The organism is Kitasatospora sp. NPDC028961, assembly GCF_055564815.1.
In genome coordinates, this window is record NZ_JBVHVO010000004.1 from 45,750 (window position 1) to 103,420 (window position 57,671).

The window sequence follows — 57,671 nt, forward strand, 5'->3', positions numbered from 1 at the left end:
TCCGGCAGCAGCCGCTCCTCGCCCCCCAAACAAAAAACCCCCCCCTCCCCCCCCCCCCCCCTCCCCCCCCCCCCCACGGCGCCGTTCGTCAGGGGTTCAGCGTCCACTTCTGGTTGCCGGCCCCGGTGCAGGTCCAGAGCTGGGTCGCGGTGGCATCGGCCGGGTTGTTGCCGGCCACGTCCAGGCACTTGTTCGCCGGCACGTTGACCAGGTCGCGGGTGGCCGCGTTGTACGACCAGCGCTGGGCGCCGGTGCCGTTGCAGTCCCACAGCTGCACCTTGGTGCCGTCCGCGGTTCCCGCGGCATTGGCGTCCAGGCACTTGCCGAGCGCGCGCACCGTGCCGTCGGTGCCGACCGTCCAGCGCTGCGCGGCCGTCCCGTTGCAGGTGTAGAGCTGGACCTGGGTGCCGTTGGCGGTGCCCGCCGCGGCCACGTCCAGGCACTTGCCCGCCAGCCCGGTCAGGGTGCCGCCCGTGGGGGTGCCGCCGGAGGTGGTCACCCGCACGTAGTCCACGACCAGTTGCTGCGGGAAGGCGGTGCCGGCGTCCGGGTCACCGGGCCAGTAGCCGCCGACGGCGAGGTTGAGGATGAGGAAGAAGGGCTTGTTGAACGCCCAGCTCCGACCGCCGAGATCGGCCGGGGTGCGGCGCTGGTAGACCGTGCCGTCCACGGACCAGGAGATCGAGTCGGGCGCCCAGTCGACGGCGAAGGTGTGGAAGGCGTCCGCGAAGGCCTGGCCGCCCGGGAGGCTGTACCCGGCGCCGATGCCGCCGCTGCCCGAGTAGCCGGGGCCGTGGATGGTCCCGTGCACCGTGCCGGGCTCGAAGCCGACGTTCTCCATGACGTCGATCTCACCGCTGTTCGGCCAGCCGACCTGGCCGATGTCGTTGCCCAGCATCCAGAAGGCCGGCCACATGCCCTGGCCGCGCGGGACCTTCATCCGGGTCTCGACGTGCCCGTAGGCCTGGGCGAACCGGCCGGAGGTGTTCAGCCGGGCCGAGGTGTACTGACAGGTGCCGTACCAGCACTGGTAGTTGGCCGGGTTCTCGCGGCGCGCCGTGATCACCAGGTGGCCCTGGCCGTCCAGCGCGGCGTTCGCGTTCCCGGCCGTGTAGTACTGGCGCTCGTGGTTGTTGACGTTGTCGCCGGTCTCGGTCTGCCACCTGCCCGCGTCGACCGCCGACCCGGCGGGGCCGTCGAAGTTGTCCTCGAAGTTCACTGCTTGAACGGAGGTCGGGGCCGCCGTGGCCTGGGCCGGTCCCCAGGCGAAGGTCGCGACCATGGCCAGCAGCAGCCCGAACGTGGCTGCCAGGGACTGTCGGTGGATCGACGAGGGCATACGCAACCGCCTTGGTCTGGAGGGGTCGTGGGAGAGCCCGGCCGGGACCTTTCTTCACGAAGTGAACTCCCATGACGGAACGCTGTCAATCACTTGAACGAGAGCCCGCTCCCGCGACCCGGGCACGCCCGGCCGCCTCGCCATCCCTCCCTATATCTCACGTCGATTTGCCTATAGGTATTAGGCAGATGCATCATCGGTTCTGTCGAACGAGAGGACTGGACATGGGACGCGTAGGGCTGACCACCGAGCGCCTGACACGGGCGGGCGCCGAGCTGGCCGACGAGGTCGGCTTCGAGCAGGTGACCGTCTCGGCACTCGCCAGGCGGTTCGACGTCAAGGTCGCGAGCCTGTACTCGCACGTCAAGAGCTCCCAGGACCTCAAGACCAGGATCGCCCTGCTCGCCCTGGAGGAACTCGCCGACCGCGGCGCCGACGCGCTGGCCGGGCGGGCGGGCAAGGACGCCCTGACGGCGCTGGCCGACGTCTACCGCGACTACGCGCGCCAGCACCCCGGCCGCTACGCGGCGACCCGTCAGCCGCTCACCCCGGAGGCGGCGGCGGCCAGCGCCGGCGGCCGCCACGCGGAGATGACGCGGGCGATCCTGCGCGGGTACGACCTCACCGAACCGGACCAGACCCACGCCGTCCGCCTGCTGGGGAGCGTCTTCCACGGTTACGTCAGCCTGGAGCTGGCCGAGGCCTTCAGCCACAGCGCCCCCGACTCCCAGGAGTCCTGGACACGGATCCTGGACGCCCTCGACGCCCTGCTGCGCAACTGGCCCGCGCCCTGACCCCGGGCCCCCGCCCGCCACGGGCGGCGCCCGACCGGCCGACCGGCCCGCGTCCGGGCCGACGCCCCCGCACTTCCCGAAGCACAAGGTTGAAGCGATGAACACCACCCCGCACACCTGGATCACCACGCCCGTCACCGCGGAGCTGCTGCGCGGCGCCCTGGACCTGGAGCGGACCGAGCACGGTCTGCTCCCGCACCGGCTGCCCGCCTGGGTCCGCGCCCGCAACACCGACGGCCAGCTGGCCATGGCCGAGTCCCAACCCTCCGGCGTACGGCTGGCCTTCCGCACCCGGGCCACCGCGATCGAACTGGACACCCTGCCCACCAAGCGGGTCTACCCGGGCGCACCGCCCCGCCCGGACGGCGTGTACGACCTGCTCGTCGACGGCCGCCCGGCCGGGCAGTCCACCGTCCCCACCGGCAACACCCTGACCATCGACCTGGCCACCGGGTCCGCGCAGACCCGGCCCGGGCCGGTCGGCACCGCCCGGTTCCCCGCACTGCCCGAGGGCGTCAAGGACGTCGAGATCTGGCTGCCGCACAACGAGACCACCGAACTGGTGGCGCTGCGCACCGACGCCCCCGTCGAGCAGCACCCGACCGACCGGGGCCGCAAGGTCTAGCTGCACCACGGGAGTTCGATCAGCCAGGGGTCCGACACCGCGAGCCCCAGCACGACCTGGCCGGCGCTCGCCGCCGCGCTCGGCGGTGCGGAGCTGGTCAACCTGGGCCTGGGCGGCAGCGCCCTGCTCGACCCGTTCACCGCCCGGACCATGCGCGACACCCCCGCCGACCTGATCAGCGTCAAGATCGGCATCAATCTCGTCAACACCGACCTGATGCGGCTGCGCGCCTTCACCCCGGCCGTCCACGGCTTCCTCGACACCATCCGCGAGGGGCACCCGGACGCGCCGCTGCTGGTGGTCTCGTCCATCCTCTGCCCCATCCACGAGGACACCCCCGGCCCCAGCGCCCCGGACCTCACCGCCCTCGCCACCGGGCGGCTGCGGTTCCTGGCCACCGGCGACCCGGCGGAGCGGGCGGGCGGGAAGCTCACCATGCGCGTCATCCGGGAGGAGCTGGCCCGCATCGTCCGGCAGCGCTCCGCCCAGGACCCGAACCTGCACCACCTCGACGGCCGCGAGCTGTACGGCGAGGCGGACTTCGCCGAGCTGCCGCTGCCCGACGCGCTCCACCCGGACACCGCCGCGCACCGCCGCATCGGCGAGCGCTTCGCCGCCCTGGCCTTCGGCCCCGGCCGCCCGTTCGCGGCGCGGTAGCGGGGAGCGCGGGCAGCCGGTAGCGGTAGCGGGGAGCACGGGAGCCGACGCCGGCCGGGCGGTTTGCCGAACCGGCAACAGCCCTCGCCCGGAACCGACCGGGCGCACCATGATCGGCGGCGAGACAGCGTGCGCCGGAGCGCCACCCCGCGCCCGGCCGACCGAATCGTCAGGAGGACGCATGTCACCCCACCTCGCGGGCGCCACCCACCGGCTGGTCCCCACCCCCGGCGGCCGGATCCACCTGGTGGAACAGGGCAGCGGGCCGCTGGTCCTGCTCGTTCACGGGTTCCCGGAGTCCTGGTACTCCTGGCGCCGCCAGTTGCCCGCGCTGGCCGCGGCCGGGTACCGCGCGGTCGCCGTCGACGTCCGGGGGTACGGGCGCTCCGCCGCACCCGAGGACCCGGCCGCGTACCGGATGCTCGACCTCGTCGAGGACAACGTCGCGGTGGTGCACGCCCTGGGCGAGCGGTCCGCGGTGATCGTCGGGCACGACTGGGGGGCGACCATCGCCGCCGACTCCGCCCTGGTCAGGCCGGACGTCTTCCGTGCGGTGGGACTGCTGAGCGTCCCGTACCTGCCGCGCGGGGGGCCGCGCCCCAGCGAGGTCTTCGCGGGGATGGGCGGCGACGAGGAGTTCTACGTCGCCTACTTCCAGGAGCCGGGCCGCGCCGAGGCCGAGATCGAACCCGACGTGCGCGGCTGGCTCGCGGGCTTCTACGCGGCGCTGTCCGCCGACACGATGCCGGCCCCGGGCGCCCCCGATCCGCACTTCGTCGGCCCCGGCGGGACGCTGCGCGACCGGTTCCCCGCCGGCCGGCTGCCCGGCTGGCTCAGTGCGGAGGACCTCGACTTCTACGCCGGTGAGTTCGAGCGGACCGGCCTGCGCGGGGCGCTGGCCCGGTACCGCAGCATGGACCGGGACTGGGAGGACCTCGCCCGCTTCGACGGCGCCCCGATCACCCAGCCCTCGCTGTTCGCCGGCGGCGCCCTGGACGCCTCCACCACCTGGCTGGCCGAGGCGATCGCGGCCTACCCCGTCACGCTTCCCGGTCTGCTCTCCTGCCACGTCCTCGACGGCTGCGGGCACTGGATCCAGCAGGAACGACCGGACGAGGTCAACCGGCTCCTGACCGACTGGCTGGCCTCCCTGCCCGCCTGACCGGTCGGGCCGGCCCGACCGGCCCGCGGACCGAGGCCCGGGTGAACGGCTCCGCCGCCCGCCCCGCGAGGGACCGGGCGGCGCAGACGCCAGGTGGACCGGGCGGCGCCGGATCCGGCGCCGCCCGAGCGGTCGAGTGCTCAGCCACCGCTCTTGCGGCGGAAGTTGCGCTTGCCGCCGGCCGCGGCGTGGGCGCCGTGGATCTTCGAGTCGCCGTTCGGACCGCCGGACGCGGCGCCGCCCTTGGTACCGTGCTTGCGCTCCAGCGCGGCCAGGAACCGGGCCTTGACGTCGTCCTGCGTGGCGGGCGCCGCGGCGGCCTGGTCGGCCTCCGCGCCCGTGGCCTTCTCGGTGTTCTCGGCGTGGTCGGACGACGTTGATTCGCTGCTCATACGGGACCTCCTGGAAGGGTGCTGCCGGTTGACGGCTTCACGCACACGATGTCACGTTCGGCGGCCTCCCCCGAACCGGTGGCGGCGGACACCGCACGGGGTACCCGGCTGATCCGGTTCACCGGGCCGTCGGGGCCGCCCCCCGAACGGCGGCCGTCGCCGGATCCGGGGGCGGGCGGGCCTTCCCGCGACGTACCGGCCGTCATTGGTGGTCCCCCCAGTGGGCCAGGAGCTGCTCGGCGCTGTCGGGGGCGAAGGCGCCCTCGATGCCCTCCGCCGCGTCGGCGGCGGCCGCGGCGGAACGGGGCAGCAGGACGCGCTCGTACGCGGTGACGGCGCCGTCGACGGTCGGGTGGTCCAGGACGGCGCGGGCGAGGTCGGCGCCGTCCAGCATGGCGAGGTTGGCGCCCATGCCGGAGAAGGGGGACATCAGGTGGGCGGCATCGCCCAGCAGGGTGACGCCGGGGGTGTGCGGCCAGCTGTGCGGCACCGGCAGCGCGTACAGGGGCCGGTTGACGTAGCCGGTGTCGCCGTCGGTCACCAGGCCGAGCAGGTCACCGCTCCAGCCGTCGAACTCCCCGACCAGCGCGGCCCGGACGGCGGCGGTGTCGGTCAGGTCGAGGCCGGCCCGACGGTGCCAGGCCTCGTCGGTGCGCAGCCCGGCGTAGACCCGGATGTGGCCGCCGCTGTTGCGCTGGGCGATGATCCCCCGGTTGTCGTCGAGGGCCATCATGGTGCCGTCGCCGGTGAGGGCGGCGAGCCGGGGGTGGCGGGCGTCGGCGTCGTCCAGGCCGGTCTCGACGAAGGTGACGCCGGTGTAGCCGGGCCGGGCGGGCGACACGAGTGCGCGGACCGTGGACCACGCGCCGTCGGCCCCGACCAGGAGGTCCGTCTCGGCGATGGCGCCGTTGGCGAAGCGCAGCCGGTGGGTGCCGTCGCCGAGCGGTTCGGCGCTCTCCAGCCGGTGCCCCCACCGCACGGTGCCCGGTGCGAGGGAGTCGAGGAGCAGCTCGCGCAGTTGACCTCGGTCGATCTCGGGGTTGCCCTCCTCGTCGCCCTCCGGACCGAGGGCGTCGAAGAGGACGGCCCCGGCGCGGCCGACCACCCGCATCTGCCGGCCCTCGGGGCGGGCCAGTGCGAGGAAGGCGTCCAGCACTCCGGCCTCGGCCAGGGCGCGCCGGCCGGAGTCGGGGTGCATGTCGAGGCTGCCGCCCTGGTCACGGGCGGTGCGGGAGGAGTCCAGGTCGTAGACGGTGACGGGGACGCCGTGGCGCTGGAGGACGCGGGCGCAGATCAGACCGCCGGGACCGGCGCCGACGATCGCGATGCGGGGCGTGCTGGTGGACATGGGAGTGGCCTTCCTGCTGGGTGGCACGGTGCGGGGCGGTGGACCGGACGGTGCTCCCGACGGGCCTCGCGGTGGGCGGGCGGCCGGGAGGTGCGGCCGTGCCGGGGCCCCGGCTCACCGGCCGCTCCCTCACAAAAGCACACCGAGTACAAAAGTGCAACGACACAACTTTTTGTCTCGCACACCTTCCGGTACGATGCCGGTATGGATGCCACCGTCGGACGCCGCGAACGCAAGAAGGCCGCCACCCGCCAGGCCCTCGCGGACGCCGCCCTCCGCCTCTTCACCGAACACGGCTACGACCGGGTGACCGTCCGGGACGTCGCCGAGGCCGCGGACGTGTCGACGACGACGCTGCTGAAGCACTTCCCCAGCAAGGAGGCCCTGGTCTTCGACCAGGAGACCGACCGGGAGGCCGACCTGGTGGCGGCCGTGCGGGACCGGGCGCCGGACCGGTCCGTCCCCGCCGCGCTGCGCGCGTACGTCGAGGACGCCCAGCTGCGTGCCCCGGACGCCGACCCCCGGTTCCGCGCCTTCGCGGACCTCGTCCGCGACACCCCCGCGCTGAGCGAGTACGCCCGCCGGATGTGGACGCGCCACCAGGACGCCCTGGCCCGCGCCGTCGCCGACGCGACCGGCGCCGAGCCCGACGACCCGCGCTGCGCCGCGCTGGCCCGGTTCACCCTCGAAGCCTCGGCGCTCGCCCGCGACTCGGCGGACCCGGCGCGGGCCCTGGACGCCGCCTTCGACCTCCTCGAACACGGCTGGCAGGCCGGCTGACCGGTCCGTCGGGTCAGGCGTCCAGCGGCTGCCAGGCCGGACCGGGCCCGCCCTGCCGGACGTGGCCGAACACCACGTCGGCGAAGTGCACGCCGAAGCCGATCGTGCCGGGCTCCGCCAGCTCGGCGACCAGTCGGCGGCGGTGCTCGGCGGTCCGGGTCAGGTCGTGGTCGAAGCCCGAGGACCAGTCCGGGTGGTCGATCTGGATCGGCGAGTGCGCGGTGTCACCGAAGGCGATCAGCCGCCGGCCGCCCCCGGTGATGACGTACTCGGCGTGCCCGAGGGTGTGCCCGGGGAGGATCCGCACGCGGACGCCCGGGAAGACCTCCTGCCCGTCCGCGATCGTCCGGACGCGCGGGGCCAGGGACGCGACCTGCTCGTCCGCGAGGTCCCGCTGCTCCCACTCCGGCGCGGAGACCAGGTAGTCGGCGTGGGCGAACAGCGGCCGGTCCCCGCCGGGGGCGGGGAGGGCGGCCCAGCCGAGGTGGTCGGCATGGAGGTGGGTGAAGGCCACCGCCTCGATGTCCTCGGGGGCGCGGCCGAGCCGGGCCAGGCCGTCCGGGAGCGCGCCGCCGCGGATCGTGGCGAGGGGCCCGGCCGGCGCGGCGTGCGACCGGGGGCCGAAGCCCGCGTCGATCAGCAGCGCGCGGTCGCCGTGCTCCACCAGCAGGCTGCCGACGCTCCCGACCAGGTGGCCCCCGGCGTCCAGGTACTCCGGGTGCGCGGCCCACACCTCGCCGGTGCTGTCCGGGAGCACGTCCAGGGGGCGCAGCCGCACCTCACCGTCCGGCACGTACGACACCGTGGTGTCGCCCAGCCGTATCGAGCGGACCCCCGCCGGCCGGCGCAGTCGCTCGCCCTGATCCACCGTCATGTCGGCCATGGGTTCTCTCCCGTGTGTCGTCGTCAGTTCGGCGCCGGGTTCCGGCGCCGTCGACGCCACCATAAGCATCAAGTTCGAATCATTCAAGCTGCAATTATGTTGGCTTGACGAACTGCTAGAGTGGGCGCCATGACGACGTTCTCCGAGCCGCAGGCCATCGCCGTGCGACAGCTGTGCGGCCTGGTGAACGGGCTGAACCAGCGGATCGTCGAGCACGTGCGCGTGCGCGCGGCCACCCTCGGGCTCACCCCCTCCCAGGCGGCCGCGCTGCGGGAGATGAGCGGGCCGATGACCATGCGCGAGCTCGCCGAGCGCATGAGCTGCGAGCCCTCCAACACCACCTTCGTCGTCGACAAGCTGGAGAAGCAGCAGCTGATCGAGCGGCACCCGCACCCCACCGACCGCCGCGCCAAGCAGCTCGTGCTCACCGCCGAGGGCACCGCACTGCGCGAACGGCTCCTCGAACTCCTCACCGAGGGCTCGCCGTTGGGAAGCCTCACCGCACAGGAGAGGCAGCTGCTGCACGGCCTGCTGGAACGGGCCGTGGCCCCCGCGTAGGGCCGCGAGCGCGAGGAACCCGGACCGGCGGGCGATCAGCCGGTGACGGCGAACCGCTCCAGCAGGCCCTCCAGCGCGTGCTCGCCGAACATCTGCGCCAGGCTCGCGGCGGACTCGGCGGCCGAGGCCGCGCCGCGCGGGAACATCGGCTCCTCGTAGGCCCGCAGGGCGGCCTCGACGTCGCCCGGGTGGGCGGCGAGGGCCAGGCCGAGTTCGGCCCCGTCGAGCATCGCGAGATTGGCACCCTCCCCCGCGAACGGGGACATCAGGTGCGCGGCGTCGCCCAGCAGCGTCACACCGGGGGTCCGCTCCCAGCGGTGGCCGATCGGCAGGGCGTGGATGCGCCGCCCGACCAGCGCGCCGTCGGCCTCCCCCACCAGCGCCCGCAGGCTCTCGTGCCAGCCGTCGAAGTGGGCCAGGACGGCGTCCTTGGCGGCGGCGGTGTCAGCCAGGTCGATGCCGTCCAGCCACTCCTCGGCGACCTTGAGGGCGGTGTAGACGTGCAGACTGCCGTCGCCCTCCCGGTGGGCCAGGAAGCCCCTGCCCTCCCCGAGGGAGAAGAAGAAGCCCCCGCCGATCAGGGCCGCCGCGGCGGGGTGACGGGTGTCCGCCTCGTGCAGGTCGGCCTCGACGAAGGAGACGCCGGTGTAGGCCGGCGTCGCCGCGGAGAGCAGCGGGCGGATCCGGGACCAGGCGCCGTCCGCACCGACCAGCAGGTCGGTGGTGACGGCCGAACCGTCCTGGAAGCGCAGCTCGTGACGGCCGTCGCCGAGCGGGCGGGCGCCGGTCGCCTTCCGCCCCCAGTGGACGGTGCCGGGCGCGAGGGAGTCGAGCAGCAGGTCGCGCAGCCGGCCGCGGTCCACCTCGGGGCGGTCGCCACTGCCGTCGTCCTCCTCGGTGTGGCGGACGGCGCCGTCCGGGGCGACGATCCGCATGGCCTGGCCGCCCGGGTGGAGGAGACCGAGGAAGGGCTCGTACAGACCGGCCGCGCGGAGCGCACGTTGGCCCGTGTCGCCGTGGATGTCGAGCATGCCGCCCTGCGTGCGGGCCTCCCGGGAGGGCTCCAGGTCGAAGACGGTCGCGGCGATGCCGTGCACCTGGAGGACGCGGGCCAGGGTCAGACCGCCGAGGCCGGCGCCGACGATCGCGAGGGGGTGGTGGGTGGTGGTCATGGCGTGCTCCTCGGGCGGGTACGGGCGTGGGGTTGCGGGTGGGGCGGTCGGGCCGGCGGCTCGGGACGAGCGGGCGGCGCGCCCTCCCTTCCAACGTAACGAACATGTTCGTCAGGAACAAGGTCTTAACGAACATGTTCGTCCGGGTGCCAAAGTGTTCGTCGGGGGCGCCGAACTTGTTCGTCCCGAACGCGATCGTTAGGCTCGGCGGCGTGACGTCACGCTCCCCCGCCCCCCGGAGCCGCCGCGAGCGGCCCGCCAAGCCCGCGCTCACCTACGAGGGCATCGTCGACACGGCCGTCCGGATCATGCGGGCCGAAGGCCTTCCACGCGTCACCATGCGCCGGCTCGCCCAGGAGCTCGACACCGGCCCGGCGTCGCTGTACGTCTACCTGGCCAACACCGCCGAGCTGCACGCGGCGATCCTGGAGGAGCTGCTGGGCGCCGTCGACCTCGGGCCGCTGAGCGCGCCGGGCGACTGGCGCGAGCGACTCGCCGCCGTCCTCGGCTCGTACACGCACGTCCTGTTCCAGCACCCCAGCCTGGCGCACTCGGCCCTGCTGGCCCGCCCCTCGGGGTCGAACTACCTCGCGCTCGTCGAGGCCGTCCTCGCCCTGCTGCACGAAGGGGACGTCCCCGACGGCCAGGCCGCCTGGGGCGTCGACGTCCTGCTCCTGGCGGCCACCGCGATCGCCGCCGAGCAGGCCGGCCGCGACCAGGACGCCCGCGCCGAGGCGGAGCAGGACGCGCTGGCCGACGCGCTCCGGGCGACCAGCGCGGCCGACCACCCGCGCATCACCGCGCTCGGTACGGACCTCCTCTCCGGCACGCCCGAGCAGCGGCTGGCCTGGATCCTGCGCACCGTCATCAACGGCACCCTGGTCACGCCCCGGCCGCAGGCCTGATCCCCGGCCGGGCGGCGGCCACGGCCGAGGGCGTCGGTGGCCGCGCCGGTGCCTGCCCGGGGCGAGGCCGGCGCCGTCCGCCGTGCCCAGGGCTCAAGGGGGCTGACGGCGCGTCGGCGGCGGGAGGGCGGACCGGTCAGCGGCGGCCGACGTCGCGGGTGAGTTCCAGCCCCAGCACCCGGTCCAGGGCGGCGAAGGTCTCGAAGCGGGCCCCGTCCGCGAGCCCGGAGGCCGCCCCGACGCGGTGCAGCAGGGCGAGCACCGCAGGGGTGTCGAGGTCCCCGGTGAACGCGGCCGCGGCCTCCCGCCGGATCTCGTCCGGCACGGGCTTCGAGGGCCCCCAGGCCCAGTCGGCGACCTGTCGCCGCCAGTCCCGCAGCGTGCCCGCCGCCTCGGCCAGCTCACGCGGACCCGCCACGACCGGCTCGCCGTACGGGCGGGCGAGCAGGGCCAGCCGCAGCGCGGAGGCGTCGACGGCGCCGGAGCCGAGACCGGCCGCCAGCTCGCCGCCCCGGTCCGGCCCGGCGGGGCCGACCCCGAGCCAGACGCCCGCCGCGCCCGCCCGCTCGGCGTCCGCCGCCAGGACCTGGACGTCCGGCGGGCCGCCCAGCGGACCGTCCGGATCACCGGAGGCGACGACGGCGACCGGCGGGTGGACACCGAGAGCGGCGGCGGCACGCCCGAAGTCGGCGGCGGCGCCCTCCGCCACGGCGAGGACCCGCACCACCTGGAGGCCCTCGATCTCGGCGACCCTCTGCAGGACGTCACCGACCAGCGCGGCCCGCAGGTCCCCCGCCCCGATCCGGCCGCCGGCGCAGCCCAGCCGGACCCCGACCCGCAGCAGCATCCGCCGCCCGGGCGGGATCCCGGTGCTGCGCCCGGTACGGGCGTCGGCCACGCTCAGCGCGGGTTGCCGGGCGCCCGGCCCCTCCCGCGCGACCTCCTCCAGGCGCAGCGCCGGGCCGTCGCCGGCCCCCACCGCGCCGCTCACCGCGCCCGTAGGGATGCCCTGTTCGTCCACCACTCGGCCACACCTCCTCGGCGTGGCCATCCTCCTCCCCCGGCCCCGGCGCCGCCACCGGCCGTACCGGGCGCCGGCGGAGGACCCGCCCGGACGGTGTCAGCCCGCCACGGGCCGGGCCTGCGCGCCGAAGGCCCGCTCGGCGGCGGTCATCACCCAGTGCGGGAACTGCTCCAGCGGGATCGCCGGCGAGGCGGGGAATCCCGGGCGGATCGACGCCTCGGGGAAGAACGCGACCCGGCACCGCCGGCACAGCCACCCGGCCTGCCACACCCGGGCGTGCGGTTGCCGGTGCGCCGCCTCCTCGGGCGACCCGGAGCCGGGCCGGCGGCGGGAGCGCGCGACGAGCTCCACGATCGCGGCGGCCGCCAGCAGGACCAGCGGGAGGACGAACGGACCGGCCAGGTAGCCCGCCCGGTAGGCCGCGTCGTACCCGGAGAGGTCCTCCCGGTCGCGGACCAGCGAGAGGATCCCGACCACGGCGAAGATCGCCGCCAGGGCGGACAGCGCGATCGCGCCGCCGCTCAGCTCCCGGGCCGGCTTCGGCTCGGGCGGCGGGGCGAGCAGCGCGCGAACCGGCTCCTCGAGCGGCTCCGTGGTGTCCGCGAGGGCCCGCGACACCGGGACGGACCGGTCGGACGCCTCGCACTGCGGGCAGGTGGCACTCATCCGGCGGGTCACTCCTGAGGGGCTGTGGGGAATCGGTGAACGCGTAGTAGAGCACACGGGGCTGACCCTCCGTGCCACCGGGCCCGCGGCCACCGCCCGCCCGGTGCCCCGTCCGCTACGCGGTCCGGCCGAAGCAGCGCTCCAGCTCGTCCAGGTCGTAGAAGTAGCTGCCCTTCGAGACCGGCGCGCAGCCCGGCCGGAAGGCCGTCTGCTGCTCGTTGTAGAGCATCCGGACCAGGTAGTCGTCGCCCTTGCGGAAGAGGTCCCACTGGATGTTCGCGCCCATCGGGGCCACCGTCGCGCCGCGCCAGGCGTTGCTCGCGTAGGTGTACGGGGACGCCTCGGTGACCTGGGTCGTGCTGCCGGGCAGCCGCATCAGCGCGGCGAGCGGGATGATCTCCTCGGCGTGGGTGAAGCGCAGCTCGGCGGCCGGACCGCCGGTGCCCGCCCGGCGGTCCTCGGCCTTGCGGAACAGGTCGTCGAGGAGCACCCCGGCCATCTTGTAGGTGATGTCCTGACCGGCGAAGCCCGGGCCCTTGGTGTAGTACTCCTCGGCGTTGTCGAGGTAGCCGAACCAGGCGGCCTCCTCGGAGCCGATGTAGCGGCCCAGGTGCCAGTCGCCCTCGTCGGTGAGGTCGGCGGTGACGCTGTACAGGTTGAAGACGGCCTGGGCCGCGTCGACCTCGTTCCCGGCGAAGGGGTAGCCGCCGGCCGCGAGGCGGTCGACGAACGGCCCGGTGAAGATCCGCTCCAGCACCTTCCGGGCCGCCCGGTGGCTGCGCGGCTGGTCCCGGACCGCCGCGAGGGTGGCCGCCAGCCGCGGGTCCTTCTTGACGTAGTCGGTGTAGTCCTTGTTCACGGCGGACTTGTGGAAGTAGAGCAGGTCGGTGTCGGTCCGGGCCGGGTCGACGGCCTTCGCCAGCGCCGGCTCGCCCGCCAGCAGGCCCTTGGTGAACTCGGTGCCCGAGTCGACCGCCCGGGGCTGGCCGGAGCTGACCACGTCGATCCGGTCCGGGCCCGCCGGGTCGTCGGCCCCGGCGGCGATCCGCCGGAAGAGGCCGGGGAGCCGCTGCTCCATCCGCTCGGCCGTGTCCTGGAGCGCCCGCCGGCCCTGCCCGGTCAGCGCCCCGTAGCCCACCTTCGCGTTGGCGTCGAGCAGCGCCCGCACGTCCGGGCCGAAGCCCTTGCCCACCCGGGTCAGCGCCCCCTCGTCGGCGGCCTGCTGCCAGAGCTTCACCAGGAGGTCGCCGTCCTCGCTGTCGCTGAGCGCGCGGGCGCCGTGCCGGGAGACGGTCTGGGTGAGGACCGCCGTGTAGCCGGCCGGTGCCTGCTGCAGGCTCCGGACGCTCTGCAGCGGCCGGTAGGGCGCCTTGGTGGTGGCGCCGGCCGGCGTACCGAAGGCCGGGCCCGCCGCCGGGCCGCCGTGCGCCTGGGCGGGGACGGCCACGGCCAGGGACAGCAGCGCGGAAGCGGCCAGCGCCACGGTGGAGGTGAGGGTGCGTCGCATGGGGGGTCCAGGGGTCGCTCGGGAACGGGAGAGCCGGGCCGATCCCACGCGATCCGCGTGACCTCCGGGCGTCCCGCGCATGTCGGCCCGGTGCACAGGCGGGCAACTCACCCTCGCCGGCGGCGGCCGGACGGCGGGCCCCGCCGGGCCGCGCACCGCTTGCTGTGGCGGGTGCCGCGGGCGCGCGAGTACGGTTCACCACGTGCCCAGTTCTCCCGCAGGACGACACCCGAGCCGTCGGACGGCCGCGGCCGGGACCGGGTGAGCGGCGTGCTGCTGGCCGTCGACCCGACGAGCGGGGACTCCCTGCTCGCCGCCTTCGGCGCGCTGGCCGTGCTGGTGGTGGTGTTCGCCGAGTCGGGACTGCTGGTGGTGGGGTTCTTCCTCCCCGGTGACACCCTGCTGCTGCCCGCCGGGGTGCTCTGCGCCGCCGGCAGCCGCTCCGGGCCCCACCTGTCGCTCTGGCAGGTGATGCTCTGCGCCGCGGTGGGGGCGGTGGCCGGGGCCCAGGTGGGATTCCTGCTCGGGCGCCACGGCGGCCGGCCGGCGCTGGCCCGCAGCCGCAGCGGGCGGCTGAAGTCGGCGGCGGCCCGGGGGGAGGCGCTGCTGCGCCGCTACGGGTACCGGAAGGCGATCGTCCTGGGCCGCTTCGTGCCGCTGGTCCGGACGGTGCTCAGTCCGCTGGCGGGCATGCTGGACGTGCCCACCCGGACCTTCACCGTGTGGCAGATCGTCGGCGGTGTGCTCTGGTCGCAGAGCCTGGTGCTGCTGGGGTACTGGCTGGGCGCCGCCGTCCCCGGGATCGAGAGCTACCTGTGGCTGCTGGTGGGCGGCGTCGTGGTGCTCTCGCTGCTACCGCTGCTGCTGAACTCCCGCAAGGGGTCGGACCGGGGCTGACCGCCCGGCCGGCGGTCCGCCCGAACAGGCCGGACGGACCGGGACGGCTCAGGTGGAGCGGGTGCCGGCCTCGGCGGCCTGGGCGCAGTCGGGGTGGCCCCAGCCGTCCGGGTTCTTCGCGATCGGGTCGCCGACGGCGTACGGGCGGCCGCAGCGGCAGGAGCCGGGGAACTTGGCCTTGACCCGGCCCCCGGCGGACTTGGCGCCCGCCCGGCCGCCGGTCCGCTTGGCGGCCGGGGCCCCGGCCTGCCGAGGCCCGGCCGACGGTGCGGCGTCCGCGCGGGGGGCAGGCAGCGGCGCGTCGACGGAGGTGCCGCTCGCCGGCTGCTGGGCCACCGCCGCGTCGCTCGCCGCCCGGTCGGCGACGGCGTTCAGCGGATCGCCGTCGACCTGGTGCGCGGGGACGTAGACGAACTCGACGTCGCGCCCGGCCAGCAGCGCGTCGATCGCCACGATCAGGTCCTTGTTGGCGACCGGTGTCCCGGCGGCGGTCTTCCAGCCCTTCCGGCGCCAGCCGGGCAGCCACTGGGTGACCGCCTTCATCGCGTACTGGGAGTCCATCCGGACCTCCAGCGGCACTCCCGGCCGGACCGCGCCCAGCAGCTCCTTCAGCGCGGTCAGTTCGGCGACGTTGTTGGTCGCGCGGCCGAGCGGGCCGGCCTCCCAGCGCTGCGGCCGGCCGTCGGCGTCGGCGATGACCCAGGCCCAGGCGGCCGGACCGGGGTTGCCCTTCGAAGCGCCGTCACAAGCGCCGATGATGCGTTCTGCCATGCGGCGATCATGCCAGTGCACCGCGGGTCCGCGCACATGCCGGCCGCCCGGCACCCCGGGCGGCCCGGGCAGCGGACGAAACGACGGGCGGCCGGTGGGGCGGCCACCGACCGGGCCGCCCGTGGCTCAGGAGACGACGGTGCGGGCCTCCCGTCCACGCCGTTCCCGGGTTCCTGACAAGAGCGCCTCCGGGCGGGCGGGTCGGCACCTGGGCTTCCCTCGCCGAAGGGCCCCGGCAGACCGCGTGGCCGGCCCGGACCGCGAGGTGCGCGGTCGGCCGTTCCCCGCCCGGCGCGGGGCGATCGTGCCGGAGGCGGGCGGCTCGCCGCAGGGGCGCGGCGCGGTCCGGTGCACGGTTGACGAACGATCACGTGGGGTAGTGACCCGGTCACCATTCGCATCCCACCCAAGGGGCAGCAGCATGGCCGAGCAGGCCGACCTCATCTTCCACGGCGGCGACATCGTGACCGTCGCCGACGGGCCGGCGCCGGAGGCCGTCGCGGTCAAGGACGGGCTCATCGTCTTCGTCGGCGGCCTCGACGAAGCGGTCGACGGCTGGCGGGGGCCTCGGACGCGGCTGCGCGACCTCGCGGGACGGGCGCTGCTGCCGGGGTTCGTCGACGCGCACGGGCACCTCGGCGGAATCGGGCTGCAGGCGACCATCGCCGACCTGCTGGCCGCGCCCGACGGGGACGTCGCCGACCTCGCCGCGCTGAAGGAGAAGCTGCGGGCCTGGGCGGAGGGCCCGGTGGGCCGGGACTCCGACTGGATCGTCGGCTTCGGCTACGACGACGCGATGCTCGCCGAGGGCGTCCACCCGACCCGTGACGACCTCGACGAGGTCTCCACCAGCCGCCCGGTGCTGGCCATCCACCAGTCCTTCCACCTGGGCGCGGTGAACAGCCTGGGCCTGGAGCGGCTGGGGTACGGCGCCGCCACGCCGGACCCGGAGGGCGGGGTCATCCGCCGCCGGGAGCTCGCGGTGCCGCCCTCCTACGGCGAGCCCGACGGGGTGCTGGAGGAGAAGGCCTTCAATCCCGCCTCGGAGCTGGCGATGGCGGGCCTGCCCGAGGCCGCGCTGCTGGCCCTGTTCATCGAGGGCGCGGAGTCGGCGGCGCGGTTCGGCTTCACCACCGTGCAGGAGGGCGGTACCAGCCCGGCCAACCTCAAGGCGCTGCGGGACACCGCCGCCGCCGTGCCGTTCAAGATCGACGTGGTCGCCTACGTCAAGGCCGACCTGCTCGCCGACGCCCCGGAGGACGACCCGGTCGGCGCGAGCCGGGAGTACGTCGACGGGGTGCGCGCGGCCGGTGTGAAGCTGGTCCTGGACGGCTCGCCGCAGGGCCGCACCGCCTGGCTCACCGAGCCGTACCTGACCCCGCCGGCCGGACTGCCCGACGACTACCGCGGCTACCCCGCGATCGAGGACGACAGCACCGTCCTGAAGCAGGTCGGCACCGCCTACGCCCGGGGCTGGCAGGTGCTCGCCCACGTCAACGGGGACGCCGCGATCGACCAGTTCCTCAGGGCGGTCGAGGGCGCCACCGAGCTGACCGGCCCCGCCGACCGGCGGACGGTGGCGATCCACGCGCAGACCGCCCGCCGGGACCAGGTCCGGGAGTTCGCCCGGCTGGGCGTCATCCCGTCCTTCTTCTCCATGCACACCTACTACTGGGGCGACTGGTACCGGCGCACCGTCCTCGGGGAGGAGCGGGCCGCGACCATCTCGCCGGCCCGCTGGGCGCTGGACGAGGGCCTCGCCTACACCTCGCACCACGACGCCCCGGTGGCGCTGCCCAACTCGATCGCCATCCTGTCCAGCCAGGTGACCCGGCGCAGCCGGACCGAGGGCGTGGTGGTCGGCCCCGAGCAGTGCGTCGACGCCCTGGACGCCGTGCGCGCGATCACCGTCAACGCGGCCCGCCAGTACTTCGAGGAGGACCGCAAGGGCACCATCGAGGTCGGCAAGCTCGCGGACCTGGTGATCCTCAGCGCCAGCCCGCTGGCCGTCGACCCCGAGGAGATCAAGGACATCACCGTCGTCGAGACCATCAAGGCCGGCCGCACCGTCCACCCCGCGCCCGCCGGGGCGCTCCGCGCCACCGCCCTTCCCGACACGCCCCGGGCGCCCGAGTGGGGGTGCAGCTGCTGACGGGCCGACACCTCACCGGGCGTGCCCGCGGACCGGCCGAGGTTCGGGCCGGGGTGCGGGCCGGGGTGCGGGCCGGTCGGGCCCGGCCTCGGCCTGCCCCAGGTGACCGTTCAGCCGGTTCAGCATGTCGAACAGCCGGAGCCGCTCCTCGCCGGACAGCGGGGCGAGGACTTCGTCGTCGGCGGCGGCCAGGTCCGAGTTGATCCCGGCCGCCGCCGAGCGGCCCGGCGCGGTGAGGTCGACGTGCACCCGCCGGCGGTCGGCCGAGGAGCGGGTGCACGTGACGTACCCGGCGCCGACCAGGTCGTCGACCACCTTGATCACGTCGCTGGAGCCGATCTCCAGCCGGGCGGCCAGCTCGCCCTTGGAGTGACTGCCGTCCTCCTCCAGTGCGCAGAGCACCATCACGTGCCAGAGCCGGAGCCCGCGGCGCTCCGCCTGGATCGCGAGGCGTCGGCGGGCGGCCTGGCCGGTGCGGGACATGAGGAAGCTGCTCAGCGTCAGCAGCCCTGGTGCGGAGGGATTCATCCGGTCAGCCAATCTTCACCGGGACACGGGCCCGGGCGGGAGCCGTTGCACATGCGGGGCGGAGCCGTCGCCGGCCGGGTGGTCGGCGACGGCCGGCGGGGCGTGGAACCCGCCGCCGGGGAGCAGCCGATCGGCGTGCGCGCGTCCGCACGGGGGGCGCGGGACGGGCCTCGGCCACCCCGGCCGGCCCGTGACCCGGGATCGATCGACATAAGGTTAGCCTCGCCTAACTTATGAAGTCACGTCAAGGATCCCTCAGCGACCGGGGGAGCGTCGGGGGAATCCGGGACAGCGGGCCCGGTGGGGGCGTCAGGGCCGGACACCAGCCCGTCAGCCGGCAGCGGGGATTCCTTGATCGCGGCGCCGAGAACGCCACGCCGCTGGCCCGGCCGCCTCCCGCACGATGTCGCCGACGACCTTCGCGCCGAGGAGGCGGTTCAACCGCTCGCCGACGCGGCCTCACCCACTGCCAACGCCGCGAGCGAAGCAATTCCCGCCCCCACGGCCTGAACTGATGCCCCATCACCCGAGCGGTGGCCGGAGGTGCCCATCCAGGCCGGCGAGCCGCGCACCACGACCTGTGCAGGCCGCGCCCGGCGAGGCACCCCGAGCCGCACCCCGGCACCGCTCGCATTCCGGGGCACACCCACCCTGGTCGCCCCCGGGAAACATGGTTAGGCTAGCCTTACCGAACTGTCGTGCTCAGCCCATTCGACCGACCTGCCCGCTCCCGGAGATCTCTCATGCCGACTTCCCCCGTGGACGTCCCCGCTCCGCCCGCCACCGACACGGGAGTCCGGGCCTCGGCCGGCCCCGACCGCACCGCGGAGTTCGACGGGCGCGTCGCGCTCGTCACCGGCGCGGCCCAGGGCATCGGCGCCGCGGTCGCCCGCCTGCTCACCGAGCGCGGAGCCCACGTCGTGGCCACCGACCGGCGGGCCGACGGCCCCGGGCTCGGCCTGCTGGACGTCACCGACGCCGCCGCCGTCGAGGCCGAGGTCGAGCGCGTGGAGCGCACGGTCGGCCCGATCGACATCCTGGTCAACGTCGCCGGGATCCTGCGCCCGGCCCTCGCCGTGGAGACCACCGACGAGGACTGGGCGGCCACCTTCGCCGTCAACACCACGGGGGTGTTCCACACCTGCCGGGCGGTCGGACGCCGGATGGCCGAGCGCGGCGCCGGCAGCATCGTCACCGTCGGCTCCAACGCCGCCGGGGTGCCGCGCACCACGATGGCCGCCTACGCCGCCTCCAAGGCCGCCACCGCGATGTTCGTCCGCTGCCTCGGCCTGGAGCTCGCCCGCTCGGGCGTCCGCTGCAACCTGGTCTCCCCCGGCTCGACCGACACCGAGATGCAGCGCTCCCTGTGGCGCGACGACGCCGCCGAACAGCGCGTCATCGACGGCGACCCGGCCAGCTACCGGGTCGGGATACCCCTCGGCCGGATCGCCGACCCCGAGGACATCGCCGAGGCCGTGGTGTTCCTGGCCGGCGACCGGGCCCGGCACATCACCATGCAGGACCTCTACGTCGACGGCGGCGCCACCCTGCGCGCCTGAGCCCGTCCTCTCCCCCGCACTCGATCCACCGGTCGGACGATCCACCGGGCAGAGCCGATCCCGCCTTTCCGAACGGAGCAGCATGACCACAGTGAACGAGACCGGCGGCACCACCGCGGACCACCGCGTCGGCGGTGCCCTGCTGGCCGCCTACCGCCCGGGGCCCGACCGGGCGTTCTTCGCCGGTCCGAGACGGACGCTGCTCGCCACGGGCAGCCGGGCGGCCGTCACCGATCCCGCCGAGGCCACCCGCCTGCTGCGGGAGGCGCGCACCCCGGAGCGGTCCGACCCGCTCGTGGTCGGCGCCGTCCCCTTCGCCCCCGGCCGCCCGGCCGCGCTCTTCATACCCGACCGGACCCAGTGGGCCCAGCCGGTCCACGACGACCCGCTGCTGCGGCTCGCGCCCGAGGACCGCACCGGCCCGGTCTGGACCAGCCGTGCCGTCCCGGCCCCCGAGGGCTACCGGGACGCCGTCGCCGACGCCGTCCGGATCCTCGCCGCGGACGGCGAACTCAGCAAGGTCGTCCTCGCCCGGACCCTGGAGCTGTCCACCCCCGGCGGCGCCGACCTCCCGGCCATGCTCCGCCGGCTGATCCACCGTGACCCGCACGGCTACACCTTCGCCGTACCCGGCGAAGGCAGCGCGACCCTGGTCGGCGCCAGCCCCGAGCTGCTGGTCTCCCGACGCGGCACCGCCGTGACCTCCAACCCGCTGGCCGGCTCGGCCGCGCGCAGCGACGACCCGGTGGAGGACCGGCGGCGCGCCGCCGCCCTGCTGGAGTCGCCGAAGGACCTCGCGGAGCACGCCTTCGTGGTGGACGCCGTCCGGCGCGCGCTCGAACCCCACTGCTACGACCTGGTCGTGCCCGAGCGGCCGTCGGTGATCCGCACCGCCGCGATGTGGCACCTGTCCACGGTCGTCACCGGCACCCTGCGCGACCCCGCCACCAGCGCGCTCGACCTCGCGCTCGACCTGCACCCCACGCCGGCGGTCTGCGGGACGCCGACCGACCGGGCGCGCGCGCTGATCGGTACGCTGGAGCCCTTCGACCGCGGGTTCTACACCGGGGTGGTCGGCTGGGGGGACGCCGACGGCGACGGCGAATGGGTCGTCACGCTCCGCTGCGCGGAGGCCGACGGGGACGGCCTGCGGCTGTTCGCCGGCGCCGGCGTCGTCTCGGGCTCCGTGCCGGAGCACGAACTCGCCGAGACCAGCGCGAAGTTCCGCACCTTTCTCCACGCCGCCGGACTGGGAGACGACAAGTGACCGACTGGCCCGAGGAGTACGTCCGCCGCTACCGGGCGGCCGGCTACTGGACCGACGAGCTGCTCGACGAGATGGTCCGCCGGCACGCCGCCGAGCGGCCGGGGCAAATCGCGGTCGTCGACGGGGAGCGTCGGTGGAGCTACGCCGAACTCGACCGGCGGGCCGACCGGATGGCCACCGGGCTGCTGGCCCGGGGCATCCGCCGGGGCGAGCGGATCGTCCTCCAGCTCCCCAACGTGGCCGAGTTCTACGAGGTGTTCATCGGCGCGCTGCGCGCCGGGGTGGTGCCGGTGATGGCGCTGCCCGCCCACCGGCACGCCGAGATCTCCTACTTCTGCGAGTTCGCCGGGGCCCGCGCGCTGATCGTGGCCGACCGGCACGCCGGCTTCGACTACCGGGAGATGGCCGGCCGGGTCACCGCCGCGGTGCCCGCCCTCGCCGAGGTCTTCGTGGCCGGCGACCCGGGGCCCTACACCTCGCTGGACGACCTGCGCGCCGACGAGCCCGCCCCGGTCCAGGACCCTCCCGCCGCCACCGACCTGGCCTTCCTCCAGCTCTCCGGCGGCAGCACCGGCCTGCCCAAGCTGATCCCCCGCTACCACTTCGACTACCTGTACAGCGTCCGCGAGTCCGCCGCGATCTGCGAGCTGAGCGCGGAGACCGTCTACCTCTGCGCGCTGCCCGCCGCGCACAACTTCCCGCTCAGCTCCCCCGGCAGCCTCGGTGTCTTCCACGCCGGCGGCCGGGTGGTCCTCGCCCCCGAGCCCAGCCCGGCCACCGCGCTGGCGCTGATCGAGAGCGAGCGGGTCACGCTGACCGGCGTCGTCCCGCCGCTCGCCCTCGCCTGGGCCAACGCGGCGCCCGGCGCCGGCCGGGACCTCTCCAGTCTGCGCCTGCTCCAGGTGGGCGGGGCCAAGCTCAGCGAGGAGGCCGCCCGCCGGCTCGGTCCCGCGCTCGGCTGCGCCCTCCAGCAGGTCTTCGGCATGGCCGAGGGCCTGGTGAACTACACCCGGCCCGAGGACCCGCAGGACACCGTGCTGACCACCCAGGGCCGTCCGATCTCCCCCGCCGACGAGGTGCGGGTGGTCGACGACGAGGACCGCGACCTGCCCGACGGCGCCACCGGCCACCTGCTCACCCGCGGCCCGTACACCATCCGCGGCTACTGGAACGCGCCCGAGCACAACGCCACCGCCTTCACCGGGGACGGCTTCTACCGCACCGGCGACCTGGTCCGCCGGACCGCCACCGGCCACCTGGTGGTCGAGGGCCGGGCCAAGGACCAGATCAACCGGGGCGGCGAGAAGGTCGCCGCCGAGGAGGTCGAGAACGTGCTGCTCGCCCACCCGGCCGTCCACGACGTGTCCGTGGTCGCGGTGCCCGACGAGCACCTCGGCGAACGCAGCCGGGCCTACGTGATCCTGCGCCCCGAGGCGCCCCGCCCGCGCGTGGTCGAGCTGAAGGCCTTCGTGCGCGCCCGCGGCCTGGCCGACTACAAGGTGCCCGACCTGGTCGAGTTCGTGACCGAGTTCCCGCAGACCGGCATCGGCAAGGTCAGCAAGAAGGACCTCCGCACCCCCACCTCCTGACGCTCCGCCCCGGAAGAGAGCAAGTCCAGACACCATGGCTCTGCCCACCATCGCCCCGTACGATCCCCCGCGGGTCGACCAGCTCCCCGCGCCCAAGGTCCCGTGGCGGGTCGACCCCGCCCGGGCCGTCCTGCTCGTCCACGACCTGCAGAACTACTTCCTGTCCGCGTTCCCCGCCGAGGGCCCGCCGCTGGCCCCGGCCCTCGCCCGGACCGCCCAGGTCCTGGAGTACGCCCGCGGGAACGGCGTGCCCGTCGTCTACTCGCACCAGCGCGGAGGGCAGACCCCCGAGCAGCGCGGCCTCCAACTGGACTTCTGGGGGCCCGGGTTGCCCGCCGACGCGTGGGCGCAGGCCGTCCCGGAGGCGGTCGCCCCGGCCGAGGGCGACACCCTGCTGCTCAAGTGGAAGTACAGCGCCTTCGCCCGCACCGAACTGGCCGACATCCTGGCCCGGTCCGGCCGCGACCAGCTGGTGCTGGTCGGCGTCTACGCCCACATCGGCGTGCTGATGACGGCGGCCGACGCCTGGAGCCGCGACATCCAGGCCTTCGTGGTGGCCGACGCCACCGCCGACTTCTCCGCCGAGAAGCACCTGGAGGGCCTGCGCTGGGCCGCCGAGAAGTGCGCCGTCGTGCTGACCACCGACCAGCTCCTGGAGGCCTCGTGACCGCGCCCGAGGAGTCCGGGCGGCTCTACGCCGACCACGTGACGCTGCGCTACGGCGACCGCGCCATCGCGACCGACCTGTCGATCGGCGTGCCGGACGGCTCCTTCACCGTCATCGTCGGCCCCAACGCCTGCGGCAAGTCCACCCTGCTGCGGGCGTTCGCCAGGCTGCTCAAGCCGGCCGCCGGCCGGGTCCTGCTGGACGGCGAGCAGATCAGCGCGCTGCCCTCGAAGGAACTCGCCCGCCGGCTGGGCCTGCTCCCGCAGAGCTCCACCGCGCCCGACGGCATCACCGTGGCCGACCTGGTCTCCCGCGGGCGCTACCCGCACCAGGGGCTGTTCCGGCAGTGGTCCAGGGAGGACGACCGGGTGGTCGCGGAGTCGATGGCGGCCACCAACGTCGACACCCTCGCCGCCCGCTTCGTCGACGAGCTCTCCGGCGGCCAGCGCCAGCGGGTCTGGCTGGCGATGGCCATCGCCCAGCAGACCCCGCTGCTGCTGCTCGACGAGCCGACCACCTTCCTCGACATCGCCCACCAGGTCGAGGTCCTCGACCTGTGCGCCCGGCTGCACGGGGAGCAGGACCGCACCCTCGTCGCGGTGCTCCACGACCTCAACCAGGCCGCCCGCTACGCCAGTCACCTGATCGCCATGCGGGACGGCGCGGTGGTGGCCCAGGGCCCGCCCGGCGAGATCGTCACCGCCGAACTGGTCGAGAAGGTCTTCGACCTGCCCTGCCAGGTGATCGAGGACCCGCAGACCGGTACCCCGCTGGTGGTCCCGATGGCACCCGGACACCGGTCGAGGACCAGGTGAGCCGCACCGGTACCGGAACCCTGCCGGTACGGCGGGCGACGGCGGCCGACGCGGCGGCGCTCTTCGCGCTCTCCGAGCCGTCCATGGTCTCGGGTGAGCTGCGCCGCCGCCGGCCGGCCGACTACCGCTCGCCGGAGGACCGCTTCCTCCTGGTCGACGGCCCGTCCGGACCGGACGGCTGCGTGGCGCTGCGGCTGCTCGCCCCCGAGCTCCCGGCCCACCCCGCCCCCGGGCTGGTGCACAACTTCTGCGTCCGCGAGGGCCTGCGCGGCGCGGGCCTCGGCTCGCAGCTCCTGGACGCCCTGCTGGACGAGGCCGGGCGGCACGGGGTGCGCACCCTCGTCACCGCCAGCACCGGCGGCGGAGCGCTCTTCCGCCGTTACGGCTTCGAGGAGATCCCGGCCGCGCTCGCACCGCGGGCCTGGGCCGACCGGCTGGACCCGGCCCGCCGCTCCCTGGTCTTCCTCAGGACGCTGGAGGGCTGAGACCGCCGCCGGACAGCCGAAGTCCCCGGGCCCGTGATCGGGCCCGGGGACTTCGGCTGTCCGGGGTCAGCCGCGCGAGGCCCGCCACTGACCGGCGATCAGCCAGACCAGGTAGCAGCCGCCCACCACGCCGGTGAACACACCGACCGGCAGCTGGGTGGGGGCGAGCAGGCGCTGCGCCGCCAGGTCGCTGACGGCCAGCAGCACCGCGCCCAGCAGCGCGGAGCCCACCAGGTTGGGGCCGGTGGCCCGGGTCAGCCGGCGGACGGCCTGCGGGGCGATCAGCGCCACGAACGGGACCGGGCCGGCCGCGGCGGTGGCGGCGGCCGTCAGCGCGACGCCGATCAGCACCAGCCAGATCCGCACCCGCTCGGTGCGCACCCCGAGCGAGGAGGCCGCGTCGTCGCCCATCTCCAGCATCCGCAGCGGGCGGCCGAGCAGCACCGCCGCCGGCAGCAGGACGGCCAGCGCGAGCGCCATCGGCCCGCAGTGCTCCCAGCCGCGGGCGTTGAGGCTGCCGGTCAGCCAGACCGCCGCGCTCTGCGCGTCGCTGAACGAGGCCCGGGCGATCAGGTAGGCGTTGAGCGAGGAGAGCAGCGAGCTGACCCCGATGCCGACCAGCACCAGCCGGTAGCCCTGGGTGCCGCCGCGCCGGGCCAGCAGGTAGACCAGGAACGCGGTGACCAGCCCGCCCACCACGGCGCCGAAGGCGACGGTGGCGGCGCTGCCGCCGATCACCAGGATCACCGCCAGCGCCCCGGTGGCCGAGCCGACCGTGAAGCCGATGACGTCCGGGCTTCCCAGCGGGTTGCGGGCGAGCGTCTGGAAGAGCGCGCCGGCCAGGCCGAGCGCGGCGCCCACCAGCAGGGCGGTCAGCAGCCGCGGCAGCCGCACCTCCATGACGATGTAGCGGTCCGCGCGGACGCCGCCGCCGGTGAGCACGTCGATCACGTCGGAGACCGGCAGCGGGTAGTCACCGGCCGTCAGCAGCCAGGCGCAGACGCCGAGCAGCGCGAGCACCAGCAGCCCGCCGACCACCGTCGCCCGGCGGTGCCAGCGCAGCGAGCGCCCGCCGGGCAGCCGCAGCGCCCGCAGCGGGACGGGGGGCCGGGCGGCGGGGCCGTCCGGTCCGGTCACGACGGGTGGGGCGGGCCGGGAGACCGTCAGGGGGCTGTTCACAGTTGGGCGATCCTTCGGCCGCGGACGAGGGCGATGAAGAGCGGCGCGCCGATGAAGGCGGTGACCACGCCGGCCTGGAGCTCCGCCGGGTGCAGGAGCACCCGGCCGAGGATGTCCGCGCCGACCAGCAGCACCGGGGCCAGGACCGCCGAGAGCAGCATGATCCAGCGCTGGTCCGGGCCGCAGACGTGGCGGGCGAGGTGCGGAACGGCCAGGCCGACGAAGGCGATCGGGCCGACCGCCGCGGTGGCGGCGCCGCACAGCAGCGTGACGGCGACCAGGCTGAACACCCGGGTGCGGGCCGGGTGGGCGCCCAGCGCGTGCCCGGCGTCGTCGCCGAGGGCGAGGGCGTTCAACGGACGGCCCAGCAGCAGGGCGAGCGCTCCGCCGGCCGCCAGGAACGGCAGCACCTGGCCGAGCACCGCGGAGTCGACGCCGGCCAGCGTGCCGACCTGCCAGAACCGGAACCGGTTGAGGGTCAGCGGATCGAGCAGGATCAGGCCGTTGACGAAGGCGGTCAGCACGGCGGTGACGGCGGTTCCGGCCAGCGCGAGGCGCGCGGGGGTCGCCGAGGCCCGGCCGCCGCCACCGAGGATCTGCACCACCAGGGCCGCGACGGCGGCGCCCGCCAGGGCGAACCAGATGTAGGAGTGGAAGCTCCGCAGGTCGAACAGGGCCGTCCCGGCCGCGACGGCCGCGGCGGCGCCGCCGTTGACGCCGAGCAGGCCGGGGTCGGCCAGCGGGTTGCGGGTGAGCGCCTGCATCATCGCGCCGGCGACGCCGAGGGCGGCTCCGACGGCGATGCCGAGCAGCGTGCGCGGGATCCGCGCGTGGTGCACCACGATCCAGTCCTCGGACGTGGGCTCGTGGTGGAACAGGACGTGCAGGACCTGGCCGGGCGGGATGTAACGGGCGCCGATCGCGATGCCCGCGAGGGCGAGCAGGGCCAGCAGCACCAGTGCTCCGAGGAGCCAGGCCAGCCGTCGGCCGGTGCCGATCCGCCCGGGCGGGGTGGTCTTCGCCCCGGCCGCGGCGCGCGGCGCAGTGGCGGTCGTCATGCGTGCTCGTGCTCGCCCTCGTGGTGGTCGTGGTTGGCGACGCCACGCTTCCAGTAGCCGTCCACGTCGACCTGGTGGCGGTCCAGGTCGCGCTCCGCCCGCAGGTGACGGCGGATCGGCTTGAGCGCGTTGGCCTCACCCGCGACCCAGGCGAAGCCCAGGCCGGGCGGCAGCTGCGCCGCGCGGACGGCCCGCTCCAGCAGGTCGGTGCTGCCGGCCGGGGCGTCGCCGCGGTGCAGCCAGGTGACGGTCGCGTCGGTGGCGGTCTCGAAGACCTGCTCGTGCTCGGGCCCGGGCACCTCGGCGAAGGCGATCACCTTGACGCCGGCGGGGAGCATCTCCAGCCAGCGGCCGAGCGCCGGGATGGCGGTCTCCTCGGCCGCGAGCAGGTACCAGTCGTGGACGAAGGGGATCTCCTCCGACCCGCGCGGGCCCAGGACGCCCAGCCGCATGCCGGGTTCGGCGGCCTCGGCCCAGCTGGAGCCGACGCCGGTGCCGTGCAGCACCATGTCGATGTCGAGCTCCTGCTCGGCCCGCCGGTAGTGGCGCACGGTGTAGTCGCGGGTGATCGGCTCGACCGGGGCGTCCATCCAGGTGTCGTTCTCGACCACCGGCGCGACCGGCAGGGCGGCCCCGTCCTCGGCGAAGCAGAGCTTCACGTGGTCGGTCGGGGCCTGCTCGCAGAAACCTTCGAGGTCGGGACCGCCGAAGGTGACCCGCACCGTGCCGGGCGTGACCCGGGTGACCCGCCGGACTTCCAGCAGGCGGTACTTCAGCGGGTGGCGAACGATCCGCATGCGCGGCGGCGCGGTTTCCGTGGTCATCGGTCAGCCCAATCCGGTGGGAGGTGTGCGCAGGCCGGGAGGCGCGGGTGCCGCCCCCCGGTGAACGGGGAGCGGCACCAGCACTCACTTCCGATTAGGTTAGCCTAACCTCGTATTGTCAGACCAGTCGCGTCGCCCCGATCGCCAGCCCACCTGCCGGTTCGTCACCGACCAGGTGACCGCCGTCCAGCCGGACGACGCGGGGCAGCCGCGCGATGGTGGCCGGCCGGTGCGCGATCACGATCAGCGTGCAGTCCGCCCGCAGCTCGTCCAGGGCGTGCTCGAGCCGGGCCGCGGTGGCCGGGTCGATGTCGGCCGTCGCCTCGTCGAGGACCAGGACGGCCGGGTCGGCCAGCACCGCGCGGACCAGGCCGAGGATCTGCCGCTCCCCCGCCGACAGATTGCCGCCGCGCAGCCCGACCTCCGCGTCCAGACCGCCCGGCAGTTCGGCGAGCCAGGCCCGCAGGCCCAGCTGGTCGACCGTCCGCTCGATGGCCGCGCGGTCCGGTGCGCCCTGGACCAGGGCCAGGTTCTCGGCCACCGTGCCGGTGACCATCCGCACCTCCTGCGGCACCAGCACGATCCGGCGGCGCAGCTCCGCCTCGGGCACGGCCGCGAGGTCGGTGCCGGCGAAGCTGACGGTGCCGGAGTCCGGGTGGTAGAGGCCGCAGAGCAGCTTGGACAGCGTGGTCTTCCCGGAGCCGGTCTCGCCGACGACCCCGGTGCGGCTCCCCTCGGGGAAGTCCAGGCTGATTCCGTGCAGGGTGCGGCCGTCCGCCCGGTAGGCGTACTCGACGCCCTCGCAGCGCAGGTCGCCCCGGGCCGGCAGGGCGGCGGCCGTCTTCGGGCGGTCCGCGGGGGCGGTCGCCGCCAGCAGGTCCAGCAGCCGGGCCAGGCCGGTGCGCGCCGTCTGCACCTCGCCGACCAGCTGCGAGAGGTCGGCGAAGGAGTCGAAGAGGTTGCGGCTGGCGAGCACGAAGACGACCACGGCGTCGATGGTCAGGGTGCCCCGCACGACCAGCCAGCCACCGACCAGCAGCAGCACCACGAGGGCCAGACCCTCGATCAGGCTCACCAGGTCGATCCGGTTCTCCACCCGCAGCGCCCGGCGGGCGGCGTGCACCGCCCGGGTGTTCTCGCCGTCGAAGCGGCGCGTCCACCCGGCCAGGCCGCGCGAGGTCTGGAGGGCCTCACGGGCGGTCAGGGTCTCGGAGAAGGTGGCCGCGACGGTGGCCTCCGCGCCGGCCTTGGCGCCGAAGGCCGCACCGGCGTCGCGCTGGAACCAGCGGGTGACCAGCAGGGTCAGCGGGACGAAGACGACCAGCTGGACGAGGAGCAGCACCCAGGAGTACCAGGCCAGCATCACCAGGGTGAAGACCAGGGTCGCCACCGAGGCGACCAGGCTGCGCAGGTGCAGCCGGACGAACGCGGCCAGCGCGGCGACCTCGCCGGTCGAGCGGCGCAGCAGCTCGCCGCTGCGGTGGGTCTCCAGGAAGCGCAGCGGCGCGGTCGCCAGGTTCTCCACGCACTGCTCGCGCAGGGTGCGGACGACCTGCTCGCCGCCCTGGATCAGCAGCAGTTCGCCGACCCGGGCCAGCACCAGCTGGCCGACCGCGAACACGGCGAGCAGCAGGACGGCCAGGCCGAGGCCGCCGCGGTCCTCGTGGTCGAGCGCGTAGGCGGCCACGCCGACCAGCGGGGCGACGGCGACCAGCGCGGCGGAGTCGGCGAGGCCGACCAGCAGCGCGACGACGAGCCGGGCCCGGTGCGGGCGCAGGTACGGCGCCGCCCGGCGCAGCACCCCCCGGTGGTCCGCCTCGTCCTGGAGCAGGGGCTGCTCAGCCATGGGCCGCCTCCGCGGTGGTCGCAGTCATGGCGCTCTCGGGCCTTTCGGTCGGGTCGGCTCCGGGGGTGCCGGGGGTCGTCGTGGCGGTGTCGTCGGACGCCTGGGAGCGCAGCCGGACCACCCGGTCGGCGGCCTCCAGGACGGCGCCGCGGTGCGAGGCGAAGACGACCGTGCGGCCGGCGGCCCAGCCGCGCAGCCGTTCCAGCACGAGCTTCTCGGTCGTGGTGTCCAGCGCGGAGGTCGAGTCGTCCAGCAGCAGCACCCTGGGGTCGCCGAGCAGGGCGCGGGCGATCGCCAGCCGCTGGACCTGGCCGCCGGAGAGGGCGGTGCCGCCCTCGCCCAGCTCGGTCAGGTAGCCGTCGGGCATCGCGGTGAGCTGGTCGTGGATGCCGGCGGTCCGACAGGCCTCGTGCAGCGCCGCGTCGTCGAACTCGCGGCCGAGCCGGAGGTTGTCGGCGACGGTGCCGGAGAGCAGGACCGGCCGCTGGGACACGTAGGCGATCCGCGAGCGGACCTCGTCCAGCCGGACGTCGCGCAGGTCGACGCCGCCGTAGGAGACGGTTCCGGCGTCCGGGTCGTCGAGGCGGACGGCGAGGCGCAGCAGGGTGCTCTTGCCGGAGCCGGTGGCGCCTTCCAGGGCGACGAACTCGCCGTCCCCGACCGCCAGGTCGACCGGGCCGAGCACGGTCCGGCCGTCCCGGACGGCGGTGGCGCCGGCCAGCACCAGGGTGCCGGCGGCGGGCAGGTCCACGGCCCGGTCGGGGGCGGGTTCGGCGACCACCGGGCGGATGCACAGGGCCTCGTCGATCCGGGCGGCCGCGACGTCGGCCTGGCCGCGCTCCAGCAGACGGTCCACCAGGACCCGGGTGGCGAGGGTGATGATCGCCATCCAGGAGGTGTAGGCGACCAGGTCGCCGATGGAGAGCCGCTTGTCGAGGACGGCCAGGCCGCCGATGCCGACGCCGGCCGCGACGGCGAGCCGGGGGACGAACGGCGCCACGGCCGCCCAGCCGGCCTCCACCCGGGCGGCGACGACGGTCCGGTCGGTGACGTCGGCGCTGGCGGTGTGGTGGCGGTCGACCAGGGGCCGGTGGCCGCCGGTGCCGCGCAGGCCGGTGCCCACCTGGAGCAGGTCGGCGACGGCGTCGGCGCGTTCGCTGTGGGCCCGGGAGAGCTCACCGCTGGCGGCGGCGAACCGCTTGGGGAAGTGGAGGTTGACCCAGACCAGGAACGGCAGGGTCGCGAGGGTGACCAGCAGCAGGGTCAGGTCGAGGGCGGCGAGGGCGGGCAGGAGGACCACGAAGGTGGTGGCCAGCACCACCCAGACGGCCAGGCCGTGCACCCACTCGCGGACCAGGTCGGTGTCGCGGGTCGCGCGCATGGCGAGGTCGCCGTGCCCGCGCGAGGCGAGCGCGGCCCGGTCCAGGCCGGAGAGGTGGCGCAGCAGTCGGCCCCTCAGGTCGGCGCCCACCTTGGCATCGGCGTAGCCGGCCCAGTACTGCCAGCCGTAGAGGCCGACGAACTGGACCGCGGCGGCGCCGGCGGCGGCGCCGGACCAGAGCAGCAGGGCCCCGCCGTCGCCGGGCTTGATGCCCTCGTCCAGGGCCTGGCTGACGCACCACGGCACGGCCAGGAGGGCGATCTGGCGGATCGCCGCCGCCACCATCGCCGCGGCCACCGTGGCCCGGTGGGGCCGCAGGGAGCTTCGCAGCAGGGCGCGGGCCCGACGGCGGCGCTCCGGGGAGAGTGCTCCGGGCGCCAGGTCCTCGTCCGCGAGTTCCTCGGCCGTCAGGCCGTCCTGGGGCCCCGCGGCGGGTTCCGTCTGTCGGTTGCTCACATCGCTCACTCGATCGCTCGCCCGTCTGGTCACTGATTCGAATACGGGGCGGGGGGACGGCCCGGTCGGGCCGTCCCCCCTGTGGTGGGTCAGACGCCGGCGGCGGCCGTACGGGCGACCAGGCCGGCCGGGCGCATGTCCGTCCAGTTGGCGTCCACGTAGGCGGTGCACGCCTCACGGCTGTCCTCGCCGTGCACGACCGTCCAGCCGGCCGGGATCTCGGCGAAGGCGGGCCAGAGGGAGTGCTGGTTCTCCGCGTTGACGAGCACGAAGTAACGGGCGTCGTCGTCCTCGAACGGGTTGGTGGCGCTCATGTCGTCTCCTTGGGGGTAGTGGTCGGTGGACGGGCGGTCAGCCGGAACAGGCCGGCGTGCTCTCAGGCTCCTCGCCGAGCGAGGCCGTGACGAGACGGTCGACGAGGAACTCGGCGAGCGCCGCCACGGTCGGCCGGGCCAGCAGGTCGGCGAGGCCGAAGTCACCGGCGAACTCCGCCCGGATCCGCTGGAGCAGCGACATCGCGAGCAGCGAGTGGCCGCCGAGGTCGAAGAAGTTCTCGTCGATCCCGAGTGCGGGCAGGCCCAGCACGTCGGTGAACGCCGCGTGCACGGCCTGCTCGCTCGGGTACCTCGGTCCGCGCAGTGGTCCCGACGCGGTGAAGTCGATGGCGCTGGGCGCGGGGAGGGCCTTGCGGTCGAGCTTGCCGTTGACGGTCAGCGGCAGCTCGTCGAGCACCACGAACGCCGACGGCACCATGTACTCGGGCAGCCGGGCGGCCAGCATACGCCGGACCGCGGCGGCCTCGATAAGGGTACCCTCACCCGGCACCAGGTAGGCGACCAGGCGCTTGACGCCGGGGGTGTCCTCGCGGACCACCACGGCGGCCTGGGCCACGGCCGGGTCCAGGGCGATGGCGTCCTCGATCTCGCCGGGCTCGACCCGGTAGCCGCGGATCTTCACCTGGTCGTCGGCACGGCCGAGGAAGTCCAGCAGCCCGTCCTGACGCCAGCGCACCACGTCACCGGTGCGGTACATCCGGGCCCCCGGCTCGCCGAACGGGTCCGCGACGAAACGCTCCGCCGTCAGCCCCGCCCGATTGAGGTAACCCCGCGCCAGACCCACACCCGACACATACAGCTCCCCCGCCACACCCACCGGAACCGGCCGCAGACAGGCGTCCAGAACGTACGCCCGGGTGTTCCAGATCGGCCGGCCCACCGTCGCGGTCGCCGAGTCCAGCGTCCCGCCACCGAGGGTGTTGATGGTGTACTCGGTCGGCCCGTACAAGTTGTAGCCCATGACGCCCGGCGTCTCGCGCAGCCTGGTCCAGAGCGTCTCCGCCACCGCCTCACCACCCAGCAGCACCAGCACCGGACGGTGCCGGTCCTCCTCCAGCAGGCCCCGGTCGACGAGCGCCTGGGCGTAGGACGGCGTCACGTTGATGACGTCGATGGCGTACTCGGCGCAGTACGCGGAGAGCGCCTCGGCGTCGCGGCGCAGGGCCTCGTCCAGGACGTGCACCTCGTGGCCCTCGACCAGCCAGAGCAGTTCCTCCCAGGACATGTCGAAGGAGAACGAGACCGTGTGCGCGATCCGCAACCGGCGACCACCCGCGGACTCGACCACCGGATCGAAGATCGCCTCACGGTGGTTCAACTGCATGTTCGTCAGACCCCGGTACGGCGTCACCACACCCTTCGGCCGACCCGTCGAACCCGAGGTGAAGATCACATACGCCGGACTGTCCTGATCCACCACCACACCCAACGGACCCACCGGCAACGCCGCCAACTCGGCCACCACCTCCGGCGAGTCCAGCAGCAGCACACCCCCGAACGACGGCATCCGCGCGACAGCCGTGGAATCCGTCACCAGGCAGACCGGAGCGGTGTCCTCCACCATGAACGCCAACCGCTCCACCGGATAGTCCAGCTCCAACGGCAGATACGCCGCACCCGTCCGCAACACCGCGAACAACGCCGCCACCATCTCCAGCGAACGCGGCAACCCCAGCGCCACCACCCTCTCCGGCCCCGCCCCCCGCGCCACGAACAACCGCGCCAACCGGTTCACCCGGGCATCCAACTCCGCATACGACCACGACACCCCACCGAACACCAGCGCCGTCTCACCCGGCACCGCCACCGCACGCTCCGCCAACAGATCCGCCACCGTCGCCCCCGGCAACCCACGACCCGTCGCCACCCACTCCCCCAACACCAGACCGCGCTCACGCACCGTCAACACGTCCAGGGCGCCGATCCGGCGGCCCGGGTCGGCCGCGACCTGCTCCAGCAGGGCCAGCAGTCGCTCGACCAGGGCCTCGGCGGTGGTGCGGTCGTAGAGGTCGGCCGCGTACTCGAAGGCGATGTCGATCTCCTCCGTGGCGGAGGTCTCCTCGAAGTTGAAGTCGAGTTCGAACTTCGCGGCGCCCAGCTCGAAGGGCAGGATCCGGCTCTCCAGGCCGAGCAGGCGTCCGGCCTGGCCGTCGTTGTGCTGGTAGCCGAGCATCACCTGGAACAGCGGGTGCCGGCCGGGCACGCGCGGCGGGTTGACCGCCTCGACCAGCCGGTCGAACGGCAGGTCCTGGTGGGCGAAGGCCGCCAGGTCGGTGTCCCGGGTGCGGGTCAGCAACTCGGCGAAGGTCGGGTCGCCGGACAGGTCGTTGCGCAGGACCAGCGTGTTGACGAAGAAGCCGACCAGCCCGTCCAGCGCGCTGTCGGAACGCCCGGCGACGGGCGCCCCGAGGGGGATGTCCGTGCCGGCGCCCAGGCGGTGCAGCAGGGTGGCCACGGCCGCCTGGAGCACCATGAAGGTGGTGGTGCCGGTCGCCCGGGCGGCCTCGCGCAGACCGCGGTAGACGGCCGGGGGGACCTGGCCGCGCACGGTGTCGCCGCGGTAGCCGGCCACCGGACGGCGCGGGTGGTCGGTCGGCAGCGGCAGCTCCTCCGGCAGCCCGGCGAGTGCCTGCTTCCAGTACCCGGCCTGACGGGCGTGCAGGCTCCGCTCGTCCTCGGGCGAGCCGAGCAGTTCCTGCTGCCAGAGCGTGTAGTCGGCGTACTGGACCGGCAGCGGCGCCCAGTCGGGGGTGCGGCCGTCGGTGTGCGCCGCGTAGGCGCCGGTGAGGTCCTCGATGAAGGGGAGCATCGACCACTCGTCGCCCGCGATGTGGTGGAAGAGCACCACCACCACGTGGTCCTCCGGCCCGAGCTCCAGCAGGCTGACGCGCAGCGGCAGTTCGGCGGAGAGGTCGAAGCCGTACCGGACGGCGCTCCGGAGGTCGGCGTCCAGCGTCGACTCGGAGGAGCGGACCAGGTGCACGGCCGCCTCGGCCGCCGGGGCCTCCAGGATCCGCTGGTGGACGTCGCCGTCGCGCTCGGTGAAGACGGTGCGCAGGCTCTCGTGCCGCTGCGTCACCGAGCGGACGGCGGCGCCGAGGGCGGCCCGGTCCAGCGGTCCGGTGACCCGTACCACCAGGGGCACGTTGTAGGTGGCGCCCGAGTCGTCGAGGTTCTGCAGGAACCACATCCGGCGCTGGGCGTGCGAGAGCGGCAGGTCGGCCGGGCGCTCGCGGCGGCCCAGGGCGGGGCGCGGGTCGTCGCCGGCGCCGGCCCGGTGGGCGAGGCCGGCCGGGGTGGGTGCCTCGAAGAGGTCGCGGACGGTGAGCCCGGCGCCGCCGGGCAGCGCGCGGACCCGGCCGATCAGCCAGGTGGCCAGCAGGGAGTGGCCGCCGAGGTCGAAGAAGTGGTCCTCGGGGCCGACCTCGGCGAGGCCGAGCACCTCGGCGAAGGCGCCGCAGAGGATCTCCTCCCGGGCGTCGCGCGGGGCGCGGCCGGGGCCGGTCCCGGTGCCGGCGGGCGCGGGGAGGGCCTGGCGGTCGAGCTTGCCGTTGACGGTCAGCGGCAGCTCGTCGAGCACCACGAACGCCGACGGCACCATGTACTCGGGGAGCCGGGCGGCGAGTTCGTTGCGAACGGCGGCGAGGTCCACGGCCGTCGCGGCGGGGACGAGGTAGGCGACCAGGCGCTTGACGCCGGGGGTGTCCTCGCGGACCACCACGGCGGCCTGGGCCACGGCCGGGTCCAGGGCGATGGCGTCCTCGATCTCGCCGGGCTCGACCCGGTAGCCGCGGATCTTCACCTGGTCGTCGACACGGCCGAGGAAGTCCAGCAGACCGTCCTGACGCCAGCGCACCACGTCACCGGTGCGGTACATCCGGCCCCCGGGCTCGCCGAACGGGTCCGCGACGAAACGCTCCGCCGTCAGCCCCGCCCGATTGAGGTAACCCCGCGCCAGACCCACACCCGAGACGTACAGCTCCCCCGCCACACCCACCGGAACCGGCCGCAGACAGGCGTCCAGAACGTACGCCCGGGTGTTCCAGATCGGCCGGCCCACCGTCGCGGTCGCCGAGTCCAGCGTCCCGCCACCGAGGGTGTTGATGGTGTACTCGGTCGGCCCGTACAAGTTGTAACCCATGACGCCCGGCGTCTCGCGCAACCTGGTCCAGAGCGTCTCCGCCACCGCCTCACCACCCAGCAGCACCAGCACCGGACGGTGCCGGTCCTCGTCCAGCAGACCGGCCTCCACCAGGGCCTGGGCGTACGAGGGCGTCACGTTGATGACATCGATCCCGTGGACGTCCAGGTAATCGGCCAGACCCTGGGCGTCGCGGCGCAGGGCCTCGTCCAGGACGTGCACCTCGTGACCCTCGACCAGCCAGAGCAGTTCCTCCCAGGACATGTCGAAGGAGAACGAGACCGTGTGCGCGATCCGCAACCGGCGACCACCCGCGGACTCGACCACCGGATCGAAGATCGCCTCACGGTGGTTCAACTGCATGTTCGTCAGACCCCGGTACGGCGTCACCACACCCTTCGGCCGACCCGTCGACCCCGAGGTGAAGATCACATACGCCGGACTGTCCTGATCCACCACCACACCCAACGGACCCTGCGGCAACGCCGCCAACTCGGCCACCACCTCCGGCGAGTCCAACAGCAGCACACCCTCGAACGACGGCATCCGCGCCGCAGCCGTCGAGTCCGTCACCAGACAGACCGGAGCGGTGTCCTCCACCATGAACGCCAACCGCTCCACCGGATAGTCCAGCTCCAACGGCAGATACGCCGCACCCGTGCGCAACACCGCGAACAACGCCGCCACCATCTCCAACGAACGCGGCAACCCCAGCGCCACCACCCTCTCCGGCCCCGCCCCCCGCGCCACGAACAACCGCGCCAACCGGTTCACCCGGGCATCCAACTCCGCATACGACCACGACACCCCACCGAACACCAGCGCCGTCTCACCCGGCACCGCCACCGCACGCTCCGCCAACAGATCCGCCACCGTCGCCCCCGGCAACCCACGACCCGTCGCCACCCACTCCCCCAACATCAGGCCGCGCTCACGCACCGTCAACACATCCAGGGTGCGGACCGGGCGGTCGGGGCGCTCCAGGATCTGCTCCAGGAGGGCCAGCAGCCGCTCGGCGTGCTCCTCGACGACGGCCCGCTCGAAGACGTCCGGGCGGTACTTCCACTCGAAGGTGAGGTGCTCGCCGGGGTTGGTGATGAAGATCAGCGGGAAGTGCGTCGCGTCGACGTCCGTCACCTGGCGCAGGCCGAGGTGCTCGCGCAGGCGGTCCCGCAGGCCCTCGTCGGCCGGGGTGTTGCGGAGCACCTGGAGGGTGTCGAACAGCCGGCCGAAGCCGGTGCCGCGCTGGATCTCGCCCAGCCCGGTCTGGTGGTGTGCCAGCAGGGCGCTCTGCTCGTCCTGGAGGCGGGTGAGGAAGGCGGCGACGCCCTCCTCGCCGTCCAGCCGGGCCCGGACCGGCACCGTGTTGAGGAACATGCCGATGGTGGCGTCGATGCCGGGCAGCTCGGCCGGGCGGCCGGAGACGGTGGCGCCGAACACCACGTCCTCGCGGGCCGTCAGACCGGCCAGCAGCAGGCCCCAGGCGCCGGAGAGCACGGTGTTGAGGGTCAGGCCGTGCTCCCGGCCGAAGGCGGCCAGCCGCTCGCCGAGCCCGGCGGGGGCCTCGACGACGACCTCCTCCGGCAGCAGCGCGGCCCGCTCGCGGGCCTGCGGGGCGAGCAGCGTCGGCTCGGCCAGGCCCTCCAGCGCGGAGCGCCAGGCGGCCCGGCCGGCCTCCTGGTCCTGGCCGGCCAGCCAGCGCAGGAAGTCCCGGTAGGGCAGACCGGCGGCCGGCGGGCGCTCGCCGGCGCAGCGGGTCAGCACCTCCTGGAGGAAGAGCCCGGAGGACCAGCCGTCCCACAGCAGCGCGTGGTTGGTGATCAGGACGCGCTGGCCGCCGTCGGGGGCGAGCACCGAGACCAGCCGCAGCAGCGGCGGCGCGGCGAGGTCGAAACGGGTGAACGCCTCGCGCTCCTTGAGGAGGCGCAGTTCGGCCTCGAAGTCGTCCGTGCCGAGCGCCGACAGGTCGACCTCGGTGAGCGGGACGTCGACGGCGCGCGGCAGGAACTGCACCGGGCGCTCCAGGCCGTCCTGGAGGAAGCCGGCCCGCAGGTTGGGATGGCCGTCCAGCACGGCGGCCACGGCGGCGCGCAGCACCTCCAGCGGGATCCGGGCGGTCAGCGAGAGCACGTCGCGCGAGGTGTAGACGTCCAGCGCCTGCTCGTCGTACCCGGCCTCGAAGAGCAGGCCCTCCTGGAGCGGGGAGACCGGCCAGACGTCCTCGATCTCCAGCTCGGGCACGGCGGCGCGGACGAGGGCCAGTTCGGCCTCGGTCGCCGGGGGCAGCTCGGGCAGCTCCGGGGCGGCGCCGGCCGCCTCGCGGCGGTCGGCCAGCTCGGCGAGGGCGGCCGGGGTGCGGCGCTCGAACACGTCGCGCGGGCTGAGCGAGAGCCCCTCGGCGCGGGCGGCGCCGATCAGCCGGATCGAGGAGATGCTGTCGCCGCCGAGGCGGAAGAAGTCGTCCTCGACGCCGGCCCGCGGCAGGCCGAGGACCTCCGCGTACAGGTCGCAGAGCAGCTGCTCGGTCTCGGAGCCGGCGTCCCGGCCGGCCGCCAGGCCGGTGTAGGCAAGCGCCTCGTCGGGCAGTGCGGCCCGGTCGAGCTTGCCGTTGACGGTCAGCGGCAGCGCGTCCAGCACGGCGAAGGCGGACGGCACCATGTACTCCGGCAGCCGGGCGGCGAGCGCCCGGTGGAGTTCCTCGGTGTCGAGCAGGGCGCCCTTGGCGGGGACGACGTAGGCGACGATGCGCCGGACGGCGCCGGGCCGGACCAGCACGGCGGCCTGGGCCACGCCCGGCTGCCCGGCCAGCGCGGCCTCGACCTCGCCGAGTTCGATCCGGTAGCCGCGGATCTTCACCTGGTCGTCGGTGCGGCCGAGGTACTCGACCTCGCCGTCGGCCCGGCGGCGGACCAGGTCTCCGGTGCGGTACATGCGCTCACCCGGGGCGAACGGGTCGGCGACGAACCGGCCGGCGGTCAGGCCGGGCCGGTCCAGGTAGCCGCGGGCCAGCTGCGGGCCGGCCAGGTACAGCTCACCGGGCACGCCGGCCGGGACCGGCCGCAGCAGGCCGTCCAGCACGTGGGCGCGGGTCCCGCGCAGCGGGCGGCCGATGACCGGGGTGGCGCTGTCCGCGAGGTCGGCGACCAGGGCGTCGACGGTGAACTCGGTCGGGCCGTAGTAGTTGACGGCGGTGACGCCCGCCTCGCCGCGCAGCCTGGTCCAGAGCGGCTCGGGCAGCGCCTCGCCGCCGAGCAGCAGCACCGCCGGGCGGTGCTCGGCGGCCAGCAGGCCGCTGTCGAGCAGCTGCTGGGCGTACGAGGGGGTGACGTCGAGGGCGTCGACGCGGTGGGCGCGGGTGTAGCCGACCACCGCTTCGGCGTCCCGGCGGTCGTCCTCGCCGAGGACGTGCAGCTCGTGGCCGCCGATCAGCCAGATCAGCTGCTCCCACGAGGAGTCGAAGGAGAACGACGCGGTGTGCAGGGCGCGCAGCCGCGCCCGGCCGGTGGCGCGCAGCGCGTCGGCGAAGGTGGTGGTCAGGTGGTCGTGGATCAGGTTGCCGAGGCCGCGGTGCGGGATCACCACGCCCTTGGGCCGGCCGGTGGAGCCGGAGGTGTGGATGACGTACGCGGCGGCGTCGGGGTGGACGGGACCGCCGCGCTCGGCGTCGGTGAGCGGACCGGCGGGCAGCGCGGCGAGGTCGGCGGCGGTCCGCGGGTCGTCCAGCAGCAGGACGGCGGCGCCGGGCACCTCGGGCAGCCGGGCGGCGACCTGGGCGGTGGTCAGGACGACGGCGGGGCGCGCGTCCGCCAGGAGCAGGGCGAGCCGCTCGTCCGGGTGGTCGAGGTCGATCGGCAGGTAGGCGGCGCCGGCCCGCAGGACGGCGAGCAGCGCGGTGACCGACTCGGCGGAGCGCGGCAGCGCGAGGGCGGCGATGTCGTCGGCGCCCAGGCCGTGGGCGCGCAGCAGCCGGGCCAGCCGGTCGGCGCCGGCGTCCAGTTCGGCGAAGGAGAGCTGGACGGGGGCCGGGCCGCCGGTCAGGCCGGGGCCGACCAGGGCCCGGGCGTCCGGGGTGCGGGCGGCCCGGTCGGCGAACAGGTCGGCGGCGGTGGCGTCCGGGACGCGGTGCTCGCCGCCGGAGACGGTGGCGGGCAGCGCGGCGCGCTCGGCGGCGTCGAGCAGGTCCAGCCGGGCGAGCGGGGTGTCCGGGTCGGCGGCGAACGCGGCGAGCAGGCGCAGGAAGCGGTCGGCGATCCGGCCGGCCTCGGCCTCGGTGAACAGCTCGGGCCGGTACTCCAGCTCCAGGCGCAGCCGCTCGCCGGGCAGCACGGTCAGGCCCAGCGGGTAGTGGGTGGCGTCGCGGGCGCCGAGCGCGGTAACGGCCAGGCCCTCGACGGTGCCCAGGCTCGTGCGGAGCGCGTCGCCGCCGCCCTGGTAGTTCTCGACCACGAGCAGGGTGTCGAACAGCGCGCCCTCGACGTCGGCGAGCCGCTGGATGGCGCCGAGGCCGAGGTGCTGGTGGGCGATCAGCTCGGCCTGCTCCCGCTGGACGGCGGCGGCGGCGCCGGCCAGGGTGGCGCCGGGGGCGAGCCGCACGCGCACCGGCACGGTGTTGATGAAGAGGCCGACCATGGTGTCGGCGCCGGGCAGGTCGTCGGGGCGGCCGGAGACGGTGGTGCCGAAGACCACGTCGGCGGTGCCGGTGAGCGAGCCGAGCAGGACGCCCCAGAGGGTGTGGGCGAGGTTGCCGAGGGTCAGGCCCCGGCCGCGGGCGGCCTCCGCGACGGCGGCGGAGAGCTCGCGCTCGGCGTGCAGGGTGACCACGGCCGGTTCGACGGCGGTGGCGACGCCGGCGCCCGGCGCGACCGGGTGGGTCTGGGCGAAGCCGGCCAGCGCGGCGCCCCAGGCTGCCTCGGCGGCGGCGGTGTCGCGGGTGGCGAGCAGCGCCAGGTGGTCCTTGTAGGGGCGGACGGCGGGCAGCGCGGCGAGGTCGCCGGCCGACCCGTAGAGCGCCAGCAGCTCGCGCACCAGGATCGGCATCGACCAGCCGTCGAGCAGCAGGTGGTGGCAGGTGATGACGAGCCGGGAGCGGTCCGGCCCCAGCCGGAGGAGGGCCAGCCGCAGCAGCGGCGGGGCGTCCAGCTCGAACCGGTGGTGCCAGTCCTCGTCCATCGCGGCCAGTACCGCGGCGTCCTGCTCCGCCCCGGCCGGGGCGGTCAGGTCGACCACCCGCAGCGGGGTCTCCACCTCGCGCTGGACGAACTGGACGACCGCCTCCGGGTCCTCGTACCAGAACCCGGCGCGCAGGTTGGCGTGCCGCGCCAGCAGCGCGTCGACGGCGGCGGCCAGCCGGGCGGCGTCGACCGGGCCGGCCAGGTCGAGGTGCGACTGCACGACGTAGACGTCGCGCGCCTCCTCGTCGTAGAGCGCGTGGAAGAGCAGCCCCTCCTGCAGGGAGGAGAGCGGGTAGACGTCCTCCAGGGCCGACGCGGCCGGGGCCTGGGCCTGCGAGTCGTCGATCGGTGCGGTGGAGTCGTTCGTCACGGGGTTCTCGGTCCTGGGGGTGGGGTGGCGGTCGGTGGGGTCGGGGGCGGCGGCGCCGCCCGGTTCGCGGCTCATCGGCGGCGCCTGCGCAGCCGCGACTCCAGCCGGTCGATCTGGGTCTGCTTGAGCCGGACGAGGTCGAGGTCGGAGGGCGTCACCCCGCCCGCGTCGCCGCCGGCGGCGTGCCGGGCGAGCGCGTCGAGCGCGGCGAACCAGGAGTCGGCCAGCGCCGCCACCTCGTCCTCGCCGAACAGCGCGCCCGGCCAGCTCCACTCGACCGTCAGCTCCGGGCGGCCGTCGGGGCCGGTGGCCACGACCGCGTCGATCTCCAGCGGGTAGCCGGCCGGCATCAGCCGGTCGGGGCCGGCCGCGGCGGCGACGGCGGTGCGCTCGTCCTGCGGGGCGAACGCCCAGCCGCCCTGCGGTCCGGCGCCGGTGTCCGTCCGGCCGCGGTAGTTGAACAGCACCTCGGAGCGGGGCACCGCGGCCAGCAGCGGCGCGGTCTGCGCGTTGAGGTGGCGCAGCAGGCCGAAGCCCAGGCCCCGGTCGGGGGCGGCCCGCAGCTGCTCCTTGACCTGCTTGAGCGCCTGGCCGGTGAGCGCGCCGCCGGTCATCGCCTCGGCCGGGTCCAGCCCGGTCAGGTCGAGCCGGACGGGGTGCACGGTGGTGAACCAGCCGACGGTGCGGGCGAGGTCCGGGGTGAGTCCGGCCGCCTCGCTGCCGCCCCGGCCGTGGCCCTCCAGGTCGACCCGGACGGCCGGTGCGGCGCCCGGGCGGGCGGCGGCGACGCCGAGGGCGAGGCCGGCCAGCAGCACGTCGTCCACGCCGGCGCCGAAGGACTGCGGCAGGACGGTCAGCAGCGGCTCGGTGCGGTCGGCGGGCAGGGTGCGGCGCAGCGTGCGCAGGGTGGCGACGGTGTCCCGGGCCGGGTCGGCGGTGAGGCCGCCGAGCGGCCCGGCCGGACCGTCGAGCGCCTCCCGCCACTGCTGGGCCTCGGCGATCCGGCCACGCTCGTGGGCGTGCGCGAGCAGCTGCTCGGCCCAGGCCCGCAGGCTGTGCGCCTCGGGTTCGAGGGCCGGGCGGCCGCCGGCCGCCAGTGCCTCGTAGGCGGTGCGCAGGCCGGGCAGCAGGGTGCGCCAGGAGACGCCGTCCACGGCGAGGTGGTGGACGGTCAGCAGCAGCCGGCCGTCGGTGTCCGGGCCGGCGTCGAACCAGACGGCGCCAAGGACCCGGCCGGTGCCGGGGTCGAGCGCCGCCGCGGCCGCGTCCGCCTCGCGGGTCAGCAGGGCGGTCCACCCGGCGGGTCCCGCCTCCCGCGCGCCCCGGGCGTCGACCCGGCGCAGGGTGCGCGGGTCGGTCAGGGCGGGGGCCGCGTCGGCGGCCAGGACCTCCTGGGTCCAGAGGCCGTCGGTGCGGTCCAGCCGCAGCCGCAGCGCCGGGTGGCGGGTGGCGAGGGCCGCCAGCGCGTCCCGCAGGGGCTGCTCCCGCAGCCCGGCCGGGACGGTCAGCAGGACGGACTGGTTGAACCGGTCGATCGGGCCGCCGCGTTCGCGCAGCCAGTGCACCACCGGCAGGGCGGGCAGCTCGCCGTCGGCGGGCGGCGCGACGGCCGACGGGCCGGCGGGGGCGGGCGCGGCGGGCGTGCCCAAGCCCTTGGCGGCGGCGAGCGCGGCCGGGGTCGGGTACTGGAAGACGTCCTTGGCGGCGATCGGGAAGCCGGCCGCGCGGGCCCGGCTGACCAGCTGGATGGAGACGATGCTGTCGCCGCCGAGGGCGAAGAAGTTCTCCTCCTCGCCGACCTCGGGCAGGCCCAGCACCTCGGCGAAGACCCTGGCCAGCGAGCGGCCCGGGGTCTGCCCGGCCGCCGCGGGGGCGGCGGCCGGGCGGCGGGCCGGGTCGGGCAGCGCCTTGCGGTCGAGCTTGCCGTTGACGCTCAGCGGCAGCGCGTCCAGCACGGTGACGGCGGCCGGGACCATGTGCTCGGGCAGCACCGCGGCCACCGCCACGCGGACGGCGTCGCCGCCGACCGAGGCGCCCGGCTGCGGGACGACGTAGCCGAACAGCTGGCGGGCGCCGCCCTCGGTGACGGCGCGGGCGGCGACGGCCGCCTGGGCCACGCCCGGTGCGGCGGCCAGCGCGGCCTCCACCTCGCCGAGTTCGATCCGGAAGCCGCGGATCTTCACCTGGTCGTCGGTGCGGCCGAGGTACTCGACCTCGCCGTCGACCAGCCGCCGGACCAGGTCTCCGGTGCGGTACATGCGCTCGCCCTGGGCGAACGGGTCGGCGACGAACCGGCCGGCGCTCAGGCCGGGGCGGCCCAGGTAGCCGCGGGCCAGCTGGACACCGCCCAGGTACAGCTCGCCGGGCACGCCGACCGGGACCGGCCGCAGCCGGGCGTCCAGCACGTACAGGCGGGTGTTCCAGACGGGGCGTCCGATCGGGACGACGCCGGAGCCGGCCCAGGCGCGGTGGTAGGTGACGTCCACGGCGGCCTCGGTGGGCCCGTAGAGGTTGTGCAGCTCGATCTGCGGCCAGAGGGCCGCGAAGCGCTCGACCGCTGCGGGCGGCAGCGCCTCGCCGGAGCAGAACACCCGGCGCACCCCGGCGAAGCGGTCCCGGACGGTGCGGTCGGCCTCGGCCACCGCGGTGAAGGCGGTGAGCATCGAGGGCACGAAGTGCGCGGTGGAGATGCCCGCGCCGGCGGCGAGCGCGGCCAGGTACTCCGGCTCCCGGTGGCCGCCGGGCCTGGCCAGGACCACCCGGGCGCCGCTGACCAGTGGCAGGAAGAACTCCCAGACCGAGACGTCGAAGCCGGCCGGGGTCTTCTGCAGGATCCGGTCCTGCGGGGTGATGCTGTAGACCTCGCGCATCCAGTCGAGCCGGTTGACGATCGCCCGGTGCGGGACGACGACGCCCTTGGGGCGGCCGGTCGAGCCGGAGGTGAAGATCACGTAGGCGGGGTGCTCCGGCTCCGGGGCGACCGGCTCGGCCTGCGGCCCGTCGGCGTCGACGCCGAGCACCGGCACGCCGGGGAGGACCGGCAGCGCGCCGGCCGTGCCGGGCAGGGTGAGCACGCAGACCGGGGCGGCGTCCTCGACCATCGCGGCCAGCCGGTCCGCCGGGTACTCGGTGTCCAGCGGCAGGTAGGCGGCGCCGGACTTGAGCACCGCGAGCAGGGCGACCATCAGCTCGACCGAGCGCGGCACGGCGACCGCGACGATCCGGTCCGGTCCGGCGCCGTGCGCGGCGAGCACGCGGGCCAGCCGGCCGGCCCGCTCGTCCAGGCCGCGGTAGGTCAGCTCCGCGCCCTCGAAGGCCACCGCGACCGCGTTGGGCGTGGCGGCGACCCGCTCGGCGATCCGGGTCACCAGGGTGCCCGGCGCCACCTCGCGGTCGGTGGCGTTCCACTCCCCCGCGAGGCCGCGCCGCTCCTGGGCGCCGGTCAACTCGACCCGGGCGGCCGGGCGGTCCGGCGCGGCCAGCGCCTGCTCCAGCACCCGCAGCAGGCGGGCGCCGAAGAGCCGGCCGGTGGAGCGGTGGAAGAGGTCGTCGGCGTAGATGACGGTCAGGTCGGTGTGGTCGCCGTCGGCGGACTCCACGAAGGTGAAGGCCAGGTCGAAGCGGGCCGCGTGCACCGGGTCGGGCAGCAGCGTGGTGCGGGCGCCCAGCAGGCGGTCCAGGCCGCCGGCCTCCTTGCGGTGCTGGACCATCACCTGGAACAGCGGGTGGCGGCCGAGCGAGCGCTCCGGGTTGACGATCTCGACCAGCCGGTCGAACGGCAGGTCCTGGTGGGCGAGCGCGCCCAGCACGGTCTCCCGGGCGCGGGCCACCAGGTCGTCGAAGGTCGGCTCGCCGGAGAGGTCGTGACGCAGCACCAGGGTGTTGACGAAGAAGCCGACGACCGGCTCCAGCACCTCGTCGGCGCGCCCGGCGACCGGGGTGCCGAGCGCCACGTCGGTGGTGCCGGCGAGCCCGCCGAGCAGCAGCGCGGCGGCCGCCTGGGTGACCATGAACGGGGTCGCGCCGCTGCGCTGGGCGTAGCCGCGCAGCGCCCGGTGGAGGGCGTCGGGCAGCCGCAGCCGTACCGCGCCGCCCCGGCCGGTGGCCTCGGCGGGCCTCGGCCGGTCGGTCGGCAGGGCGAGTTCGGCCGGCAGGTCGGCCAGCCGCCGCGTCCAGTAGCGGGCCTGGGTGGCGGCGCTGCCGTCCTGGTCGGCGAGCAGGTCGGCCTGCCAGAGCGCGTGGTCCGCGTACTGGAGCGGCAGCGGTTCGAAGACCGGCGCCGTGCCGGCCAGGCGGGCGGCGTAGGCGTGGTCGAGGTCGCGCAGCAGTACCCCCTCGGACCACTCGTCGCCCGCGATGTGGTGCAGCGCGACGCTCAGCACCGACCGCTGCGGCCCGGCGCGGAGCAGGGTGGCGCGGACCGGGATCTCCTCGGCGAGCTCGAAGGCGTAGGCGCCGGCGGCGGCGACCGCCCGGTCGAGCCGGCCCGCCGCGACCTCCTCGACGGTGAAGGGCACGCCGGCCTGCTCGGGGGTCAGGATCCGCTGGTGGGGCCGGCCGTCCCGGTCGGGGAAGACCGTCCGCAGCGCCTCGTGCCGGGCCAGGACGTCCGCGAAGGCGGCGCGCAGCGCGTCGGTGTCGACGGCGCCGTCGATCCGCAGCGCGCACGGGATGGTGTACGCGGTGCTGGGGCCCTCCAGCCGGTACAGGAACCAGAGCCGGGCCTGCGCGGCGGAGAGCGGCAGCGGCTCGGGGCGGGGCCGCGCGGCCGGGGCGGGGCGGCCGGTGGCGGCGGTGGCCAGCCGGGCGGCCAGGGCCGCGGCGGTGCGGCTCTCGAAGAGGTCCCGCACGGCGACCTCGACCCGCAGCGCGGCGCGGAGCCGGCCGACCACGCGGGTGGCGAGCAGCGAGTGGCCGCCGAGGTCGAAGAAGTCGTCCTCGACCCCGGCCTGCGGCAGGCCGAGCACCTCGGCGAAGACGCCGCAGACCACGGCCTCGCGCTCGTCGCGCGGGGCGCGGCCGGCGGGCGCCGCGAAGGCGCTCGCCTCCGGCTCGGGGAGGGCGTGCCGGTCCAGCTTGCCGTTGACGTTCAGCGGCAGCGCCGGCAGCGGCACGATCGCGGCCGGGACCATGTACTCGGGCAGCGACCCGGCCAGCGTCCGGCGCAGGGCGGCCGGGTCGGCCTCGCCGCCGGGGGCGGGCACGACGTAGCCGATCAGCCGCTTGGCGCCGGTGGCGGTGGCGCGGGCCAGCACGGCGGCCTGGGCCACGCCGGGCAGGGCGGCCAGCGCGGCCTCGACCTCGCCGGGCTCGATCCGGAAGCCGCGGATCTTCACCTGGTCGTCGTCGCGGCCCAGGTAGTCCAGCGTGCCGTCGCCGCGCCAGCGGACCACGTCGCCGGTGCGGTACATCCTCTCGCCGTCGCCGAACGGGCAGGCGACGAAGCGGCCGGCGGTCAGGCCGGGGCGGTTGCCGTAGCCGCGGGCCAGGCCCTCGCCGGCGATGTACAGCTCGCCGGGGACCCCGGCCGGGACGGGCCGCAGCCGGGCGTCCAGCACGTAGACCCGGGTGTTGCCGATCGGTCGGCCGACGCACGGGGTGGGGCTCTCGTCCAGGGCCGCGCCCAGGGTGTCGACGGTGTACTCGGTCGGGCCGTAGAAGTTGTGGCCGAGCACGCCCTCGGTGTCGCGGATCCGGCTCCACAGGGCGTCGCCGACGGCCTCGCCGCCGACCAGGAAGAGCAGCGGGCGGTGCTCCGCCGAGTCGAGCAGGCCCCATTCGACCAGCTGCCGGCCGAACGACGGGGTGACGTCCAGGGTGTCGATCCGGTCGGCGAGCAGCCGGGCGACCAGGGCCTGCGGGTCGCGGCGCAGGTCCTCGCCGTAGACGTGCAGCTCGTGGCCGCGGATCAGCCAGAGCAGCTGCTCCCAGGAGGAGTCGAAGGAGAACGACGCGGTGTGCGCGGCCCGCAGCCGGCGGCCGCCGGCGGCCTGCTCGGCCCGGGCGAAGACCGTCCCGCCGTGGTGCTCCAGCATGTTGGCCAGGCCGCGGTGCGGCACCTGGACGCCCTTGGGGCGGCCGGTGGAGCCGGAGGTGTGGATGACGTAGGCGAGGTCGTCGGGGTCGGGGCGGACGGGGTCGGCGTCCAGCGCGCCGAGCCGGTCGGTGGTCAGGGTGCCCAGGCCGTGCCCGGCGAGGACCGGGCGGGTGCGGGCGACCTCGTCGGTGGTCAGGGTGACCAGCGGTTCGGCGTCGGCGAGCATCAGCGCGATCCGCTCGTCCGGGTGGTCGAGGTCGACCGGCAGGTACGCGGCGCCCGACTTCAGCACCCCGAGCAGGGCGGCCACCAGCTCGGCCGAGCGGGGCAGCGCCAGCGCGACCACCCGGCCGGGGCGGGCGCCGAGCGCGGCGAGGTGGCGGGCGGTCAGCTCGACCCGCCCGGCCAGCTCGGCGTAGCTGAGGCGCCGGTCGCCGAAGACCACGGCGGTGTCGTCGGGGGTGGCGGCGGCGCGGGCCTCGAAGGCGTCGACGACCGTCCCGGCGGGGACCTCGCGGCCGGTGGCGTTCCAGCCGCGCAGCAGCGTGTCGCGCTCCCGCCCGTCCAGGATCTCCAGCTCGCCGACGGGCGTCCCGGGCCGGGTGGCGACGGTCTCCAGCACCCGCAGCAGGCGGGCGCCGACGGCGGCGGCCTGCTCGGCGGTGAACACGTCGGCGCGGTACTCGACGGTGAGCCGCGGCGCCTCGCCGGGGAGGGTGAGCACGGTCAGCGGGTAGTGGGTGGCGCCCCGGTTGCCGATGCCGGCGACCCGCAGGCCGCGGGCGGTCAGCCGGTCGGGGTCGACCGGGTAGTTCTCGAAGACCAGCAGGGTGTCGAAGAGGGTGCCGTGCCCGGCGAGCGCCTGGATGTCGGCCAGGCCGAGGTACTGGTGGTCGAGCAGCGCGGACTGCTGGGCCTGCAGCCGGGTGAGCGCCTCGACGGCGGGCTCGTCCTCCTCGGGGCGGAAGCGGACCGGCACGGTGTTGCTGAACAGGCCGACCATGGACTCCACGCCGGGCAGATCACCGGGACGGCCGGAGACGGTGGCGCCGAAGACCACGTCCGCGCGGCCGGTGAGACGGCCGAGCAGGATCGCCCAGGCGCCCTGGACCAGGGTGTTGAGGGTGAGTCCGTGCGCCCGGGCGGTGCCGGTGAGCGCCGCCGCGAGCTCGGCGGACAGCGGCAGGTGGATCTCGGCGCCGGCGGCGGCCGGGCCGCCGGCCGGGCGGCCCAGGGTGTCGGCGAGCATGGTCGGCGCCTCCAGGCCCGCCAGCGCCTCGCGCCAGGCGAGCGTGTCGGCGCCGGCGTCCCGGGCGGCCAGCCAGCCGAGGTGGTCGGCGTACGGGGTGGTGGCGGGCAGCGCGGCGCTCGCGCCGCCGTCGCCGTAGGCGGTGACCAGCTCGCGCAGCAGGACCGGGGTGGACCAGCCGTCCATCACGATGTGGTGGCGGGTCAGCACCAGGCGGTGGTGGTCCGCGCCGAGGGTGACGAGCGCGCAGCGCACCAGCGGAGGCCGGGCGAGGTCGAACCGGCGGGAGGCCTCCTCGTCCTCGATCCCGGCGACCGCGGCGTCGCGCCGGTCGGCGGGCAGGGCGGTGAGGTCGTGCTCGGTCCAGGGCACCGTGACGGTGTCCGCCACCAGTTGGAGCGGGTGCTCGCCGATCGCGGTGAAGCCGGAGCGCAGCGCGGAGTGCCGGTTGACCACGGCGTCCACGGCACGGCGCAGGGCCGGCCGCTCCAGCGGGCCGCGCAGGTCCAGCGAGGTGAGCGAGGTGTAGAGGTCGTCGGTGCCCTCCTCGCGCTGGTAGAGGGCGTGGAAGAGCAGGCCCTCCTGGAGCGGGGAGAGCGGCAGGACGTCGACGGTGCCGGGGTGTTCGGCCGCTATCCGGTCCAGCAGCGGCTGGCTGACGGCGGCCAGCGGGACGTCGCTGGGGGTGAGCCCGCCGGCGTCCGGCCGGGCGGCGTACGCGGCGAGGGCGTCCAGCGCGGCGAACCAGCGCTCGGCGATGTCGCGGACGGCCTCCTCGGTCAGGACGCCGTGCGGCCAGGAGAGGGTGACGGCGAGTTCGGCGCCGTCGGGGCCGTCGTGGACGAAGGCGCCGACCTCCAGGGCGTGGGCGGTGGGCAGCGCGGGGTCGGCGCCGGCCGCGACGGCGTCGCCGGCCTCGCGGGCGACGGTCCAGTGCGCGCCGTCCGCGGTGAAGCGGCCGAGGTAGTTGAAGAGCAGCTGCGGCTGGTCGGCGTCGGCCAGGGCGGGGCCGGAGACCGGGTCCAGGTGGCGGAGCAGGCCGTAGCCGGCGCCGGCGTTGGGCAGGGCCCGCAGCTGCTCCTTGACCAGGGCCAGGGCGCGGCCGGCGGCGGCGCCACCGGTCAGCGCCTCGTCGAGGTCCAGGCCGGCCAGGTCGAGGCGGGCCGGGAACTCGGTGGTCAGCCAGCCCACGGTGCGGGTGGTGTCGGCGCCGGGGACGAGCTGGTCCTCGCGGCCGTGGCCCTCCAGCCGCAGCAGCAGGTCGGCGCGGGCGCCGGCGCCGTGCCGGTCACGGCGGCGGCCGAGCAGGGCGAGCGCGAGACCGGCGAGCAGGGTGTGGTCCACGCCGGCCCGGTGGGTGGCGGGCACCGCGGTGAGCAGCGGGGCGGTGCGGGCGGCGGGCAGCGTGAGGCGCAGCCGACGGGTGGTGGCGGCGGTGTCGCGGGCCGGGTCGAGCGGGCGGTCGCCGAGCAGCGGGCCGGCGCCGTCGGCCAGCACGGCCTGCCAGCCGGGCAGTTCGGCGCGGATCCGGTCGCCGGTGGCCGCCTCGGCGAGGCCGAGGGCCCAGCCGCGCGGCGAGGTGGCGACCGGGTCGAGCGGGCGGCCCTCGTAGGCGGCGCGCAGGTCGGGGAGCAGGATGCGCCAGGAGACGCCGTCCACGGCCAGGTGGTGGGCGGCGAGGACGAGCAGGCCGTCGGTGTCCGGCCCGGCGTCCAGGTGGACGGCCTGCAGCACGACGCCCTGTTCGGGGTCGAGCCGGTCGACGGCGGCCTCGCGCTCGATCGCGGCGGCGGCGGACAGCTCGGCCGGGGCGACGGTGAGGTGGCGCAGCCGCTCGGCGGCGGGGGCGCTGCCGGCGGGCCGGATCTGCTGGGTCCAGGTGCCGTCGACGGCGATGTCCAGGCGCAGCCGCAGGGCGTCGTGGTGGTCGGTCAGGGTGTCCAGGGCGGCGGTGAGCCGGGCGCGGTCGAGGCCGGCCGGGACGGTGACCACGGTGTGCTGGCTGAACCGGGTGACCGGGCCGCCGCGCTCGCGCAGCCAGGAGCTGATCGCGGTGGCGGGCAGCGGGCCGGTGCCCTCGACGCCGGCCCGGCGGACCGCCGGGGCGGTCTGCTCGGCGACGGCCGCGATCCGGGCGACGGTGCGCCGTTCGAAGACCACCCGGGGGGTGAGGGCGAGGCCGGCCCGGCGGGCCCGGCTGCCGAGCTGGATGGCGGAGATGCTGTCGCCGCCGAGGGAGAAGAAGTTGTCGTCGACGCCGACCGTGTCCAGGCCGAGGACCTCGGCGACGAGGTCGGTGAGGATCCGCTCGGTCTCGGTGCGCGGGGCGCGGGCGGCGCCGTCCCCGGCCTGCCGGGGGGCCGGCAGCGCCTTGCGGTCGAGCTTGCCGTTGAGGCTCAGCGGGAGCGCGTCGAGGCCGACCAGGACGGCCGGGACCATGTGCTCGGGCAGGGTGGCGGCCAGGGCGGCCAGCAGGTCGTCCGGGTCGGCGGGGGCCGGGGCGACGTAGCCGACCAGTTGGCGGGCGCCGCCGGGGGTGAGCTCGCGGGCGGTGACGGCGGCCTGGGCGACCCCGGGCAGCGCCTCCAGGGCGGCCTCGATCTCGCCGAGTTCGATCCGGAAGCCGCGGACCTTGACCTGGTCGTCGGTGCGGCCGAGGTACTCGACGGTGCCGTCGGGGGCCCAGCGGACGAGGTCGCCGGTGCGGTAGAGCCGCTCGCCGTCGGCGAACGGGGAGGCGACGAACCGCTCGGCCGTCAGGCCGGGGCGGCCCAGGTAGCCGCGGGCCAGCTGGACGCCGGCCAGGTACAGCTCACCGGGCACGCCGACCGGGACCGGCCGCAGCCCGGCGTCCAGCACGTACAGGCGGGTGTTCCAGACGGGGCGTCCGATCGGGACGACGCCGGCGCCGGGCTCGGTGGGGTGGTGGGTGACGTCGACGGCCGCCTCGGTGGGCCCGTAGAGGTTGTGCAGCGGGACGTCGGGCAGCGCGGCGTACCAGCGCTCGACGACGTCGCCGGGCAGGGCCTCGCCGGAGCAGAAGGCGCGCCGCAGGCCGCCGCAGCCGGCGGCGGCGGTCGGCTCCTCCAGGAAGGCGCGGAGCATGGACGGCACGAAGTGCAGGGTGGTGACGCCCGTGTCGGCGATCAGGGCGGCGAGGTAGGCCGGGTCCTTGTGGCCCTCGGGGCGGGCCAGGACGACGGCGGCGCCCTCGCAGAGCGCCCAGAAGAACTCCCAGACCGAGACGTCGAAGCTGGCGGGGGTCTTCTGCAGGACGCGGTCCTCGGGGGTGAGGCGGTAGGCGTGCTGCATCCAGGCCAGCCGGTTGACGATGGCGCGGTGCGGGACCACGACGCCCTTGGGGCGGCCGGTGGAGCCGGAGGTGTAGATGACGTACGCCGCGGAGTCGGGGTCGACGGCGGGCAGGGCGGTCGTGGTGGCGCCGGCGGGGGTGTGGCCGGGGCCGATCAGGAAGGCGGCGGCGCGGGCGCTCTCCGGCAGTCGGTCGAGCACCTCGGGGACGGTGACGACGCGGACCGGGCGGGCGTCCTCGATCATGTGGGCGAGCCGGTCGGCCGGGTAGTCGGCGTCCAGCGGCAGGTAGGCGGCGCCGGTCCTGAGGACGGCGAGCAGGGCGACCATCAGGTCGGCGGAGCGCGGCACGGCCACGGCGACCACGGTCTCCGGGCCGGCGCCGGCGGCGGCCAGCGAGCGGGCCAGCGCGTCGGAGCGCTCGGCGAGCGTGGCGTAGCTGAGCGTCTCGCCCTCGAAGACGACGGCGGGGGCCTGCGGCGTGGCGGCGGCGCGCTCGGCGATCCGGCTGACCAGGGTGCCCTCGCGGACCTCCCGGGCGGTGGCGTTCCAGTCGTGCAGCACGGCGGCCCGCTCGGCGTCGGCGAGCAGCGGCTGGTCGCCGATCGGCCGCTCCGGGTCGGCGGCGAGCCGGGCGAGCAGGCCGGCGCAGCGGTCGGCGTGCAGTTCCAGCGCGGCCTGGGTGTAGAGCTCCGGGTTGGCCCCGAACTCCAGCACCAGCCGGTCGTCCGGGGTCTTGGTGACGGACAGCGAGAGGTCGTCGACCGGGCCGGAGGCCAGGGTGACGGTCTGTCCGGGGCTGCCCGCGAAGTCCAGCGCGAGGTCGAAGGGCTTGATGTTGAGCAGCGGCCCGTGGAGCCGGTGGTCGGTGCCGACCAGGCCGAGGTCGCGGCGGATCTCCTCGCCCCGGTGGCGCTGGTGGCGGCGGGTCGCGGTGAGCTCGGCGGCGGCGCGGCGCATCAGCCCGGTGTGGCTGTCCGTCCCGGCAACGGCGATCCGTACGGGCAGGATGTTGACGGCCATGCCGGGCACCCGCAGGGTGCCGGGGGCGGTGCGGGCCATGAAGTGCATGCCGAGCACGACGTCCGGCGTCCCGGTCATCAGGTGCAGGTAGCCGGCGAGGGCGGCGGCGGCCGCCTCGGCCCAGGTCGCGCGGGCCGCCCGGGCCGAGGCGAGGACGGCGGCCGAGTCCTCGGCGGTCAGCTCGACGCGGTGGTACCGGGCGGCGGGCGCGGCCTGGGCGGTCGCCTCGGTGAGGCCGACGACGGCGGGGCGGTCCGCGAAGCGGGTGTTCCAGTAATCCCGGCCCTCGGCGGCGGCGGGGCCGGCGAGGTACTCGCGCTCGGCCTCCACCAGGACGGCGAGCGGGCGCAGCGGGCTGTCGGGCACATCGGTGCCGGCGGCGAGGGCGGTGTACACCTCGGCGACCCGGCGGGTGAGGAGCGCGACGCTGTAGCCGTCGACGACCAGGTGGTGGAACCACTGGAACCAGAGGTGGCGCTGCTCGCCGACCCGGACCAGCAGGGCGCCGTGCAGCGGGCCGGCCTCGGGGCCCTCCAGCGGGGTCGGGACGGCGAGTTGGGCCCGGACGAGCGCGGTGGCGGCGGCCACCGGGTCGGCGGCGGCGCTGGTGTCGAGCCGGGGCAGCTGCCAGGCCTCGGCGTCGAAGGCGGTGGGCAGCTGGACGGTGCGGCCCTCGTGCTCGGCGAGCCGGACGTGCAGGCCGTCGGCCTCGGCGAGGGTCCGGCGCAGCGCCCGCTCCAGCAGCGCGGGGTCGAACGGCCCGGTGATCTCGACGTACTGGCCGACGTTGTAGGCCGGGTTGTCCGGGTCGATCCGCTGTGCGGCGAGTACCCCTGCCTGTGCCGCCGTCAGCTCCTGGAGGACTGCGGCCGGCTCGACCTGCGTGGTGTTGGTGCCCGCCTGAGGCATGGTCGGCCCTTCCCGGTTCGGTGCGGCCCCGCCGACGATGCAAGCCCGGGGCGCTCGCTGGTGCGCTGTGGTGCGTGGTGGTGCGCTGGTGCGCCCTGGTGTGCTGGTGCGCTCTGGTGTGCGCGGTGCTGGGGCGCGGGGCGGCCCGCCGGGTTCGTGCCCGGCGGGCCGGCCGGCCGGGGCCTAGAGGCCCTTGAGGATGGTCTCGATCTGGCCGAGCACGTCGATCGAGGTGCCGTACCGGTCGCTGGTCGCGTAGGTGACCGGGATGACCTTGTTCGCCTGGACGGCCTTGAGGTTCTTCCAGGACGGCTGCTTGTCGAGGTCCTTGGTGTCCTGCGGGACCTCGCCGGTGGCGGCCATCCTGGGCACCAGGATGATGTCGGCGTCGGCGAGCACGTCGAGCTTCTCGGTCGAGTAGGTGACCTCGTGCTCCTTGGTGTCGCCGGACGCCTGGGAGAAGGTGGCGCCCACGTCGCTCAGCACCCGGCCGACCCAGGAGCTGCTGGTGTCGACGAGGAACTCGCCGCCGCCGTAGGAGGACGCGATGGTCCACTTGACGGTGTTGAGCTTGCCGGCGTAGTCGGCCTTGATCTTGGCGGCCTTGGTGTCGTAGTCCGACTTCAGCTTCTTGAACTCGGCCTCCTTGCCCACGGCCGTGGCGATCTTCTCCTGGGCGGTGTACAGGTCGACCGGCTTGTCGATGCCGAAGTAGAGGGTCGGCGCGATGCCTTCGAGCTTGCTGACGCCCCAGTCGAAGGCGGTGGCGCCCTCGACCACGATCAGGTCGGGCTTGAGGGAGGCGACCTTCTCGACGTTGATCTCGATGCCGGAGCCGATGGCCTCGATCTTCTTGGCGGCCTCGGTCTGCGAGGGCAGCAGCTCCATCGGGTTGTTGTCGTCGATGGTGCTGGTGCCGACCGGCTGGACGCCGAGGTCGAGCAGCGCGCCGGTGGCGTAGGAGACGGAGACGATCCGCTTGACCCCGGCCGGGACGGTGACCTTGCCGTTGGTCGCCTCGATCACCTGGGCGGCCTTGGCGCCGCCGGACGCACCGGAGGCGGCCTCGCTCGTGCTGTCGCCGTTCGAGCCGCAGGCGGTGAGGCCGAGGGCGGCGACACCGGCGACGGCGGCGATTCTCAGACCACGGGACGGCAGGGCACGGGTGTTCATCGTTCTCCTTGGGGGTACTGCGTGGCGTGCGCGGGGGCGCTGGGCGTGCGGTGGGCGGGCCCGGGGGGGGTGAGTTCCGCGGCCGCCCGCGGGGTCAGGCTGCCGAGAGGTGGGCGGACCACACCCGGACGGTCGGGGCGCCGAGGTCGGCCAGGTCGGCGAAGTCCACCCGGGCGCCCCGGGCGCGCCACTTCTCGATCAGGTGCATCAGGCGCATCGAGTCGAGCCCGAGGTCCCGGAGGTCGTCGTCGTCACCGACCGCCGCCGGCTCCTCGCCGAGGAGTTCGGCGATGTCGGCGCGGATGCTCTCGGTGTCCAGGACGGGGGCGGACCCGGACGGGCTGGTGTCGGTCATGGCGTGGTTCTTCGCTTCCAGGTCGAGGGGGAGTTCGCCGGTGCGGCCCGGCAGGCCGGCGGACCGTCAGCCGGTGACGCCGAGGCGGCCGTCCTCGGCCCGCAGCTGGCGGCCGGTGTGGCGCAGCAGCAGCGAGTCGCAGATCTCGCCGGAGCGCACCGCCAGGGTGGAGAGCAGCGACGAGGTGATGCCGTGGGTGTGCTCGGTGCCGCCCTGGAGGTAGATCCCCACCTCGACGTGGTCGTCGGTCAGCACCCGGTGGTCGCGGTCGACCCGGAGGCGGCCGAGCTGGTCGGTGCGGCAGGTCGCGCCGAGGTCGCCGAGGAGGTCCCGCGGGTCGACGTGCTCGTAGCCGGTGGCGAGCACCACCGCGTCCGACTCCAGGGCCGTGGTCTCGCCGGTGGTCAGCGAGCGGATCTCGGCGACGGCGCCGTCGGCCAGCTGCCCGACGCCGGTGAGCCGGGTGGCGTTGAGGATCCGCAGCCGCTCCCGGCCGGCCACCTTCTCCTGGTAGACCGTCCGGTAGAGCTGCTCGATCAGGTCACCGTCGACCACCGAGTAGTTGGTGTTCGCGTGGTAGTCGAGCAGGGTCCGCTTGGCCTCGTCCGGCGCGGCGTAGAACTCGTCCACCGCGGACGGGTCGAAGATCCGGTTGGCGAACGGGCTGTCGTCGGCCGGGCTGTAGCCGTAGCGGGTGAGGACGGCGCAGATCTCCGCCTCGGGGAAGGTCCGGTGCAGGAACTCGACGGCCTCGGCGGCCGACTGGCCGGCGCCGACCACCGTGAAGCGGCGGTGGCGCAGCTCCGCGCGCCGCTCGATCAGGTCGGGGGCGCGGAACAGCAGGTCGCGGGTGTGGATGACGCGGTCCCCGGCGGTGACGCCCTGGGGCATCCGCGGCTTCAGGCCGGTGCCCACCGCGATGTTGCGGGCCAGCCGGACCTCGCGGTCGGCCGGGTCGGTGACCGACCGGGACTCCACCTCGACGACCTCGACCCGGCCGTCCGGAGTGGTCACCGGGCGGACCGCGGTGACCTCGCGGCCGTAGGCCGTCCGGCCGGCGAACTCGGCGGCGCACCACTCGAAGTAGTCGTGGAACTCCAGGCGGGTCGGGTAGAAGGACTTCTGGTTGATGAAGTCCGCGAGCCGGCCGCGCTCCTGGAGGTAGGTCAGGAAGGTGAAGCGGCTGCGGGGGTCCCGCATCGTCACGAGGTCCTTGAGGAAGGAGACCTGCATGGTCGCCCCCTCCAGCAGCATCCCGCGGTGCCAGCCGAACGTCGCCTGCTTCTCCAGGAAGCCGACCTTGAGTGCCTGCTGAGGGTCCCGGCGGTTGTGCTCGTCGACGGCGATGGCCAGGGCCAGGTTGGCGGGACCGAAGCCTATGCCGACCAGGTCGTCGGCGCCCTCGCCTCGGTCGATTGCGCCGTTCTCGCTCGACATGATCGATCCTTCCGTTGCTTCTTGCTTCTCGGCCCCGCCGGTGTCCGGTCGACCGCCGCGGCGGCCGTCCGTCACTCGCTCACTCGCAATAGGTAAGGCTTACCTAAGTTCTATCACTTGATCGGGTGAGTCAAATTCAGATCGTGCCCGAACCGACCATCGCGACCTGCCGCCCTTCCGCGCCGGCCGCCTCGTCCCGGCGCACCAGCGGCGCGTCGGGCACCACCTCGGTACCCACCGGCGGCCCGCCGAAGGCCGCCAGCACCCCGTGGCGGACCCGCCCGTCCAGCACCCGCGCACTGCCCACGCCGGCCCGGACGGCCCGCAGGCAGCCCTCCATCTTCGGGACCATGCCACTCGCCAAGTTCGTTAGGAGTTCGGCAAGTTGGGTGGCGGTCAGCGAGGGGACCACCTCCTGCGAGCGCGGCCAGTCGCGATAGAGCCCCGCCACGTCGGTGAGCATCACCAGCAGCTCCGCGCCCAGCGCGGCGGCCACCGCGGCGGCGGCGGTGTCCGCGTTGACGTTGTAGACGTCGCCGCCCACGCCGCGCGCGACCGGGGAGATGACCGGGACCCTGCCGTCCGCCAGCAGCGTGCGCACCATCGAGGGGTCGACGGACGCGATGTCACCCACCTGCCCGATGTCCACCCGCTCGCCGTCCACGACGGCGTGCCGCCGGACGGCCGTCATGGTGTGGGCGTCCTCGCCGGTCATGCCGACCGCGAAGGGGCCGTGGCGGTTCACCAGACCGACCAGCTCGCGCTGCACCTGACCGGCCAGCACCATCCGGACGACGTCCATCGCCTCCGGCGTGGTGACCCGCAGGCCGTTGGTGAAGTGCGACTTGATCCCGAGGCGCCCCAGCTGGGCAC

35 protein-coding genes and 1 pseudogene (1 of these 36 only partly in view) are annotated in these 57,671 nt (G+C 75.3%); 14 read left to right on the top strand and 22 right to left on the bottom strand.

From position 1 onward, the window contains the following. Positions 1-88 precede the first annotated feature (88 nt). A complete protein-coding gene (locus ACZ4UX_RS10610) occupies positions 89-1,282 on the bottom strand; it encodes a ricin-type beta-trefoil lectin domain protein (protein ID WP_329492385.1) in 1,194 nt (397 codons plus the stop codon). 281 nt (positions 1,283-1,563) lie between these two features. On the opposite strand from ACZ4UX_RS10610, the gene ACZ4UX_RS10615 reads away from it, so the two are divergent. From ACZ4UX_RS10615 to ACZ4UX_RS10625, 3 genes and pseudogenes are all read left to right on the top strand, one after another. Continuing rightward, a complete protein-coding gene (locus ACZ4UX_RS10615; RefSeq protein WP_329491546.1) occupies positions 1,564-2,133 on the top strand; it encodes a TetR/AcrR family transcriptional regulator in 570 nt (189 codons plus the stop codon). A gap of 97 nt (positions 2,134-2,230) precedes the next feature. After that, positions 2,231-3,415, top strand: a pseudogene (locus ACZ4UX_RS10620) (GDSL-type esterase/lipase family protein). A 181-nt stretch (positions 3,416-3,596) separates the two neighbouring features. Beyond that, positions 3,597-4,577 carry an alpha/beta fold hydrolase gene (locus ACZ4UX_RS10625; protein WP_465706340.1) on the top strand — a complete coding sequence of 327 codons (981 nt, stop codon included), beginning with the start codon at positions 3,597-3,599 and terminating at the stop codon, positions 4,575-4,577. A gap of 140 nt (positions 4,578-4,717) precedes the next feature. Here ACZ4UX_RS10625 and ACZ4UX_RS10630 read toward each other — a convergent pair whose 3' ends face one another. Both ACZ4UX_RS10630 and ACZ4UX_RS10635 read right to left on the bottom strand, forming a co-directional pair. Next, positions 4,718-4,969, bottom strand: a complete 252-nt coding sequence (locus ACZ4UX_RS10630) for a DUF5302 domain-containing protein (protein WP_359810302.1) — start codon at positions 4,967-4,969, stop codon at positions 4,718-4,720. Positions 4,970-5,171: 202 nt separating this feature from the next. Beyond that, a complete protein-coding gene (locus ACZ4UX_RS10635; RefSeq protein ID WP_465706341.1) occupies positions 5,172-6,317 on the bottom strand; it encodes an FAD-dependent oxidoreductase in 1,146 nt (381 codons plus the stop codon). Positions 6,318-6,521: 204 nt separating this feature from the next. Between ACZ4UX_RS10635 and ACZ4UX_RS10640 the strand changes: the two genes are divergently transcribed. Further along, positions 6,522-7,097, top strand: a complete 576-nt coding sequence (locus ACZ4UX_RS10640; protein WP_465706342.1) for a TetR/AcrR family transcriptional regulator — start codon at positions 6,522-6,524, stop codon at positions 7,095-7,097. 13 nt (positions 7,098-7,110) lie between these two features. Here the strand turns inward: ACZ4UX_RS10640 and ACZ4UX_RS10645 are convergent, their stop codons facing one another. Beyond that, positions 7,111-7,980: an MBL fold metallo-hydrolase gene (locus ACZ4UX_RS10645; RefSeq protein ID WP_465706343.1), complete on the bottom strand. Its 870-nt coding sequence runs from the start codon at positions 7,978-7,980 to the stop codon at positions 7,111-7,113. 129 nt (positions 7,981-8,109) lie between these two features. On the opposite strand from ACZ4UX_RS10645, the gene ACZ4UX_RS10650 reads away from it, so the two are divergent. After that, positions 8,110-8,538, top strand: coding sequence for a MarR family winged helix-turn-helix transcriptional regulator (locus tag ACZ4UX_RS10650; protein WP_329491540.1), 429 nt, complete (start codon positions 8,110-8,112; stop codon positions 8,536-8,538). Positions 8,539-8,573: 35 nt separating this feature from the next. On the opposite strand, the gene ACZ4UX_RS10655 is transcribed toward ACZ4UX_RS10650, so the two are convergent. Continuing rightward, positions 8,574-9,710, bottom strand: a complete 1,137-nt coding sequence (locus ACZ4UX_RS10655) for an FAD-dependent oxidoreductase (RefSeq protein WP_465706344.1) — start codon at positions 9,708-9,710, stop codon at positions 8,574-8,576. A gap of 212 nt (positions 9,711-9,922) precedes the next feature. Here ACZ4UX_RS10655 and ACZ4UX_RS10660 point away from each other — a divergent pair, with 212 nt between their 5' ends. Next, positions 9,923-10,615 (top strand): TetR/AcrR family transcriptional regulator, encoded by a 693-nt coding sequence (locus ACZ4UX_RS10660; RefSeq protein WP_465706345.1) that lies wholly within the window; start codon positions 9,923-9,925, stop codon positions 10,613-10,615. Between the two features lie 136 nt (positions 10,616-10,751). Here ACZ4UX_RS10660 and ACZ4UX_RS10665 read toward each other — a convergent pair whose 3' ends face one another. The 3 genes from ACZ4UX_RS10665 to ACZ4UX_RS10675 all read right to left on the bottom strand — a co-directional run bounded on the left by ACZ4UX_RS10665 (position 10,752) and on the right by ACZ4UX_RS10675 (position 13,812). Continuing rightward, a complete protein-coding gene (locus ACZ4UX_RS10665; RefSeq protein WP_465706346.1) occupies positions 10,752-11,639 on the bottom strand; it encodes a hypothetical protein in 888 nt (295 codons plus the stop codon). 96 nt (positions 11,640-11,735) lie between these two features. Next, a complete protein-coding gene (locus tag ACZ4UX_RS10670; protein ID WP_465706347.1) occupies positions 11,736-12,305 on the bottom strand; it encodes a hypothetical protein in 570 nt (189 codons plus the stop codon). Between the two features lie 115 nt (positions 12,306-12,420). Further along, positions 12,421-13,812 carry a histidine-type phosphatase gene (locus ACZ4UX_RS10675; protein WP_465706348.1) on the bottom strand — a complete coding sequence of 464 codons (1,392 nt, stop codon included), beginning with the start codon at positions 13,810-13,812 and terminating at the stop codon, positions 12,421-12,423. A gap of 273 nt (positions 13,813-14,085) precedes the next feature. Between ACZ4UX_RS10675 and ACZ4UX_RS10680 the strand changes: the two genes are divergently transcribed. Continuing rightward, positions 14,086-14,709, top strand: coding sequence for a DedA family protein (locus ACZ4UX_RS10680; RefSeq protein WP_465706594.1), 624 nt, complete (start codon positions 14,086-14,088; stop codon positions 14,707-14,709). Positions 14,710-14,757: 48 nt separating this feature from the next. Here ACZ4UX_RS10680 and ACZ4UX_RS10685 read toward each other — a convergent pair whose 3' ends face one another. Then, the gene (locus tag ACZ4UX_RS10685) at positions 14,758-15,480 is read right to left on the bottom strand and encodes a ribonuclease H family protein (RefSeq protein WP_465706349.1); all 723 of its coding nucleotides are present in this window, start codon (positions 15,478-15,480) and stop codon (positions 14,758-14,760) included. 421 nt (positions 15,481-15,901) lie between these two features. On the opposite strand from ACZ4UX_RS10685, the gene ACZ4UX_RS10690 reads away from it, so the two are divergent. After that, positions 15,902-17,632: an amidohydrolase gene (locus tag ACZ4UX_RS10690; RefSeq protein WP_465706350.1), complete on the top strand. Its 1,731-nt coding sequence runs from the start codon at positions 15,902-15,904 to the stop codon at positions 17,630-17,632. Positions 17,633-17,644: 12 nt separating this feature from the next. On the opposite strand, the gene ACZ4UX_RS10695 is transcribed toward ACZ4UX_RS10690, so the two are convergent. Then, complete coding sequence (locus ACZ4UX_RS10695; RefSeq protein WP_465706351.1) at positions 17,645-18,160, bottom strand: MarR family winged helix-turn-helix transcriptional regulator; 516 nt, start codon at positions 18,158-18,160, stop codon at positions 17,645-17,647. Between the two features lie 743 nt (positions 18,161-18,903). Between ACZ4UX_RS10695 and dhbA the strand changes: the two genes are divergently transcribed. The 6 genes from dhbA (at position 18,904) to ACZ4UX_RS10725 (ending at position 24,542) form a co-directional block, all read left to right on the top strand. Next, positions 18,904-19,719, top strand: a complete 816-nt coding sequence (dhbA, locus tag ACZ4UX_RS10700; RefSeq protein WP_465706352.1) for a 2,3-dihydro-2,3-dihydroxybenzoate dehydrogenase — start codon at positions 18,904-18,906, stop codon at positions 19,717-19,719. 82 nt (positions 19,720-19,801) lie between these two features. Continuing rightward, positions 19,802-20,986 (top strand): isochorismate synthase, encoded by a 1,185-nt coding sequence (locus tag ACZ4UX_RS10705; RefSeq protein ID WP_465706353.1) that lies wholly within the window; start codon positions 19,802-19,804, stop codon positions 20,984-20,986. Continuing rightward, positions 20,983-22,575: a (2,3-dihydroxybenzoyl)adenylate synthase gene (locus ACZ4UX_RS10710; protein ID WP_465706354.1), complete on the top strand. Its 1,593-nt coding sequence runs from the start codon at positions 20,983-20,985 to the stop codon at positions 22,573-22,575. Before ACZ4UX_RS10705 ends, ACZ4UX_RS10710 begins: the two co-directional genes overlap by 4 nt. A 34-nt stretch (positions 22,576-22,609) precedes the next feature. Beyond that, entirely contained in the window at positions 22,610-23,242 is a 633-nt protein-coding gene (locus tag ACZ4UX_RS10715) for an isochorismatase family protein (RefSeq protein WP_329491528.1), read from the top strand. Further along, positions 23,239-24,057, top strand: a complete 819-nt coding sequence (locus ACZ4UX_RS10720; protein ID WP_465706355.1) for an ABC transporter ATP-binding protein — start codon at positions 23,239-23,241, stop codon at positions 24,055-24,057. The genes ACZ4UX_RS10715 and ACZ4UX_RS10720 overlap by 4 nt, the downstream gene beginning before the upstream one ends. Beyond that, complete coding sequence (locus ACZ4UX_RS10725) at positions 24,054-24,542, top strand: GNAT family N-acetyltransferase (RefSeq protein WP_465607821.1); 489 nt, start codon at positions 24,054-24,056, stop codon at positions 24,540-24,542. The genes ACZ4UX_RS10720 and ACZ4UX_RS10725 overlap by 4 nt, the downstream gene beginning before the upstream one ends. Before the next feature lie 66 nt (positions 24,543-24,608). Here the strand turns inward: ACZ4UX_RS10725 and ACZ4UX_RS10730 are convergent, their stop codons facing one another. The 12 genes from ACZ4UX_RS10730 to argB all read right to left on the bottom strand — a co-directional run. After that, on the bottom strand, positions 24,609-25,721 hold the full coding sequence (locus tag ACZ4UX_RS10730) for a FecCD family ABC transporter permease (protein WP_465706356.1): 1,113 nt from the start codon (positions 25,719-25,721) through the stop codon (positions 24,609-24,611). Further along, positions 25,718-26,779, bottom strand: coding sequence for a FecCD family ABC transporter permease (locus ACZ4UX_RS10735; RefSeq protein ID WP_465706357.1), 1,062 nt, complete (start codon positions 26,777-26,779; stop codon positions 25,718-25,720). The genes ACZ4UX_RS10730 and ACZ4UX_RS10735 overlap by 4 nt, the downstream gene beginning before the upstream one ends. Further along, the gene (locus ACZ4UX_RS10740; protein WP_465706358.1) at positions 26,776-27,603 is read right to left on the bottom strand and encodes a siderophore-interacting protein; all 828 of its coding nucleotides are present in this window, start codon (positions 27,601-27,603) and stop codon (positions 26,776-26,778) included. The genes ACZ4UX_RS10735 and ACZ4UX_RS10740 overlap by 4 nt, the downstream gene beginning before the upstream one ends. 118 nt (positions 27,604-27,721) lie before the next feature. Next, positions 27,722-29,449, bottom strand: coding sequence for an ABC transporter ATP-binding protein (locus tag ACZ4UX_RS10745; RefSeq protein WP_465706359.1), 1,728 nt, complete (start codon positions 29,447-29,449; stop codon positions 27,722-27,724). Then, on the bottom strand, positions 29,442-31,286 hold the full coding sequence (locus ACZ4UX_RS10750) for an ABC transporter ATP-binding protein (protein WP_465706360.1): 1,845 nt from the start codon (positions 31,284-31,286) through the stop codon (positions 29,442-29,444). The genes ACZ4UX_RS10745 and ACZ4UX_RS10750 overlap by 8 nt, the downstream gene beginning before the upstream one ends. Positions 31,287-31,375: 89 nt before the next feature. Then, positions 31,376-31,600 (bottom strand): MbtH family protein, encoded by a 225-nt coding sequence (locus ACZ4UX_RS10755; protein WP_329491520.1) that lies wholly within the window; start codon positions 31,598-31,600, stop codon positions 31,376-31,378. Between the two features lie 37 nt (positions 31,601-31,637). Beyond that, positions 31,638-41,378, bottom strand: coding sequence for a non-ribosomal peptide synthetase (locus ACZ4UX_RS10760; protein ID WP_465706361.1), 9,741 nt, complete (start codon positions 41,376-41,378; stop codon positions 31,638-31,640). Next, positions 41,375-53,833 carry an amino acid adenylation domain-containing protein gene (locus ACZ4UX_RS10765; RefSeq protein WP_465706362.1) on the bottom strand — a complete coding sequence of 4,153 codons (12,459 nt, stop codon included), beginning with the start codon at positions 53,831-53,833 and terminating at the stop codon, positions 41,375-41,377. Before ACZ4UX_RS10765 ends, ACZ4UX_RS10760 begins: the two co-directional genes overlap by 4 nt. Positions 53,834-54,016: 183 nt before the next feature. Then, a complete protein-coding gene (locus ACZ4UX_RS10770; protein WP_465706363.1) occupies positions 54,017-55,006 on the bottom strand; it encodes an ABC transporter substrate-binding protein in 990 nt (329 codons plus the stop codon). 94 nt (positions 55,007-55,100) lie between these two features. Further along, positions 55,101-55,361, bottom strand: coding sequence for a phosphopantetheine-binding protein (locus tag ACZ4UX_RS10775; protein ID WP_359810970.1), 261 nt, complete (start codon positions 55,359-55,361; stop codon positions 55,101-55,103). 66 nt (positions 55,362-55,427) lie between these two features. Then, a complete protein-coding gene (locus ACZ4UX_RS10780) occupies positions 55,428-56,798 on the bottom strand; it encodes a lysine N(6)-hydroxylase/L-ornithine N(5)-oxygenase family protein (protein ID WP_465706364.1) in 1,371 nt (456 codons plus the stop codon). A gap of 136 nt (positions 56,799-56,934) precedes the next feature. Continuing rightward, positions 56,935-57,671, bottom strand: the 3' portion of a protein-coding gene (gene argB, locus ACZ4UX_RS10785; protein WP_465706595.1) for an acetylglutamate kinase. 229 nt of this gene lie beyond the right edge of the window; the window shows 737 of its 966 coding nt (coding positions 230-966); the start codon falls outside the window, past its right edge — the gene reads right to left on this strand; it ends in the stop codon at positions 56,935-56,937.

What these genes read in the sequence shown, in the direction of transcription:
- ACZ4UX_RS10610 (WP_329492385.1), bottom strand. Translation starts at nt 1,282, where the DNA reads ATGGTCGCGACCTTCGCCTGGGGACCGGCCCAGGCCACGGCGGCCCCG.
- ACZ4UX_RS10615 (WP_329491546.1), top strand. Translation starts at nt 1,564, where the DNA reads ATGGGACGCGTAGGGCTGACCACCGAGCGCCTGACACGGGCGGGCGCC.
- ACZ4UX_RS10625 (WP_465706340.1), top strand. Translation starts at nt 3,597, where the DNA reads ATGTCACCCCACCTCGCGGGCGCCACCCACCGGCTGGTCCCCACCCCC.
- ACZ4UX_RS10630 (WP_359810302.1), bottom strand. Translation starts at nt 4,969, where the DNA reads ATGAGCAGCGAATCAACGTCGTCCGACCACGCCGAGAACACCGAGAAG.
- ACZ4UX_RS10635 (WP_465706341.1), bottom strand. Translation starts at nt 6,317, where the DNA reads ATGTCCACCAGCACGCCCCGCATCGCGATCGTCGGCGCCGGTCCCGGC.
- ACZ4UX_RS10640 (WP_465706342.1), top strand. Translation starts at nt 6,522, where the DNA reads ATGGATGCCACCGTCGGACGCCGCGAACGCAAGAAGGCCGCCACCCGC.
- ACZ4UX_RS10645 (WP_465706343.1), bottom strand. Translation starts at nt 7,980, where the DNA reads ATGGCCGACATGACGGTGGATCAGGGCGAGCGACTGCGCCGGCCGGCG.
- ACZ4UX_RS10650 (WP_329491540.1), top strand. Translation starts at nt 8,110, where the DNA reads ATGACGACGTTCTCCGAGCCGCAGGCCATCGCCGTGCGACAGCTGTGC.
- ACZ4UX_RS10655 (WP_465706344.1), bottom strand. Translation starts at nt 9,710, where the DNA reads ATGACCACCACCCACCACCCCCTCGCGATCGTCGGCGCCGGCCTCGGC.
- ACZ4UX_RS10670 (WP_465706347.1), bottom strand. Translation starts at nt 12,305, where the DNA reads ATGAGTGCCACCTGCCCGCAGTGCGAGGCGTCCGACCGGTCCGTCCCG.
- ACZ4UX_RS10675 (WP_465706348.1), bottom strand. Translation starts at nt 13,812, where the DNA reads ATGCGACGCACCCTCACCTCCACCGTGGCGCTGGCCGCTTCCGCGCTG.
- ACZ4UX_RS10685 (WP_465706349.1), bottom strand. Translation starts at nt 15,480, where the DNA reads ATGGCAGAACGCATCATCGGCGCTTGTGACGGCGCTTCGAAGGGCAAC.
- ACZ4UX_RS10690 (WP_465706350.1), top strand. Translation starts at nt 15,902, where the DNA reads ATGGCCGAGCAGGCCGACCTCATCTTCCACGGCGGCGACATCGTGACC.
- ACZ4UX_RS10695 (WP_465706351.1), bottom strand. Translation starts at nt 18,160, where the DNA reads ATGAATCCCTCCGCACCAGGGCTGCTGACGCTGAGCAGCTTCCTCATG.
- dhbA (WP_465706352.1), top strand. Translation starts at nt 18,904, where the DNA reads ATGCCGACTTCCCCCGTGGACGTCCCCGCTCCGCCCGCCACCGACACG.
- ACZ4UX_RS10705 (WP_465706353.1), top strand. Translation starts at nt 19,802, where the DNA reads ATGACCACAGTGAACGAGACCGGCGGCACCACCGCGGACCACCGCGTC.
- ACZ4UX_RS10715 (WP_329491528.1), top strand. Translation starts at nt 22,610, where the DNA reads ATGGCTCTGCCCACCATCGCCCCGTACGATCCCCCGCGGGTCGACCAG.
- ACZ4UX_RS10735 (WP_465706357.1), bottom strand. Translation starts at nt 26,779, where the DNA reads ATGACGACCGCCACTGCGCCGCGCGCCGCGGCCGGGGCGAAGACCACC.
- ACZ4UX_RS10740 (WP_465706358.1), bottom strand. Translation starts at nt 27,603, where the DNA reads ATGACCACGGAAACCGCGCCGCCGCGCATGCGGATCGTTCGCCACCCG.
- ACZ4UX_RS10745 (WP_465706359.1), bottom strand. Translation starts at nt 29,449, where the DNA reads ATGGCTGAGCAGCCCCTGCTCCAGGACGAGGCGGACCACCGGGGGGTG.
- ACZ4UX_RS10755 (WP_329491520.1), bottom strand. Translation starts at nt 31,600, where the DNA reads ATGAGCGCCACCAACCCGTTCGAGGACGACGACGCCCGTTACTTCGTG.
- ACZ4UX_RS10760 (WP_465706361.1), bottom strand. Translation starts at nt 41,378, where the DNA reads ATGAGCCGCGAACCGGGCGGCGCCGCCGCCCCCGACCCCACCGACCGC.
- ACZ4UX_RS10765 (WP_465706362.1), bottom strand. Translation starts at nt 53,833, where the DNA reads ATGCCTCAGGCGGGCACCAACACCACGCAGGTCGAGCCGGCCGCAGTC.
- ACZ4UX_RS10770 (WP_465706363.1), bottom strand. Translation starts at nt 55,006, where the DNA reads ATGAACACCCGTGCCCTGCCGTCCCGTGGTCTGAGAATCGCCGCCGTC.
- ACZ4UX_RS10775 (WP_359810970.1), bottom strand. Translation starts at nt 55,361, where the DNA reads ATGACCGACACCAGCCCGTCCGGGTCCGCCCCCGTCCTGGACACCGAG.
- ACZ4UX_RS10780 (WP_465706364.1), bottom strand. Translation starts at nt 56,798, where the DNA reads ATGTCGAGCGAGAACGGCGCAATCGACCGAGGCGAGGGCGCCGACGAC.